The sequence below is a fragment of the Mesorhizobium sp. WSM4808 genome (assembly GCF_055811675.1).
Window position 1 is genome coordinate 454,123 of sequence record NZ_JBVVQX010000002.1, and the last position, 54,644, is coordinate 508,766.

Annotated in this window: 58 protein-coding genes, 1 pseudogene and 1 riboswitch (2 of these 60 only partly in view); of the genes and pseudogenes, 23 read left to right on the forward strand and 36 right to left on the reverse strand. The window is 63.4% G+C overall.

Annotated elements, in window-relative coordinates; all coding sequences use genetic code 11:
- Positions 1-463: the 5' end (the start) of a cytochrome c oxidase subunit I gene (ctaD, locus tag AC0L2U_RS04885; protein WP_023808611.1), read on the reverse strand. The gene continues 1,190 nt to the left of window position 1, outside the view; 463 of the gene's 1,653 nt are visible here — the first part of the coding sequence; its start codon is at positions 461-463; its stop codon lies beyond the left edge, outside the window.
- 38 nt (positions 464-501) lie between these two features.
- Positions 502-1,401, reverse strand: a complete 900-nt coding sequence (gene coxB / locus AC0L2U_RS04890; RefSeq protein WP_473601526.1) for a cytochrome c oxidase subunit II — start codon at positions 1,399-1,401, stop codon at positions 502-504.
- A gap of 376 nt (positions 1,402-1,777) precedes the next feature.
- Between coxB and AC0L2U_RS04895 the strand changes: the two genes are divergently transcribed.
- Together AC0L2U_RS04895 and tldD are read left to right on the forward strand one after the other, a co-directional pair.
- Positions 1,778-2,332, forward strand: coding sequence for an invasion associated locus B family protein (locus AC0L2U_RS04895; RefSeq protein WP_013532781.1), 555 nt, complete (start codon positions 1,778-1,780; stop codon positions 2,330-2,332).
- Positions 2,333-2,486: 154 nt separating this feature from the next.
- Positions 2,487-3,899 (forward strand): metalloprotease TldD, encoded by a 1,413-nt coding sequence (gene tldD / locus AC0L2U_RS04900; protein WP_128288850.1) that lies wholly within the window; start codon positions 2,487-2,489, stop codon positions 3,897-3,899.
- 40 nt (positions 3,900-3,939) lie between these two features.
- Here tldD and AC0L2U_RS04905 read toward each other — a convergent pair whose 3' ends face one another.
- The 4 genes from AC0L2U_RS04905 to AC0L2U_RS04920 all read right to left on the reverse strand — a co-directional run bounded on the left by AC0L2U_RS04905 (position 3,940) and on the right by AC0L2U_RS04920 (position 6,889).
- Complete coding sequence (locus AC0L2U_RS04905) at positions 3,940-4,446, reverse strand: RES family NAD+ phosphorylase (protein ID WP_127270325.1); 507 nt, start codon at positions 4,444-4,446, stop codon at positions 3,940-3,942.
- Entirely contained in the window at positions 4,439-4,810 is a 372-nt protein-coding gene (locus AC0L2U_RS04910; protein ID WP_127270326.1) for an antitoxin Xre/MbcA/ParS toxin-binding domain-containing protein, read from the reverse strand. The genes AC0L2U_RS04905 and AC0L2U_RS04910 overlap by 8 nt, the downstream gene beginning before the upstream one ends.
- Positions 4,811-4,886: 76 nt before the next feature.
- Positions 4,887-6,128, reverse strand: a complete 1,242-nt coding sequence (locus tag AC0L2U_RS04915) for a class I SAM-dependent RNA methyltransferase (protein WP_127811003.1) — start codon at positions 6,126-6,128, stop codon at positions 4,887-4,889.
- Positions 6,125-6,889 carry a TlyA family RNA methyltransferase gene (locus tag AC0L2U_RS04920; protein WP_473563375.1) on the reverse strand — a complete coding sequence of 255 codons (765 nt, stop codon included), beginning with the start codon at positions 6,887-6,889 and terminating at the stop codon, positions 6,125-6,127. Before AC0L2U_RS04920 ends, AC0L2U_RS04915 begins: the two co-directional genes overlap by 4 nt.
- Before the next feature lie 326 nt (positions 6,890-7,215).
- Between AC0L2U_RS04920 and AC0L2U_RS04925 the strand changes: the two genes are divergently transcribed.
- On the forward strand, positions 7,216-8,211 hold the full coding sequence (locus AC0L2U_RS04925; RefSeq protein ID WP_473563473.1) for a sterol desaturase family protein: 996 nt from the start codon (positions 7,216-7,218) through the stop codon (positions 8,209-8,211).
- Positions 8,208-9,359: a GNAT family N-acetyltransferase gene (locus tag AC0L2U_RS04930; RefSeq protein WP_127811419.1), complete on the forward strand. Its 1,152-nt coding sequence runs from the start codon at positions 8,208-8,210 to the stop codon at positions 9,357-9,359. Before AC0L2U_RS04925 ends, AC0L2U_RS04930 begins: the two co-directional genes overlap by 4 nt.
- A gap of 83 nt (positions 9,360-9,442) precedes the next feature.
- On the opposite strand, the gene AC0L2U_RS04935 is transcribed toward AC0L2U_RS04930, so the two are convergent.
- The 6 genes from AC0L2U_RS04935 to AC0L2U_RS04960 all read right to left on the reverse strand — a co-directional run bounded on the left by AC0L2U_RS04935 (position 9,443) and on the right by AC0L2U_RS04960 (position 14,459).
- Positions 9,443-9,736, reverse strand: a complete 294-nt coding sequence (locus AC0L2U_RS04935; protein ID WP_128288846.1) for a hypothetical protein — start codon at positions 9,734-9,736, stop codon at positions 9,443-9,445.
- A gap of 162 nt (positions 9,737-9,898) precedes the next feature.
- Positions 9,899-11,812, reverse strand: a complete 1,914-nt coding sequence (gene dxs, locus AC0L2U_RS04940; protein ID WP_128288845.1) for a 1-deoxy-D-xylulose-5-phosphate synthase — start codon at positions 11,810-11,812, stop codon at positions 9,899-9,901.
- A gap of 128 nt (positions 11,813-11,940) precedes the next feature.
- A complete protein-coding gene (locus AC0L2U_RS04945; RefSeq protein WP_128288844.1) occupies positions 11,941-12,861 on the reverse strand; it encodes a pirin family protein in 921 nt (306 codons plus the stop codon).
- Positions 12,862-12,900: 39 nt separating this feature from the next.
- Positions 12,901-13,167, reverse strand: coding sequence for a DUF2277 domain-containing protein (locus AC0L2U_RS04950; protein ID WP_027035955.1), 267 nt, complete (start codon positions 13,165-13,167; stop codon positions 12,901-12,903).
- A 110-nt stretch (positions 13,168-13,277) separates the two neighbouring features.
- Positions 13,278-13,529: an exodeoxyribonuclease VII small subunit gene (locus tag AC0L2U_RS04955; protein ID WP_023808624.1), complete on the reverse strand. Its 252-nt coding sequence runs from the start codon at positions 13,527-13,529 to the stop codon at positions 13,278-13,280.
- Positions 13,530-13,532: 3 nt separating this feature from the next.
- Complete coding sequence (locus AC0L2U_RS04960) at positions 13,533-14,459, reverse strand: histone deacetylase family protein (RefSeq protein ID WP_127398621.1); 927 nt, start codon at positions 14,457-14,459, stop codon at positions 13,533-13,535.
- A gap of 119 nt (positions 14,460-14,578) precedes the next feature.
- Positions 14,579-14,758, forward strand: a riboswitch (cobalamin riboswitch).
- Between the two features lie 111 nt (positions 14,759-14,869).
- On the opposite strand from AC0L2U_RS04960, the pseudogene bluB reads away from it, so the two are divergent.
- Positions 14,870-15,487: pseudogene (gene bluB, locus AC0L2U_RS04965) on the forward strand (5,6-dimethylbenzimidazole synthase); the annotation flags it as partial.
- A 122-nt stretch (positions 15,488-15,609) separates the two neighbouring features.
- On the opposite strand, the gene AC0L2U_RS04970 reads toward bluB, so the two are convergent.
- Both AC0L2U_RS04970 and AC0L2U_RS04975 read right to left on the reverse strand, forming a co-directional pair.
- Positions 15,610-16,593, reverse strand: a complete 984-nt coding sequence (locus AC0L2U_RS04970) for a hypothetical protein (RefSeq protein ID WP_245486666.1) — start codon at positions 16,591-16,593, stop codon at positions 15,610-15,612.
- A 287-nt stretch (positions 16,594-16,880) separates the two neighbouring features.
- Positions 16,881-17,489, reverse strand: coding sequence for a TetR/AcrR family transcriptional regulator (locus tag AC0L2U_RS04975; RefSeq protein WP_128288842.1), 609 nt, complete (start codon positions 17,487-17,489; stop codon positions 16,881-16,883).
- Between the two features lie 121 nt (positions 17,490-17,610).
- On the opposite strand from AC0L2U_RS04975, the gene AC0L2U_RS04980 reads away from it, so the two are divergent.
- A complete protein-coding gene (locus AC0L2U_RS04980) occupies positions 17,611-18,834 on the forward strand; it encodes an MFS transporter (protein WP_128288841.1) in 1,224 nt (407 codons plus the stop codon).
- A gap of 148 nt (positions 18,835-18,982) precedes the next feature.
- Here AC0L2U_RS04980 and ribB read toward each other — a convergent pair whose 3' ends face one another.
- Both ribB and aroC read right to left on the reverse strand, forming a co-directional pair.
- Complete coding sequence (ribB, locus tag AC0L2U_RS04985) at positions 18,983-20,083, reverse strand: 3,4-dihydroxy-2-butanone-4-phosphate synthase (protein ID WP_128288840.1); 1,101 nt, start codon at positions 20,081-20,083, stop codon at positions 18,983-18,985.
- 111 nt (positions 20,084-20,194) lie between these two features.
- On the reverse strand, positions 20,195-21,295 hold the full coding sequence (gene aroC, locus AC0L2U_RS04990; RefSeq protein WP_473601508.1) for a chorismate synthase: 1,101 nt from the start codon (positions 21,293-21,295) through the stop codon (positions 20,195-20,197).
- Between the two features lie 280 nt (positions 21,296-21,575).
- Between aroC and AC0L2U_RS04995 the strand changes: the two genes are divergently transcribed.
- A complete protein-coding gene (locus AC0L2U_RS04995) occupies positions 21,576-21,836 on the forward strand; it encodes a DUF1344 domain-containing protein (RefSeq protein ID WP_027035965.1) in 261 nt (86 codons plus the stop codon).
- A 167-nt stretch (positions 21,837-22,003) separates the two neighbouring features.
- Here the strand turns inward: AC0L2U_RS04995 and AC0L2U_RS05000 are convergent, their stop codons facing one another.
- From AC0L2U_RS05000 to AC0L2U_RS05015, 4 genes are all read right to left on the reverse strand, one after another.
- Positions 22,004-22,591, reverse strand: a complete 588-nt coding sequence (locus AC0L2U_RS05000) for a histidine phosphatase family protein (protein ID WP_127397647.1) — start codon at positions 22,589-22,591, stop codon at positions 22,004-22,006.
- Between the two features lie 46 nt (positions 22,592-22,637).
- Positions 22,638-23,456, reverse strand: a complete 819-nt coding sequence (fabI, locus tag AC0L2U_RS05005; RefSeq protein WP_127397646.1) for an enoyl-ACP reductase FabI — start codon at positions 23,454-23,456, stop codon at positions 22,638-22,640.
- Positions 23,457-23,562: 106 nt separating this feature from the next.
- Positions 23,563-24,492, reverse strand: a complete 930-nt coding sequence (locus AC0L2U_RS05010; RefSeq protein ID WP_473601510.1) for a DnaJ C-terminal domain-containing protein — start codon at positions 24,490-24,492, stop codon at positions 23,563-23,565.
- A gap of 100 nt (positions 24,493-24,592) precedes the next feature.
- The gene (locus tag AC0L2U_RS05015) at positions 24,593-25,054 is read right to left on the reverse strand and encodes an RT0821/Lpp0805 family surface protein (protein ID WP_027035968.1); all 462 of its coding nucleotides are present in this window, start codon (positions 25,052-25,054) and stop codon (positions 24,593-24,595) included.
- A 76-nt stretch (positions 25,055-25,130) separates the two neighbouring features.
- Between AC0L2U_RS05015 and pdxH the strand changes: the two genes are divergently transcribed.
- A complete protein-coding gene (pdxH, locus tag AC0L2U_RS05020) occupies positions 25,131-25,748 on the forward strand; it encodes a pyridoxamine 5'-phosphate oxidase (RefSeq protein WP_127270335.1) in 618 nt (205 codons plus the stop codon).
- A gap of 3 nt (positions 25,749-25,751) precedes the next feature.
- Here the strand turns inward: pdxH and AC0L2U_RS05025 are convergent, their stop codons facing one another.
- Both AC0L2U_RS05025 and AC0L2U_RS05030 read right to left on the reverse strand, forming a co-directional pair.
- Positions 25,752-26,504, reverse strand: a complete 753-nt coding sequence (locus tag AC0L2U_RS05025; RefSeq protein ID WP_292692649.1) for a crotonase/enoyl-CoA hydratase family protein — start codon at positions 26,502-26,504, stop codon at positions 25,752-25,754.
- 20 nt (positions 26,505-26,524) lie between these two features.
- A complete protein-coding gene (locus AC0L2U_RS05030) occupies positions 26,525-28,294 on the reverse strand; it encodes an acyl-CoA dehydrogenase (RefSeq protein WP_292692646.1) in 1,770 nt (589 codons plus the stop codon).
- A gap of 211 nt (positions 28,295-28,505) precedes the next feature.
- On the opposite strand from AC0L2U_RS05030, the gene AC0L2U_RS05035 reads away from it, so the two are divergent.
- Both AC0L2U_RS05035 and AC0L2U_RS05040 read left to right on the forward strand, forming a co-directional pair.
- Positions 28,506-28,724 (forward strand): hypothetical protein, encoded by a 219-nt coding sequence (locus tag AC0L2U_RS05035; protein WP_013532811.1) that lies wholly within the window; start codon positions 28,506-28,508, stop codon positions 28,722-28,724.
- Between the two features lie 248 nt (positions 28,725-28,972).
- Entirely contained in the window at positions 28,973-30,082 is a 1,110-nt protein-coding gene (locus AC0L2U_RS05040; RefSeq protein WP_189367716.1) for a glycoside hydrolase family 25 protein, read from the forward strand.
- A 14-nt stretch (positions 30,083-30,096) separates the two neighbouring features.
- Here the strand turns inward: AC0L2U_RS05040 and purD are convergent, their stop codons facing one another.
- Both purD and AC0L2U_RS05050 read right to left on the reverse strand, forming a co-directional pair.
- Positions 30,097-31,374 (reverse strand): phosphoribosylamine--glycine ligase, encoded by a 1,278-nt coding sequence (gene purD / locus AC0L2U_RS05045; protein WP_127396941.1) that lies wholly within the window; start codon positions 31,372-31,374, stop codon positions 30,097-30,099.
- A 157-nt stretch (positions 31,375-31,531) separates the two neighbouring features.
- A complete protein-coding gene (locus tag AC0L2U_RS05050; RefSeq protein ID WP_127396940.1) occupies positions 31,532-32,347 on the reverse strand; it encodes a phytanoyl-CoA dioxygenase family protein in 816 nt (271 codons plus the stop codon).
- 88 nt (positions 32,348-32,435) lie between these two features.
- Between AC0L2U_RS05050 and AC0L2U_RS05055 the strand changes: the two genes are divergently transcribed.
- Positions 32,436-33,347, forward strand: coding sequence for a LysR family transcriptional regulator (locus tag AC0L2U_RS05055; RefSeq protein WP_127396939.1), 912 nt, complete (start codon positions 32,436-32,438; stop codon positions 33,345-33,347).
- A gap of 68 nt (positions 33,348-33,415) precedes the next feature.
- A complete protein-coding gene (ubiA, locus tag AC0L2U_RS05060) occupies positions 33,416-34,399 on the forward strand; it encodes a 4-hydroxybenzoate octaprenyltransferase (RefSeq protein ID WP_164874018.1) in 984 nt (327 codons plus the stop codon).
- 207 nt (positions 34,400-34,606) lie between these two features.
- Here the strand turns inward: ubiA and AC0L2U_RS05065 are convergent, their stop codons facing one another.
- The 3 genes from AC0L2U_RS05065 to AC0L2U_RS05075 form a co-directional block, all read right to left on the reverse strand.
- A complete protein-coding gene (locus tag AC0L2U_RS05065; protein WP_127328402.1) occupies positions 34,607-35,173 on the reverse strand; it encodes a DUF6101 family protein in 567 nt (188 codons plus the stop codon).
- A gap of 186 nt (positions 35,174-35,359) precedes the next feature.
- Positions 35,360-36,790: an FAD-binding oxidoreductase gene (locus AC0L2U_RS05070; protein WP_127811015.1), complete on the reverse strand. Its 1,431-nt coding sequence runs from the start codon at positions 36,788-36,790 to the stop codon at positions 35,360-35,362.
- A 9-nt stretch (positions 36,791-36,799) separates the two neighbouring features.
- Positions 36,800-37,774, reverse strand: coding sequence for an L-threonylcarbamoyladenylate synthase (locus AC0L2U_RS05075; protein WP_473601511.1), 975 nt, complete (start codon positions 37,772-37,774; stop codon positions 36,800-36,802).
- 191 nt (positions 37,775-37,965) lie between these two features.
- Between AC0L2U_RS05075 and AC0L2U_RS05080 the strand changes: the two genes are divergently transcribed.
- Both AC0L2U_RS05080 and AC0L2U_RS05085 read left to right on the forward strand, forming a co-directional pair.
- The gene (locus AC0L2U_RS05080) at positions 37,966-38,451 is read left to right on the forward strand and encodes a hypothetical protein (protein WP_473601512.1); all 486 of its coding nucleotides are present in this window, start codon (positions 37,966-37,968) and stop codon (positions 38,449-38,451) included.
- Positions 38,452-38,586: 135 nt separating this feature from the next.
- Entirely contained in the window at positions 38,587-38,976 is a 390-nt protein-coding gene (locus AC0L2U_RS05085) for a hypothetical protein (RefSeq protein WP_127271781.1), read from the forward strand.
- A gap of 101 nt (positions 38,977-39,077) precedes the next feature.
- Here AC0L2U_RS05085 and AC0L2U_RS05090 read toward each other — a convergent pair whose 3' ends face one another.
- Together AC0L2U_RS05090 and glyS are read right to left on the reverse strand one after the other, a co-directional pair.
- Positions 39,078-39,311: an ATPase gene (locus AC0L2U_RS05090; protein ID WP_473601513.1), complete on the reverse strand. Its 234-nt coding sequence runs from the start codon at positions 39,309-39,311 to the stop codon at positions 39,078-39,080.
- Positions 39,312-39,420: 109 nt separating this feature from the next.
- Positions 39,421-41,838 carry a glycine--tRNA ligase subunit beta gene (glyS, locus tag AC0L2U_RS05095; RefSeq protein WP_473601514.1) on the reverse strand — a complete coding sequence of 806 codons (2,418 nt, stop codon included), beginning with the start codon at positions 41,836-41,838 and terminating at the stop codon, positions 39,421-39,423.
- Positions 41,839-41,926: 88 nt separating this feature from the next.
- On the opposite strand from glyS, the gene AC0L2U_RS05100 reads away from it, so the two are divergent.
- Positions 41,927-42,241 carry a hypothetical protein gene (locus tag AC0L2U_RS05100; protein ID WP_127270002.1) on the forward strand — a complete coding sequence of 105 codons (315 nt, stop codon included), beginning with the start codon at positions 41,927-41,929 and terminating at the stop codon, positions 42,239-42,241.
- A 3-nt stretch (positions 42,242-42,244) separates the two neighbouring features.
- Here the strand turns inward: AC0L2U_RS05100 and AC0L2U_RS05105 are convergent, their stop codons facing one another.
- Positions 42,245-43,165: a glycine--tRNA ligase subunit alpha gene (locus tag AC0L2U_RS05105; protein WP_174800366.1), complete on the reverse strand. Its 921-nt coding sequence runs from the start codon at positions 43,163-43,165 to the stop codon at positions 42,245-42,247.
- A gap of 200 nt (positions 43,166-43,365) precedes the next feature.
- Between AC0L2U_RS05105 and AC0L2U_RS05110 the strand changes: the two genes are divergently transcribed.
- Complete coding sequence (locus AC0L2U_RS05110; RefSeq protein ID WP_023808656.1) at positions 43,366-43,827, forward strand: GNAT family N-acetyltransferase; 462 nt, start codon at positions 43,366-43,368, stop codon at positions 43,825-43,827.
- 79 nt (positions 43,828-43,906) lie between these two features.
- Here the strand turns inward: AC0L2U_RS05110 and AC0L2U_RS05115 are convergent, their stop codons facing one another.
- From AC0L2U_RS05115 to AC0L2U_RS05135, 5 genes are all read right to left on the reverse strand, one after another.
- Positions 43,907-45,682, reverse strand: a complete 1,776-nt coding sequence (locus AC0L2U_RS05115) for a tetratricopeptide repeat protein (RefSeq protein ID WP_473601515.1) — start codon at positions 45,680-45,682, stop codon at positions 43,907-43,909.
- A 258-nt stretch (positions 45,683-45,940) separates the two neighbouring features.
- Positions 45,941-46,384 (reverse strand): DUF1284 domain-containing protein, encoded by a 444-nt coding sequence (locus AC0L2U_RS05120; RefSeq protein WP_127320253.1) that lies wholly within the window; start codon positions 46,382-46,384, stop codon positions 45,941-45,943.
- A complete protein-coding gene (locus AC0L2U_RS05125; protein ID WP_473601516.1) occupies positions 46,381-46,974 on the reverse strand; it encodes a biotin transporter BioY in 594 nt (197 codons plus the stop codon). The genes AC0L2U_RS05120 and AC0L2U_RS05125 overlap by 4 nt, the downstream gene beginning before the upstream one ends.
- Before the next feature lie 107 nt (positions 46,975-47,081).
- The gene (locus AC0L2U_RS05130; RefSeq protein ID WP_027035987.1) at positions 47,082-47,750 is read right to left on the reverse strand and encodes a GntR family transcriptional regulator; all 669 of its coding nucleotides are present in this window, start codon (positions 47,748-47,750) and stop codon (positions 47,082-47,084) included.
- 75 nt (positions 47,751-47,825) lie between these two features.
- The gene (locus AC0L2U_RS05135; protein WP_473601518.1) at positions 47,826-48,428 is read right to left on the reverse strand and encodes a TetR/AcrR family transcriptional regulator; all 603 of its coding nucleotides are present in this window, start codon (positions 48,426-48,428) and stop codon (positions 47,826-47,828) included.
- A 100-nt stretch (positions 48,429-48,528) separates the two neighbouring features.
- On the opposite strand from AC0L2U_RS05135, the gene AC0L2U_RS05140 reads away from it, so the two are divergent.
- A complete protein-coding gene (locus AC0L2U_RS05140) occupies positions 48,529-49,980 on the forward strand; it encodes an MFS transporter (protein WP_127268977.1) in 1,452 nt (483 codons plus the stop codon).
- Between the two features lie 6 nt (positions 49,981-49,986).
- Here AC0L2U_RS05140 and AC0L2U_RS05145 read toward each other — a convergent pair whose 3' ends face one another.
- The gene (locus AC0L2U_RS05145) at positions 49,987-51,003 is read right to left on the reverse strand and encodes a polyprenyl synthetase family protein (protein ID WP_127272280.1); all 1,017 of its coding nucleotides are present in this window, start codon (positions 51,001-51,003) and stop codon (positions 49,987-49,989) included.
- A gap of 203 nt (positions 51,004-51,206) precedes the next feature.
- Here AC0L2U_RS05145 and AC0L2U_RS05150 point away from each other — a divergent pair, with 203 nt between their 5' ends.
- The 6 genes from AC0L2U_RS05150 to moaB form a co-directional block, all read left to right on the forward strand.
- Positions 51,207-51,431 (forward strand): putative signal transducing protein, encoded by a 225-nt coding sequence (locus tag AC0L2U_RS05150; protein WP_063167652.1) that lies wholly within the window; start codon positions 51,207-51,209, stop codon positions 51,429-51,431.
- The gene (locus tag AC0L2U_RS05155) at positions 51,431-52,231 is read left to right on the forward strand and encodes a tRNA1(Val) (adenine(37)-N6)-methyltransferase (protein ID WP_127811023.1); all 801 of its coding nucleotides are present in this window, start codon (positions 51,431-51,433) and stop codon (positions 52,229-52,231) included. Before AC0L2U_RS05150 ends, AC0L2U_RS05155 begins: the two co-directional genes overlap by 1 nt.
- Before the next feature lie 79 nt (positions 52,232-52,310).
- A complete protein-coding gene (locus tag AC0L2U_RS05160; protein ID WP_127272776.1) occupies positions 52,311-53,174 on the forward strand; it encodes a S49 family peptidase in 864 nt (287 codons plus the stop codon).
- Positions 53,175-53,257: 83 nt separating this feature from the next.
- Positions 53,258-53,443: a membrane protein gene (locus AC0L2U_RS05165; protein WP_013532834.1), complete on the forward strand. Its 186-nt coding sequence runs from the start codon at positions 53,258-53,260 to the stop codon at positions 53,441-53,443.
- A 20-nt stretch (positions 53,444-53,463) separates the two neighbouring features.
- On the forward strand, positions 53,464-54,363 hold the full coding sequence (locus AC0L2U_RS05170) for a 4-(cytidine 5'-diphospho)-2-C-methyl-D-erythritol kinase (protein WP_473601519.1): 900 nt from the start codon (positions 53,464-53,466) through the stop codon (positions 54,361-54,363).
- Positions 54,350-54,644, forward strand: partial view of a molybdenum cofactor biosynthesis protein B gene (gene moaB, locus AC0L2U_RS05175; protein ID WP_128289312.1) — the 5' portion only. 260 nt of this gene lie beyond the right edge of the window; 295 of the gene's 555 nt are visible here — the first part of the coding sequence; its start codon is at positions 54,350-54,352; its stop codon lies beyond the right edge, outside the window. The genes AC0L2U_RS05170 and moaB overlap by 14 nt, the downstream gene beginning before the upstream one ends.

Here is a 54,644-nt window from a genome sequence, read left to right on the forward strand (position 1 = left end):
GCGCGCTCGGCACGAACATCGAGGTGAGAAGCAGGATGAAGGCCGGCGGCAGCAGCCAGAAGGAGATGTTGTTCATGCGCGGGAACGCCATGTCGGGCGCGCCGATCATGATCGGAACCATCCAATTGGCGAAGCCGCCGATCAGCGCCGGCATGACCATGAAGAAGATCATGATCAGGGCGTGCGCGGTGGCGAAGGCATTGTACATGCTCTTGCCGCCGTCGATCGCGGCGTCACCGTTCATGCCGTAGACCATCTGCGCCAGACCGCTGAAGATCTGGATGCCAGGCTCCTGCAACTCCATGCGGATGGCGACAGACAAGGCACCGCCGATGATGCCGGCCATGATCGCGAAGATCAGGTAGAGCGTGCCGATGTCCTTGTGGTTGGTCGAATAAACCCAGCGGACCCAGCCGTGATAAGGCTTGTGGTCGTGCCCGTCGTGAGCTGCAGCGTCTGCCATGTTCCGCTCCGTTCCCTAAATCTTGCTAACCCGCGGCATCAGTTGCCGGCGGCCGCTACCTTGTTCTGGCCGTAGACCTCGGCCATCAGCGTCTTGTTGGCGCCGGGCAGATCGGTCTTGGCTGCCGCCAGCCAGGTCTTGAACTGCGCATCGGAGACGACGCGGATGGCGATCGGCATGAAGGCATGGTCCTTGCCGCAGAGCTGCGAGCACTGGCCGTAAAAAATACCTTCCTTCTCCGCCTTGAACCAGGTCTCGTTGGTGCGACCCGGAATGGCATCGATCTTTATGCCGAACGACGGCATGGCAAAGGAGTGGATCACGTCGGTCGCGGTGACGAGCACGCGGGTCATGGTGTTGACCGGCACCACCAGTTCATTGTCGACCGCGAGCAGGCGCGGATAAACCTTGCGGTCCTCCTTGCCGGCGGCGGCGCGGTCGGTGTCCTGAAGGATCGCGGAATTGAAGGAGAGCGTGTTTTCGGTCTGGTACTCGTAGTCCCAGTTCCACTGGTTACCGGTCGCCTTGACGGTCAGCTTCGCTTCTTCCGGCGGCGTGTATTGCGCGGTCAGCAGCTGGAACGAGGGAATTGCCAAGCAAAGCAGGATGACAACCGGACCGACAGTCCAGATCACCTCAATCAGCGTGTTGTGGCTGGTCTTGGACGGAACCGGGTTCGCGCTCGCACGGAATCTGACGATGCAATAAGCGAGGAGAAGCAGCACCAGGATGGTGATCGGAACGATGAACCACATCGTGTAGTTCCCGAACCACTCGATCTGCCGCATCATGTCAGTCGCCGGCGCCTGGAAGGTTGTCTCCCAGTTCTTGGGCTGGTCGGCATGGGCGGATGCGCCGGCGAAAAACGTGACAGCGGCACAAGCACTTAGAAACTTGGCACTTGCTGGAACCTTGGCGTTTGCCAGGAAATTTCTCATCGCCCTCATCGTCTCCCAGTTCCTCGCTGCGGTACCCACGAGAATAACGAACAATGCCGGGACGGGAATCCCGACAGTTTCAAGGTGGTTCAAACCATACTCTTTTTCCCTCCGCAAGAAAGGAGCGGACGAAACCGTGCGGCATTTTTGCGCGCAAGCCCGGATATGCCTTTGGAGGCAGCCGCGGCAGCACCGAATCGCCTACAGTGAGCCCGCAGCAGCATTCCCGCGGGCCGCAGGTGCCGAACGTCGCAATTCGGGCGAAATTGGCAGGGAAAAGCGCCCAATTGGCTTTTTCGGGGCAGACCTGGTGCGGTCTCGTCCTTTACTTGGCTTTGGCGCGGCTTAAAGTGCCGTGATTCGCAATGGAGCCGTCATGAATTACTGGCTTTCGAGAAACTCTCGGTTTTCGAGAAACTGGGCGAAGGTCATCTTTTTCGCCGCCCTGTCTGGCATCGGCTTGTCCGCGATCGTGTCCGGCACGGCGAACGCCGCGCAGCCGAGCGGCACCGTGCGCTCGACACATGGCGCATGGTCGATCATCTGCGACACGCCGGCCGGTGCCACCTCGGAACAATGCGTGATGATGCAGAACGTCGTCGCCGAGGACCGTCCGGAGATGGGACTGTCGGTCGTGGTGCTGCGCACCGCCGACAACAAGGCGGAGATCCTGCGCGTGCTGGCGCCGCTCGGCGTGCTTTTGCCCAACGGGCTCGGCCTCAATGTCGACGGCAAGGACATCGGCCGCGCCTATTTCGTGCGCTGCTTTCAGGACGGCTGCTATGCCGAGGTGATCCTCGAGAAGCCGCTTCTCGACACGCTGAAGACCGGCACGTCGGCCACCTTCATCGTTTTCCAGACCCCGGAAGAAGGTATCGGCATCCCGGTCGACCTCAAGGGCTTTGCCGACGGCTTCGCCGCCCTCCCCTGAAAGCCCGGCGACATCACCGGCTTCAACCAGAAGTGACTTCGACGGGCTGCTGGCAAACCGCTTTTGTCGTTACAATGCGGCAGAGCGATTGTCTCGGCGTGCCTTCGCGCCTACATCGTGGCAAAGACCCATTCCTCCTGTGAACGGATGCGCCATGAACAGCCTGATCGGCCAATTCGACATTTCAGACGATCGCATCAATCAGATCGTCGCCGAGACCATCAACGGCGCCGATGACGGTGAGTTGTTCCTCGAATACAGCGAGAGCGAAGCGCTGATGTTCGACAATGGCCGCCTGAAGACCGCCAACTTCAACACCGACCAGGGGTTTGGCCTGCGTGCGGTTGCCGGCGAAGCCAGCGGCTATGCGCATTCCAGCGACCTCTCCGAAGCCTCGCTGCTGCGCGCGGCCGATGCCGTTTCAACCGTCAAGGGCGGTTATTCCGGCACGCTTGCCGCCGCACCGGCCCGCACCAACCGCCATCTCTATGGCGAAGAGAACCCGATCCCCTCGCCCTCCTTCGAGGCCAAGGCAAAGCTCTTGCAGGAAATCGACGCCTGGCTGCGCGCCGAGGATCCGCGCGTGCGGCAGGTTTCGGCATCGCTCGCCGCATCCTGGCAGCATGTCGAGATCGTGCGCGCCGATGGCCAAATGGTGCGCGATATCCGCCCGCTGGTCCGCATCAACGTCTCCGTTGTGGTCGGCGATGGCGACCGCCAGGAGAGCGGCTCCTACGGCATGGGTGGCCGCAAGGCGTTTGGCGAATTCCTGGTCGAGGACAGCTGGAAGCACGCCGCCAAGGAGGCGCTCAGGCAAGCTCTGGTCAATCTCGAGGCCATACCGGCCCCGGCCGGCACTTTCGACATCGTCTTGTCCAGCGGCTGGCCGGGCGTCATGTTGCACGAGGCCGTCGGCCATGGGTTGGAAGGCGATTTCAACCGCAAGAAGACCTCGGCCTTCGCCGGCCTGCTTGGCCAGCAGGTCGCCGCCAAGGGGGTCACCGTCGTCGACGACGGCACGATGCCCGAACGGCGCGGCTCGCTGACCGTCGACGATGAAGGCACACCTTCGGCCCGCAATGTGCTGATCGAGGATGGCAAGCTGGTCGGCTACATGCAGGATCGCCAGAATGCCCGGCTGATGGGCATGAAGGCGACCGGCAACGGCCGCCGCGAAGGCTATGCCCACCAGCCGATGCCGCGCATGACCAACACCTATATGACATCTGGCGACATGGAGCCGGACGAAATCATCGCCTCGGTCAAGAACGGCATCTATGCCGTCTCCTTCGGCGGCGGTCAGGTCGATATCACCTCGGGCAAATTCGTGTTCGGCTGCACCGAGGCCTACATGATCGAGAACGGCAAGGTGACGCAGCCGATCAAGGGCGCGATGCTGATCGGCAACGGTCCGGACGCCATGCACCGCGTCTCGATGATCGGCAACGACATGAAGCTCGACACCGGCATCGGCATGTGCGGCAAGGCCGGACAGGGCGTGCCCGTCGGCGTCGGCCAGCCGCATCTGCGCATGAACCAGATGACGGTGGGCGGCACGCGGGTTTGATAAGAACAGTCGACGAGCTTACTCGCCCATCTGAATTGCCCTAAAGCCAGGATGCCGGCGATTTCGGCAGACGACGGTCGGGGTCGACGACCTCTAGGCGCGGCGCGCCATCCTCGTTCCAGCGCCAGAGCGCAACGCAGGTGCCGCCGGGCGACATGAAGGACGGATAGATCACGCCGTTCACCCCATCGGCAAGCAGGCGATCCCGCAGCTTGTGGGTCTCGGGCACAAGGCCCTGATCCAGCATGTCTCGCCATTCGCATTGGTGAATACCCGCCGTCATGGCCAATTCGCTCAGCATTGCGGCATCGGTCAGATCGGCCAAGCGCGCGCCCGAGAGCTCTAGTTGGGCAATTAACGCCGGATGCTGGACGAAGCCCTGATTGTACTCCGCCCAGGCGGTGGACAATTCGCGCGCCGCATAGATCGTTGAAGCGCCAATCGGATTCCAGCGACCGCCGAAGTGGGCAGCGCCCTCGCCCGAAAGCGGCAGATGCGCCCAACGCGGTACGAAGGCCCGCCACAAGGTCAGGCTGATCTCAGGCATACACGCCGGAGCGGACGGCCTCCAGGTAGGCCAGCACCTTGTCCGTCTTGCCCTCGCGAACCAGGTCGTAGGCGGTCTTTCCCGCCCAGCCGGGGATCGGCTGGTGCTTAAACCAGATCGCCGCACGTTGCTCGCCGCCGGCCATTTCACCGGCCATCGACAGGATGCGGACGATCGGGCTGAGGGCGGCGTCGACCTTGCGCGCGCCGGCCTTGGCGGCAAGTGTGTTGCGCGCGACCCCGATCAGGCCGGCCAATTCGGTCAGGTTGACACCAAGCTGTTCCGCGACACGCCTTGCCGAAAGGTAAGGCGACCGTTCCTCGCCAAAGCGTGACGCCGGAACTTCGAGGGCTGCGGAGTTCATGACGATTACCTAGCATAGTTTGATGCGTACGGTATCAAAATAGGCCCAATTCACGCGCAACTCAAGCACAAGCGACCTACCGCCTCCGCTTCGGCTTCTCCAGCAACGCCACGGCCTCAACATGCGGCGACCACAGGAACTGGTCGATCGGCGTCACGCTTTTCAGGATGTAGCCGCCGTCGATGAGGATGCGCAAATCTCGCGCGAGCGTCACCGGATTGCAGGACACCGCGGCGACGTACGGCACATCCGAACGGGCGATCTGCTTCGACTGATCCTCGGCGCCAGCGCGCGGCGGGTCGAACACCACACCATCGAAGGCATTCAATTCCTTGAACGTCAACGGCCGCCGGAACAGGTCGCGGCGTTCACCCGTCACCCGCTTCAAGCCAGTGGCGAAACGCGATCCACGGTCGAGGGCCGAAAGGGCTGCCGCATCGCCCTCCACCGCATGGACTTCCGACTTCGCGGCCAGACGCAGAGCAAAGCTGCCGCAGCCGGCGAAAAGATCCGCCACCTTCTTGGCACGCTTCAGATGCCCACCGACGATATCGGCCATCGCCTGTTCGGCGGCCTCGGTTGCCTGCAGGAACGCGCCCGGGGGCAAGGCGACAGCGACGCTACCGAACATGACAACCGGCTTTTTCGGCTCGATGATGATTTCGTCATCGATGGACAGCCTGGCAAAGCCCTGCGCCATGACGAAATTGGCCGCGATACGGCGCTGGTGCTCCCCGAGCTTGCCGGATTCGTGAACCGCGACATCGAGCCCCGAACCGGTCACGGTGACCGCCAGCCGGAACGATTTGGTGGTTGCGCAGACCAATTCGGCGAGCGCCTTCAACCGATCGAGCGAAGCGACGATCTCCGGCAGCGAGATCGGGCATTCCGATATGGCGATGATCTCCGGCGACAGATGGCGATGGAAGCCGAGCAGCATGCCTGTATCGGTGCGCCGGGCGGCCAGCACGACACGGCGGCGCGTCTGCGGCGCGCAGGCGACCAGTTCGCCGATCTCGCAATCGATGCCTTTGCCCTTCAGGATGTGCGCCACTTTTTCGCGTTTCCACTGGCGATAGGCTCCGGCTTCGAAATGCTGGAGCGCGCAACCACCGCATTCGGTGAAATGGCGGCAGGCGGGGTCGATGCGCAGCGGCGATGCTTCCAGCACCGCCATCAGCATGGCGCGATCCCTTTCGCGCGCGGCGGTGACCGTTTCACCGGGCAGTGTGAAGGGAATGAACAGATCGCCTGTCTCGGTCTCGGCGACACCGTCGCCCTGAGCGCCAAGTTTCCTGATGCTGAAGCGCGCGCTCATCGGTCCTTGATCCCACCGAGCAGGAATTCGCGATTGCCGTCGCCGCCCTCGATCGGCGACAAATGCAGCCCCAGCGAGCGCCAGCCTGGCACGGAGTCCAGCCAATCCTGCAGCAGGCCGGCGACACGGGAGGCGTCGTAGGGATCTTTCAACAGACCACCCTTGCCGATCGCATCACGGCCCGCCTCGAATTGCGGCTTGACCAGAAACATGGCCTTGGCGCCAGCCTTCGCCAGATCAAGCGCCGGCGGCAGCGCCAGTTTCAGCGAGATGAAGCTGACGTCGGACACGATGAAATCCGGAATACGCCCGCTGAGATCGGCAACGGCGAGATCGCGGGCGTTCAGTCCTTCGATCACCGTCACACGCGGGTCGCCGCCGATATCAGGATGCATCTGGCCATGACCGACATCGACCGCGGTGACATGGGCCACGCCGCGCTCGAGCAACACCTGGGTGAAGCCGCCGGTCGAGGCGCCGATGTCGAGCGCTTCAGAGCCGGCAGGGTCGAGGCCGAAATGATCGAGCCCACCGATCAGCTTGAGTGCCGCGCGCGACACATAGCCTTGCGCCGGATCATCGATGGCAACAAGGCATTGCGGCAAAACGCTCTGGCCGGGCTTGCGCGCAATGACGCCGTCGACGGTCACCGTGCCACGCTCGACCGCGTCGCGGGCACGTGAGCGGCTGGCAAACAGCCCGCGCTGGATGAGCAGGTCGTCGAGCCGCTGGCGTGCGCTGGCTGGCAGAGGGGAATTCATTGGCCTTCATGGCGAAAGCCGATGACGATGGCAAGAGCACCGGCCGGAAGCATCTCGTCTCACGTTCCCATCATCACGCCCAGCACATTGGACCGCGGCGATAGTGAGGCGTTCCGTCACGCCGACCATCCCTATGAATATCTATCCGTTGCGCCGGTTGAGACGGATGACCGCCGAAGCATGAGGTCTCGTCGCCTGCCGATAAGTGCCTAAAATCTAGAAAGCCTCATGATTTCTTAACCAATTTTCATCGCATTTGCTTGAGGACTTCAATGTTATGACCGCGACGACCGGAAAAGCCGGATGAAGAGGCGGCAACCTTGGAAATGGCCAGCGATATCGTCTACAAGGTTCTTGACCGGATTTCCGGCGCCGGCCTGCTGGCGACCGGACTTCTGTTGCTGACTGCTTTGGTCAGCGCCCTGGTCGCCTACTGGCGCACGGTCGAGAAAAAGAGCTGGAAAGAGTTTTTCGAGTTCGCAGTCCCGCATGAGGTCATCACGCACCCTTCGGCGAAAGCCGACCTTTTGTTCTGGGTGACGCGGAAGGCGCTGATGCCATTCCTCATGCTGCCCGCCGGCGTCGTCTTCGTCAGCGCCGTCGGCTATGCGACGAACTGGTTGCTCTCCACGCTGCTGGCGATCCAGCCGCCCCTGATCGAAGGACCGGCAGGGCCGGTGACGGTGACGATCTTCACCATCACCATGCTGCTTGCCTACGACATTTCGTACTATCTCTATCACGTCGCCCAGCACCGCTACCCGGTGCTGTGGGAACTGCACAAGGTTCACCATTCGGCCGAGGTGATGGTCGGCATCACCAAGGATCGCGTCCACCCGCTCGACGAATTGATGAACCGGGCCTGGGACGGCGTCATTCCCGGCATCTGCTTCGGCATCTGGTCGCTGGTGTCGCTGAACCTCGTCGAGCTGACGGTCTTCGGCGTCAACGTCTACATCATACGCAACATCCTGATGATGGATTTCGTCAGGCACACGCATTTCAAGATCTCGTTTGGACCGTTGAACAATCTGATCCTGTGCCCGCACTGGCATCAGCTGCACCACAGCACCGACCCGCGCCACTACGACAAGAACTTCGGGCTGCTCTTCTCGTTCTGGGATCGGCTCTTCGGAACCCTGTGCATTCCGAGACCCGACGAGGACTTCAAGTTCGGTTTGATCGAACGCAACGTGCGCGACTACCAGTCGCTCGCAGGCCTCTATGTCCTGCCGCTGAAGCGGATGTGGCGGCAGATCGCCAGACATTTCCGCACCGACAAGCCCGAGCCACAGCAATCGCCGCAAAGGGGGAAGCCATGAACGGACCCGCCGTGTTCCGGATGCCGCGAACGCACCGGATCGAAATTGCGACCTCGCCAGCGCGACTGGCAGAAATCGCGCCCGCCTGGGCAACGCTCTGGCAACGCGCCGGCGGCCTCGTTTTCCAGCATCCCGACTGGATCTCGGCCTGGTGGCACACCACACCGCATCAGGACCGTCGCGGTCTCAGGATCGGCCTGGTCTGGAGCGGCGAGCGTCTCGAGGCCGTCATTGCGCTCGCGACCTTCTGGCGCTCAGGCATCCGTATGCTGGAATGGGCGGCGAAAGATCACTGCGACTATGGCGATGTCCTGGTTGCTCCCGATGCCGAGCCACAGATCCTGCCGCAACTCTGGCAACATATCCTCGACGATGGCGGCTTCGATCTTGCCTACCTCAATCGTCTGTTGCCTGATGCCCGATTCCGGACCCTGCTTGGTCCCGCCGCCCCAGGCCAGAGCAATATCTTGCAGCCAAGCCACCGCAGCGAGGTCAGCTATCGAGTTTCCGGCGCCGGGCAACGCGGCGCACAATGGTTTGAAAGCCAGTCGAAGAAAACTCGGCAAAACTATCGCCGTGGCTACAAATTCATGGAGGAAGGCGGCGCGCTGCGTTTCCGCCTGATGGATGCGCACGAAGCCCGCGAGCCGGTGCTGGAGCGCGTCGCCGCGCTGAAGCGGTTGTGGCTTGCAAAACACGGCCGCGTTTCGGACCTCTTCGACGAAGGCTCCCCCGCGCTGGCGGCACTCATATCCGTTCTGGCCAAGCTTGGATTGCTGCGCATCTTCGTGCTCGAACGCGAAGACGAGATCATCGCCATCTCGATCAATTTCGAGCAGCATGGAACGATGATGGCTTTCGTCACCACCTATGATCCGGCCTTCGAACGGGCCTCGCCGGGGATGGCCTTGATGATGGATTACATCCAGTGGTCGTTTGACCGAGGCTTGACCACGATCGATTTTCTCTGCGGCGGCGAGGATTTCAAGCGCCGCTTTGCGACGCATTCGGTGACCTTGTCGTCGGTGGTGGGTGGACGAAACCTGCGCGGACGCCTAGCCGCCCTGGCAGACCGCGCCCGCCACGCGGCGCAATCCTGGCGCCCCGAGAAATCGGCGCAGCAAGCGGAGCTGGTTGCGGCGGAGTAGCATTGCCGACGCTTTTTAGATCGCCTGCACAGCGGCAAGCGCGAAACGATCGGGCAATCCCGATAGGCTTGTTGGTCTTCAGCTCAGAATACGGTTCGCGAAACCGGGCGCTCGACGGCTGGAGACAAGCCATCCTCACGGCCGCCCGAAGCTTGCTCGCGTGCAGGCTCGATGGCACCCGCAGGCGCGGGAACAGGGGCCGGCAGAACCACCAATTGCGGCACCTGCTTGAAGGAAAAGCCGCCGCGGATGCCGCCCATCTTGCCGGCGATGATGCCCATCGCCGCCTTTTCGAGGCTGCGGTCATAGCGCGTTTCGGGTGTGGCCGGCGCGATGATAACGGCGCAAAGTGCTGCGCCGCACAGAAGCGTTTTCATTGTTGTTGTCTCCCTGCCTGATCAGGATTTAGCAGGGCGCCATTGAAAAACGGCCAAGAGACACGGTAAGCAAAGCGCCAAATGGCAGCGTAAACAATGCCTTAAGATCGCTTGCCGGCAAACTGATTCAAGTCTTTGAGACTTTGATTCAGGCGCGCTGGATCAGGCGCGCTGGGCGTGGACTGTGTGCCCGAGTGCCACGAATACGGTGCGCACGATGCCGGCGGCATCGAGCCCGGCATCGGCATACATCTTTTCCGGCTTGGCGTGGTCGGTGAACGCGTCGGGCAGCACCAGCGGGCGCACCTTCAGGCCGCTTTCCAGCAGCCCTTCATGGGCGAGGAACTGCAGCACGTGGCTGGCGAAGCCGCCAACGGCGCCCTCCTCCACCGTCACCAGAACCTCATGCGAACGGGCCAGCCGTCGGACCAGATCCTGGTCGAGCGGCTTGGCGAAACGGGCGTCGGCGACCGTGGTGGACAGGCCGGCAGCCCCTAGCTCCTCCGCGGCGATCAGGCAATCCTGCAGCCGCGTGCCGAAGGACAGCAATGCAACCTTGGTGCCCTCCTTGACGATGCGGCCCTTGCCGATTTCGAGAACCGAGCCGCGCTCCGGCATGTCGACGCCGACGCCATTGCCGCGCGGATAGCGGAAGGCGATCGGACCCTCATCATAGCTCGCCGCGGTGCGCACCATGTGGCGCAGCTCCGCCTCGTCGGCCGCCGCCATGACGACGAAACCCGGCAGTGTCGCCAGGAAGGTGGTGTCGAAAGCGCCGCAATGGGTCGCGCCATCGGCGCCGACGAAGCCGGCGCGGTCGATGGGAAACCGCACCGGCAATTTCTGAATGGCGACGTCGTGGACGACCTGGTCGTATGCGCGCTGCAGGAAGGTCGAATAGATCGCCGCGAATGGCTTGTAACCTTCGGTGGCAAGGCCGGCGGCAAAGGTCACCGCGTGCTGTTCGGCAATGCCGACATCGAAGATCCGCGATGGAAACGCTTCGCCGAACAAATCGAGGCCGGTGCCGCTCGGCATGGCGGCGGTGATGGCGACGATGCGGTCGTCCTCACGGCCCTCCTGAACCAGGCTTTCGGCGAACACCTTGGTGTAGGCAGGCGCGTTGGCCGGCGCCTTGGCCTGCGCGCCGGTAATGACGTCGAACTTGTTGACGCCGTGATATTTGTCGGCGGCGGCTTCGGCCGGCGCATAGCCCTTGCCCTTCTGGGTGACGACATGGATGAGCACCGGGCCTTCGCCATTGTCGCGGACATTTTTCAGGACCGGGATCAGATGCTCCAGATTGTGGCCGTCTATCGGGCCGATGTGATAGAAGCCGAGTTCCTCGAACAGCGTGCCGCCGGTGACGTACCCGCGTGCATGCTCGACCGCCCTTGTGATCGCACGATCCGCGCGCTTGCCGAGATAGGACGTCAGTTTCTTGCCGAAATCGCGCAGGCCGATATAGGCCTTGCCGGAGGCCAGCCGCGCCAGATAGGCGCTCATCGCGCCGGTCGGCGGCGCGATCGACATGTCGTTGTCGTTGAGAATGACGATCAGCCGTGCATCGAGCGCACCGGCATTGTTCATCGCCTCATAGGCCATGCCGGCAGACATGGCGCCGTCGCCGATGACGGCAATGACGTTGTTGCGGCCGCCGGAGAGATCGCGGGCGGCGGCCATTCCGAGGCCGGCCGATATCGATGTCGAGGAGTGGGCGGCGCCGAAGGGATCGTACTCGCTCTCGGCGCGGCGGGTGAAGCCGGACAGGCCGCCTTCCTGGCGCAGCGTGCGGATACGGTCGCGGCGGCCGGTCAGGATCTTGTGCGGATAGGCCTGGTGGCCGACATCCCAGATCAGCCGGTCGTCCGGGGTGTTGAAGACATAGTGCAGCGCCACTGTCAGCTCGACCACGCCAAGCCCGGCGCCCAGATGACCACCCGTGCGGGACACGGCGTCGACCAGCTCGGCGCGAAGCTCGGACGCCAATTGTGGCAGTTCGCTTTCGGCAAGCGTGCGCAGGTCGGCCGGGATGCGGACCTTGTCGAGAAGCGGCGTATGCGGCGTTGCGTTCACGGTGCTCGGGCTTTCGGTTGATGGGCGAATAGGCCGCCGGCCGGCGAAAGTAAATGCGTGTCAGTGACGCGGATCAGGCCCTAGTCTTTTGTCTATGCATTTCGTTCTGCCACTTTGGGTGACAGGCATCAGCTTTCCGGCAGCGGGATGAATTCTTCCTCGTCTCCTGGAACGATGTCGAAGCGGCCCGTCTTCCATTCTTGCTTGGCCTGTTCGATGCGTTCCTTCGACGATGAGACGAAATTCCACCAGATGTAACGCTTCGAACCGAGCGAGGCGCCGCCAAACAGCATGAAATGTGCACCGGTCTGCGACGATACGACGATCTCGTCACCGGGACGGAACACCAGCAGCCGTTCCGCCGGAAAGACGTCACCTGATATCGAGACCTCGCCTTCCAGCGTGTAGATAGCTCGTTCTTCCGCATCGGCCGGGATGTTCACGCTGGCGCCGGGCGCCAGGCGCAGGTCGGCGTAGAGCGTCTCCGAGTCAGCCCTGACCGGCGACCGCAACCCCTGGAAATCGCCGATGATGAGGCGCCCGTTGACGCCTTCGGCATCGATCTCGGGAAGCCTGAGCGCTCCTGTGTTCTCGAAAACCGGTGCCACCTCTTCCTTGTCGTCCGGCAGCGCCAGCCATGTCTGCAGGCCGGATACCGACATCGGCGCGCCACGCAGTTCCTCCGGCGTACGCTCCGAATGGACGATGCCGCGGCCGGCGGTCATCAAATTCACGTCGCCGGGCTGAATGACCATTTCGGTGCCGAGTGAATCGCGGTGCCGGATCTTGCCGTCGAACAGATAGGTGACCGTCGACAGGCCGATATGCGGATGCGGACGGACGTCCAGCGCCTGGCCGGCGCGCAGGATCGCGGGACCCATGCGGTCGAAGAAGATGAACGGCCCGACCAGCCGCCTTTTTGCCGTCGGCAGAGCACGGCGCACCTGAAAACCGCCGATGTCCTTGGCGTTCGGGATGACCATCAATTCGATCTGGTCGCTGGCTAAGGCATCGCCCACCTCAGGGTCTTTCCCGGGGAAGAAGCTCATGGACTCTCCTTGTCGGTGGTCGAAGGCCGCCTGGCCGCATCAGGCAAAGCGGATCGCCGCCTTTGCCCGCAGCTTGGCCGCCACCTCTTCGCGATTACGCGGATGCTGATGGGTTTCCAGGGAATCGAGCAGTTCGCGCGCCGAGGCCGCGATGGCTTCGACGGCATGGTCGAAGGCGTGCTGGTTCTGCTTCGAGGGTCGCGTCGTTCCGCTCAGCTTGCGGACGAACTGAAGGGCCGCGTCGCGCACCTCGTCATTGGTTGCCGGCGGATCAAAATTGAACAGGGTCTTGATGTTTCTGCACATCGCTTCCGTATCTCCTCTTGTCCTTGAGCTGTTTCAATCGGGACGAGTTATATCCTCGATCATGATCATGTCCAAAAACCGGTGAGGCGAGCCTATGTTCGGACCGGGCCTCAATCCGCGTCGAGCGGCTCCGTTCCGACCGGCTTGCCGTCGCGCGACAGCCTGATCTTCTCGACCTTGTCCTCGGCGGCCTTCAGCAGCCGGTCGCAATGCGCCTTCAGCGCCTCGCCACGTTCATAGATCCTGATCGACTGGTCGAGCGGCACGTCGCCACGCTCCAGATCATCGACGATCTTCTCCAGCGCATCGAGTGCCTGCTCGAAGCTCATCGCCTTGACGTCTTCGTTGGTCTCATCGGCCATCATTCATCCTTTCATCAGTCGCCCGACATGGGCGGCGACCGAAAATGCCAATCCCTGCAGATCGTAGCCGCCCTCGAGCAGGCTGACGAGCCGGTTGCCGCTGTGGCGTGCCGCGCGCTGCATCAGCTGGCCGGTCGCCCAGTCGAAATCATCCTCGGTCAGATTGATCTCGGCCAGCGGATCGCGGTGGTGCGCGTCGAACCCCGCCGAAATGATAATCAGGTCGGGCGCGAAATTGTCGAGCGCGGGCAGGACGCGCGACAGGAAGGCATCGCGAAACACCTCGCTGCCAGTCTGCGGCGCCAGCGGCGCGTTGACGATGTTGCCGGCGCCCGTTTCGTTCTTCGCTCCGGTGCCGGGATAAAGCGGCATCTGGTGTGTCGAGCAATAGAGCACCGACGGATCGTCCCAGAAAATGTCCTGCGTGCCATTGCCGTGATGCACGTCCCAGTCGACGATGGCAACGCGCTCGACACCGTGTTTCTTCTGCGCATAGCGCGCCGCGATCGCCGCCGTGTTGAACAGGCAGAAGCCCATGGCGGTGCTCTTTTCGGCATGATGGCCGGGCGGCCGGGCGGCGACGAAGACGTTGTCGGCGCGGCCCGAAAAGACGTCATCGACGGCGGCGTTGGCGGCGCCGATCGCGGTGATCGCCGCTTGCCAGCTCTTCGGACTGGCAGTGGTGTCGGCATCGATGCGGGCAATCCCCTCGTCGGGAATGGCGGCGCGCACGCGGGCGACGAAATCGGCGGGATGCGCGTAGAGGATGGTGGCCTCGTCGCCTTCCGGCGCCTGGATACGATCGAGCCCGGCAAAGGCTTCCTCATCGAGCACGCGCTCGATGGCACGCAAGCGGTCGGGCCGCTCGGGATGTCCGGGCGGCGTGAGATGCTCGAGGAAGATCGGATGGGTGTAGAGACGGGTGGTCATGCTCCCTATCTAGTGCCCCGGCGCCGCTATGGCCATGCATTGCTGCTTGATCGCTGGGGAAAATCGACTGCGTCCATTCGCGTCGCCGCAGGCATTGGCCTCGCCGGCGCTTCGGCGTAAGGTCCCTGGTACTGCCTGGTGCCCGCCGGAAGCGGGAGAATCGGGAACACGGTTGAATTCCGTGGCGTGCCCAACGCTGTGAGGGGGACCGCGCCGGTAAATGCCACTGTCGATGACGGGAAGGCACCGGACGCGGGTTGATCCCAAGCCAGAAGACCGGCCTGGCAGGCATTGTCATCCGCATGGTCAGGCGGACGACATCAGAGCGACGTGCGTCTACTTGGACGCACAAACTACGCTCTGACAGTTTTGAATCTGCAATCGCAAGGGGACAAGCGATGCCGGAACACATGACCGCTGCCATTGACGATGGATTTGACCAGGATGCGCGCGATGCGGTCTATCGCGCCATGTTCACGCGGCGCGACGTGCGCAGCCATTTCCTGCCCACCGCGATCGATGACGACGTGCTGGCGCGGCTGCTGCTTGCTGCCCATCACGCGCCATCGGTCGGCTTCATGCAGCCATGGAATTTCATCGTCATTCGTGACATCGAGCGACGGGCGGAGGTGCGCGACCTGTTCCTGGCCGCGCGCGAACAGGAGCTGCCGGCGATCGAGGCGGAAAAACAGGCGCTGTACCGCAAGCTCAAGCTGGAAGGCATCTGCGAAAGCGCGCTCAACATCTGCATCACCTGCGATAGGCAGCGCTCGAAGGGTTCGCCGCTGGGACGCTGGCACAATCCGGAGATGGATCTCTACAGCACCGTCTGCGCGGTGCAGAATTTCTGGCTGGCCGCGCGTGCCGAGGGCGTCGGTGTAGGCTGGGTCAGCATCATCGAAGCGCAGGCGCTAAAGCGGCTGTTGGCCATTCCGGACCACGTAACGCCGATCGCCTATCTCTGCGTCGGCCGTGTTTCCGAGTTCGCTCCCAAACCGGACCTTGAAACGCATGGCTGGGGACGGCGGCTGCCGCTGCCGGAGTTGATCATGAGCGAGACCTTTTCCGGGCAAGGCGAGACACAGCTCAAATCCGCCGTGGCGCGCCTCAACACCGTTTCTGCCTCACCAGACATCACCCGCCCGGCCGATCAGGGTGTGGCGCCGGCCGTAGCCCAGCGCGAACCGCCGAAGGAGGCGAGCGCCTTGTCCTTGAGCTCCCTGAACTTCGACGACGCCTCGGCCAGCCGGGCGTCCCAGGCCGGATCCGGCACCTGGCCCGCGATGGTCTTGAAATAGACCTGCATCAGGCAGGCGATGGCGAAGGGTTCAATGAACGCCGCCTTGAATGCCCAGGCGAAGACGATGGCGAGCACAAAAGCCCAGCCGGCGAGCTGGCCAGGCATCAGGAACAGAATCGCGCCGGCAGGCGCCAGCATCATCAGAAAGATGATGAACGACACGCCCCACATGATGACCGCCAGCCAGACGGCGTTCTTGACCATGACCTTGCCGTTCTGGGCATAGAGCACGACGCCCTGGCGCGCCGTCTCGAAGGGCGAGGCTGAATTGATGCGGATGTTGTAGCCGAGGATGATCTCGTCGACATAGGTCAGCGACAGGCGGATCACCGTGTTGATGAAGGAGACCAAGCCGCTCAGGCCCGGTATCGGCAGGAAGGCGGCGATGCCGCCGAGCAGTCCGGTGATGGCGCGGATGGCGCCCTTGACGAGTTGGTCGACGACGAAAAGGATGTTGGCCTCGGCGAAACGCTGGGTCACGATATCCCTGGCATAGGCGATCTGGTCCTGACCGCCGGGAATGTCGCGGCCGTCGATCAGATGAACCATGACGGCGATGTGGCCGGCCTTGACGACATAGAGGATGTATTCGCGGATCCAGTAGACCGCGATCGAGACGATGCCAAACCCGACCACGCCGCCCCACAGGGCAAAGGACATGGGCCCGTCGGGATCGGTGGAGATATGGCCGACGCCATAGCCGACCGAGGCACCGGTGCCGGTCGCCATGATGTAGGCCAGCGTGATGCCGAAATAGACGATCATGCGAAAGACGATGAACGGCCAGGTCCGCATCATGATGGACACCGACCGGCCGATCTCAAAATCCCACATGTGCCCCGAATCTCCGCCTCAGAGATGGTGGAAGAGGATGGACTCAACCCGGCGATTGTCAATTGCCGGCCCCTGACGAAGGGCGACGAATTCGGGCTGACGGTTTTCTTTCGTAGCCTTTCGCCGGCGCGTTGGCTGACGGAGCATCAAACGAAAAACCCGCCTGTGCGGCGGGTCACTGGCGCGAATCGGCACCATGGACGAATATGTACCTTAGCTGAGGGCACGAAGTCAAGAAAAAATTCCTATCGGGAACAGATGCCGGCACGAAAGCTCCGGTGGGAACTTCAATTCGACTCCGGATCCGGCTTCCTGAGCAGGCCTTCGAGCAGTTGCTTGAACGCCGTCACCACCTTCTTCGACGTCGCTTCGGGGTCGTTCGAATTGGCGATCCGTTGCGCCGCCTGGCTGCTCGCTCCGATGATCAGTCGCGAGGCGGTCTCGGGGTCGAGGCTGGAGACAACGACCTCCTCCTCCTGCAGCGCGGTCAGATGGTCGGTCATTGAAGCGATGCACGCACTGGCATTCGGCCATTGCGCTGGATCCCCCAGCACGGCCGGGCCATCGCGGAACATGATGCGCTGGATTTCCGGCTCCAGCGCCATCTCGATATAGGTCGAGCACTCGTCCACGAAATGTTGCCAGCGGGTCGGTGCTCTCGACGCGACCTCATTGATGCGCGCCGCCATCTCGCCGTCAATCTGGGCTATGACCGCCTGCAGCAGCCCCTTCTTGTCGCCGAAATGATGATAGAGCGCGCCGCGCGTCAGCCCGGCCGAAGCGGTGAAATCATCCATCGAGGCTTCTGCATAGCCTGTTGTGCCGAAGGCATGACGGGCCGCCGCGATAAGCTTTGCGCGCGTCTCGGCGATCATCTCCTTGCGGGGTCTGTGCATGGCTTCTGGCCCTATTCACATACGCAACGTATGCCAATTGACATACGCGGCGTATGCTCTATTTAATAATCATACGCTCCGTATGTAATTGCCCAATCGTCCTTTGTCGAGGAACCAACCGATGCAAAATCCCTACGCGGAAATCTTTCGTGCCCCCGGCGCCAAGGGCTTTGCGGCCGCCGGCTTCATGGCGCGCCTGCCGATCGCCATGGCGCCCATCGGCATCGTGGCGATGCTGTCGCAGACGCGTGGCGAATACTGGCTGGCCGGAGCCGTCTCGGCGACATACGCGCTGGCCAACGCCTTCGTCGCGCCGCAGGTATCGAGACTGGTGGACCGCCTGGGCCAGACACGGATCGTGGTGCCCACCACCATCATCGCGGTGCTGGCTTTCGCCGTCCTCATAGCGGCGGCCAACCAGGACTGGCCGGTTTGGACGCTGTTCGTATCGGCACTGCTGGCCGCCGCCATGCCAAGCATACCTGCGATGGTGCGCGCGCGCTGGACGGAGATTTTCCGGGGGCGGCCGCAGATGAACACCGCATTCGCCTTCGAGTCGGTGGCCGATGAACTGGTCTATATCGCCGGGGCATCGCTATCGGTCGGCCTGAGTGCCGCCCTATTCCCGGAAGCCGGCGTTCTGGTGAGCACATTATTTCTCGCATTCGGATCAGCGGCCTTCATCCTGCAACGCTCGACCGAGCCCCAGGTGCGGCCGGTCGACCATAACTCAAGCGGCTCGGCGATCCGCCTGCGGCCGGTTCAGATCATCACCCTCGCCCTGATCTTCATCGGCGCAACCTTCGCGACGACGGAAGTGACCACCGTGGCGATCACCAAGGAGCTTGGCCAACCCGGCGCCGCCAGCCTTGTCATCGGCGTTTATGCGCTGGGATCGTTCGTGCTCGGCATCATCGTCGGCGCGCTCAGCCTGAAGGCGCCGCTGCAACGCCAGCTCGCCATCGCAGTCGCCCTCGTCGCGCTCGGCACGCTGTTGCCGCTCGCCGCCGACACCGTGCCGCTGCTGGCGCTGACCGTGTTCATCAGCGGTGTGGCGATCTCGCCGACCTTCATCACCGCGTTCGGCCTGATCGAGCGGCATGTGCCGGAAGCGATGCTGACCGAAGGCATCACCTGGGTCATGACCGGCATCGGCATCGGCATGGCGCTGGGCTCGTTCGCCGCCGGCGCGATGGTGGATGCGTTCGGCGCCCAGAGCGGGTTCTGGGTGTCGGTGGCTTCAGGCACGATCGCACTGGCCACGGTGCTGCTTGGCCAACGCAGCCTTGCCACCCGCGAATGCGACCTGGATGGGTGCGAGGCTGCCGCCGTTCCGGCCGAGTGACCGCCAGGATATGTTGAGATTCAGGTCAGGCCGAGTCGAAAATGATGGATTTCGAGAACCGGAGCGCAGCGGACTTTCCGGTCCGTGAGCACCGGAAGCGCAGAAAGCCGTCATTTGCAGGCCGGCCTAACCTGAATATCGATATATCCTAGAGGATCTCGGTCTTGGCGATATGGATGCCAAAACCTTCGAGGCCGACATAGTGGCGTTCGCGCGAGGCGATCAGGTTGATCGAGGAGATGCCGAGATCCTTGAGGATCTGCGCGCCGAGCCCGATCTCGCGCCACTCGTTTTCGCGGCGGCGGGCCTCGTCGTGATCCTCGCGGTCGCCGCTTGCCGGTCGTTTGCGCTCCTGATGCGCAACGCCGACGGAGCCTTCTCTGAGATAGACGATGACGCCGCGCCTGCGCTCGCCCATTGCCTTCATGATGGCGTCGAGCCGGTGGCTGGTGCCGAACACATCGGTCACCACATCCTCCGAATGCAGGCGCACCGGGACCTCCTCGCCGTCACGAATGTCGCCGAAGACGATGGCGACGTGGTGCATGGAGTCCCACGGCAGCGTGTAGGTGAAGACCTGTGCCTTGCCGCCGAGCGTGTCGATTTCCGAGCAAGCGACGCGTTCGACCAGAGTTTCCTTACGTTGCCGGTAGGCGATGAGGTCGGCAACCGAAACCTGCTTCAGCCCATGCTCCTCGGCGAAAGCCTGCACCTGCGGGCCGCGCTTGACGGTGCCGTCATCATTGACCAGCTCGGAAATGACGCCGACCGGCGGCAGGCCGGCGAGCTTGCACAGATCGACCGCTGCTTCGGTATGGCCGGAGCGCATCAGCACGCCGCCTTCGCGCGCGATCAGCGGGAAGATATGGCCGGGGCGGACGAAATCCGAGCCGCCGACATTGCCGTTGGCAAGATTTCGAACGGTCAAAGTGCGATCTTCGGCCGAGATGCCCGTCGTGGTGCCATGCTTGAAATCGACGCTGACGGTGAAAGCGGTGGTATGGGCGGAATCGTTGTCGGCGACCATCGGCGCAAGGTTCAGCCGCTTGGCTTCTTCGCGCGGCATCGGCGTGCAGACGATGCCGGAGGTGTGGCGCACGATGAACGCCATCTTTTCGGGCGTGCAGTGGACGGCGGCGACGATCAGGTCGCCTTCGTTCTCGCGCCCGTCATCATCCATGACGACGACGATCTCGCCGCGTTCGAAAGCACGCAGGGCTTCGACGATCTTCTTCTGGTCGTAAGGCATAAGTGCTCGCTTCGCTCGCAGGGGAATAAGGGAGTAGGGCAGTACGGGAGTAGGGAAAAGCAAAAAGATTTGGCCGGCCGCGCTAAGAACGCAACATATTCCCTTATTCCCCTATTCCCTCCCCGTCTGTCCCCGATGCCGCAGATAGTGGTCGGCGATCGCACAGGCAACCATTGCTTCGCCGATCGGCACGGCGCGGATGCCGACGCATGGGTCGTGGCGACCCTTGGTCATGATCTCGACGTCCTTGCCGTCCTTGTCGATCGACTTTCGCGGCGTCAGGATCGAGGAGGTCGGCTTCACGGCGAAACGAGCGACGATCGCCTGGCCGGTCGAGATGCCGCCGAGGATGCCGCCGGCATTGTTGGACAGGAACACCGGCTTGCCGTCATTGCCGATGCGCATCTCGTCGGCATTCTGCTCGCCGGTGATGCGGGCGGCCTCGAAGCCGCTGCCGATCTCGACGCCCTTGACCGCGTTGATCGACATCAGGCCGGAGGCGATGTCCTGATCGAGCTTGGCATAGATCGGCGCGCCGAGGCCTGGCGGAACGCCGTCGGCGACGATTTCGATCACCGCACCGACCGAGGAGCCCGCCTTGCGGATGCCGTCGAGATACTGGGTGAAGACGGGTACGGAGGCCGGATCGGGGGTGAAGAACGGATTTTCGGCATCGCCGATGAAATTCCAGTTCCAGTTGGCGCGGTCTATGGATTTTTCGCCCATCGACACCAGCGCGCCGCGCACCACAACGCCCGGAACCACCTTGCGCGCCAAGGCACCGGCCGCCACCCTGGCTGCCGTCTCGCGGGCCGAGGAGCGGCCGCCGCCGCGGTAATCGCGCACGCCGTATTTGACGTCATAGGTGTAGTCGGCATGGCCCGGCCGGTACTGGCGGGCGATCTCGCCATAATCCTTTGAACGCTGGTCGACATTCTCGATCAGCATCGACACCGGCGTGCCGGTGGTGATCATCGTCTCGCCGTCCTCGTCGAAGATGAAGCCGGACAGCATCTTCACTTCATCCGGTTCGCGACGCTGCGTCACGAAACGTGATTGCCCCGGCCGGCGCTTGTCGAGTTCGGCCTGGATGTCGGCTCGAGTGAAGCGGATGCCGGGCGGGCAGCCGTCGACCACGCAGCCGAGCGACGGGCCATGGCTTTCGCCCCAGGTGGTGACGCGGAAAAGGTGCCCGAACGTGTTGTGAGACATGAAATGACCCTGCCCGGCAGCGGAGCCGGCTTGGCGCATGACCCCGAAAATCGGAGCGATTTTCGGAAAGGATCATGCGCAAAATCAACAATGCTACAGCGTCCTTTGCGCGTCCAAGAGGACGCGCGGCGCTGTAGGTTGCCTTCTATTGGCGTTTTTCACAGGGGTCAAACTGTGATCTGGCGGATTTAGTTTTGACACATTCGGTTGGTTTCTGCTCTGCTCCATCCGCCGTTGAACGCCCGCCGCCATGCCGGCGCAATGATAAAGAGGAACGATCATGCGTACCCTGATTGGCGCCATTGCCGCCACGCTGCTGCTTTCCACCGCCGCTTTCGCCGGCCAGACCGAAGGCCTGATCAAGAAGATCGACAAGGATACGGCGACGCTGACGCTGGATGACGGCAAGTCCTACAAGCTGAACGCCGAGACCGATCTCGACGCGCTGAAGCCGGGCATGGACATCGTCATCGCCTACGATGTGACCAATGGCGAAAACATCGTCACCGACATGGAACTGCCGGACAGCTCTGCCAACTAGAGCTTCCAACCTCAATTGAATGCTGTGTTTGCGGTTCAGCTTTCGCCGAGCCGCCTGCCAATGGCCTAAAGCGTGTCGCGTCTGAACGGATTCAGGCGACCCGCTTTAGGTCTTTGTTTTATGCATGTCGTTCTCCCAAAACCGGGGCCACTTTTGGGCGACATGCATTAAAGCCACTCCAGACTCTTGCCTTCGAGCTTGAGCAGGCGATCCTGCGGTATTTCTAGGTTCGCGGCCTCGTCCTCGGCCAGCCCCAGAACGAAGCGAAACAAGGTGCGCATGACGCCGCCATGGGTCACGCATATCGTCTGGCGTTCGATCGCGTCGAAGCATGGCCTCACCCGTTCGAGCAGCATCTGATAGCTCTCCGCACCTTCGCCGGGCGGCTGAAAGTTCCATTTGTCCAGAGCGCGCGTCCTGCTTGCTCCGGGATATCCTGTCTCGAGCTCGGGAAAGGTAAATCCCTGCCAATCGCCGAAATTGACTTCGACGAGGCGCGGATCGGTTCGATAGGCATCCGGATCGAGCTTCATCGCGGCGCGAACACGCTGCATCGTTTCGCGCGTCCGTTTCATCGGACTGGCGAGGAAATCGAATTCCCAGGGATTTGGGACCAACGCGGCTAGCCGAAGCCCGTTGCCGGTCGCCTGTTCGCGGCCAAGAGCGTTGAGATCGGTATCGGCCTGCCCCTGAAGTCGCATTTCGGCGTTCCACGCGGTCTGGCCGTGGCGCGCGATATAAACCAGCGGGTACATCAGGTCTTCCGGTGCGGGATCGGGACGGACGACGGTTGGCCGGGCGTTAGTCCTTGACCGTCGAAATATCAGGCGCGTCGACCGCCTTCATGCCGACGACGTGGTAGCCCGAATCGACGTGGTGCACTTCACCGGTGACGCCGCGCGACAGGTCGGACAGGAAATAGACGCCGGAATCGCCGACTTCCTCCTGCGTGACCGTCTGCTTCAGCGGCGAATTGTACTCGTTCCACTTCAGGATGTAGCGGAAATCGCCGATGCCGGAGGCGGCCAACGTCTTGATCGGGCCGGCCGAGATGGCGTTGACGCGGATCTTCTTGGCGCCGAGGTCGACCGCCAGGTAGCGCACGCTGGCCTCGAGCGCCGCCTTGGCGACACCCATGACGTTGTAGTGCGGCATCACTTTTTCGGCGCCGTAGTAGGTCAGCGTCAGCAACGAGCCGCCATCGGTCATCAGCGCCTCGGCGCGCTTGGCTATGGTGGTGAAGGAATAGACCGAAATGTCCATGGTGCGCAGGAAATTGTCGCGCGTCGTCTCGACATAGCGGCCGGTCAGTTCATCCTTGTCGGAGAAGGCGATGGCGTGGACCAGGAAATCAAGCTTGCCCCAATGTTTGGCGACATTGGCGAAAACCTCGTCCAGGCTCGCCGGATCGGTGACGTCGCAATGGCCGGCGACAAAGGCGCCCAGTTCCGCCGCCAGCGGCTCGACGCGCTTCTTGAACGCCTCGCCCTGATAGGTCAGCGCTATCTCGGCGCCATGGTCGACGCACGACTTGGCGATGCCATAGGCGATCGACCTATTGTTGGCGACGCCAAGAATGAGGCCGCGCTTGCCGGCCATTAGGCCCTGTCCACCCGCCATGTCAGCGCTCTCCGCAAGATTTCAGCTTTGTGGGTTGCCCTATCGCACAGGCACAGAGCCCCTTCAAGCGCTCAAACCGGACAGTTCAGGGGACAAAAGCCGCCGATCAGCCTTTTTGGCTGCGCAACAGCGCTTCGAGCGCGCTATCACCGCCTCCCGGCAGCATGATGCGCACATGAGCGTAGAGATCGCCGTGGCCGCCGGCCTTTTCCGGGAGGCCTCTGCCCTTCAGCCGCAGGACCTTGTCGGAGCTCGACCAGGCTGGAATGTTGACCGCGAGCCTGCCGGTCGGCGTCTCGACCGGCACCTTGGCGCCGAGCACCGCATCCGCCAGGGCCACCGGCAGATCGGCGTGCAGGTCGCGGCCCTCGATGCGGTAGCGTGGATGTCGGCGCAGATGGATCTTGACCAGCGCGTCGCCTGGCTGGCCCGGCCCCTGCTCGCCTTGGCCCTTGAGGCGGATGGTCTGGCCATCCTCGACATAGGCCGGCAGCTTGACCGCCACCTTGCGGCCGTCGGGGAACATCGCCGTCACCTTTTCGGCGGTCGCCGCTTCCTCGATGGTGACGTCGAGCGTCACGTTCAGATCGGCTGCTGTCGCCTGCTGGCGGCGATCGCCCGTGCCGGGACCGCGCGCGCCCGAAAAAGTGTCGCCAAAAATCTGGCTGAAGATGTCGCTGTTGCCGTCGAACGGATCGCCACCCGGTCGGCCGGAGCGGAATTCGAACCGCGAACCGCCCGGACCCTGCTGCCGGCGGAAGCCGCCGAAGGGATCGCCGCCACCGGCAGCGCCCTCAAAGCCCTGGAATCGCGGCTTGCCGTCGGCGTCGATCTCGCCGCGATCGAAAGCGGCGCGATTCTTTTCGTCGCCGACGATCTCGTAGGCCTGGTTGGCCGCGGCAAAACGGTCCTTCGCCTTGGGATCATTCCGATTCTGGTCCGGATGATGCTTCTTGGCGAGTTTCCGATACGCCGACTTTATGTCCTTGGACGATGCGTTCCTGGCAACGCCCAGCACCTCATAGGGGTCGCGCATGCTTACTGCCCTGGAGAAGAGTTGAGTCTCTGGTTGCCTCCTATATGCGCTCGCATAGGAAGAAATTCCAGTGCTGGAGCAGCATATCAGACGCGGAAAATCAGAGTGCCTTGAAGTCCTGCATGCGCCAGCCGCCGGCGCTGGCCAGGCACAGTTCGCCTTCGAACATGGCAACGCCGTCAAAGCTTTCGCGCGAGGCCTTGAAGCGGCGGCAGGTCTGGCCGTTGTCCTTCAATTCCGCCAGATCGGTGATGGAACCGCGCGAGCCGGTGCCGGCATTGGCCCACGGCACGGCCTGCCCGCCGAGCTGCTCGATATCGGCCGAGGAAACCGCATTGCCGATCGTCGTCTGGTCGGAGTCGCGATCCAAATTGGCCGGCGCGGCCGAGGCCGACGTGCTGCTGGTCAGGATCGAGCGGTCGACTTCGGCTTTTTCCAGGCTGAAGCCGCCGGCGCCACACGCGGCAAGCGGCAAGGCGACCGCCACGATCGCGGCTTTCGCGCTGGCCGAAGCGATAACGCTCCATTGCCTGCTGTCAAAAGCTTGCGCGATACGCGACAATCGGCAACCTCCCCCTTGCTTCGTTAAGAATCTTGGCTTTGTAAGATCTTGGCTTCGTGACAATTTGAGAAAAACTATGAGTGACACTGAGTTAACAAGCGGTGACTTTACCGAGGCTGCCGAGCCGTTTCGCCTCTTTGCCGCATGGCTGGACGACGCAACGAAAAGCGAGCCGAACGACCCCAACGGCGTGGCTCTGGCGACCGTCGATGCCGACGGCATGCCGGATGTGCGTATGGTGTTGCTCAAGGGGTTCGATGAAAGCGGGTTTGTCTTCTACACGAATTTCGAGAGTGCCAAGGGCCAGGAGATTCTTGGCAGCATGAAGGCGGCTATGTGTTTCCATTGGAAGTCGCTGCGCCGCCAGGTGCGCATTCGCGGACCGGTGGAGATCGTCAGCGACGCCGAAGCCGACGCCTATTACGCGACGCGGCCGCGCGGCAGCCGCATCGGCGCCTGGGCCTCGAAACAGTCGCGACCGCTGGAAAGCCGCTTTGCGCTGGAGAAGGCGGTGGCCGAATACACGGCACGCTATCCGATCGGCGAAATCCCGCGGCCAAAGCACTGGTCCGGCTTCCGCATCGTGCCCAGCACCATCGAGTTCTGGCACGACAGGCCGTTCCGCCTGCACGACCGGCTCGTTTTTACCCGCAGTGCGAAGGACGGCTGGGACAAGACACGGCTTTATCCCTGAGGCTCAGGCCTTCTTTCTCGTCATGAACGCGGTGAGCGCGGCGCGCGCCTCATCGGACTTCAGCCGCTCGCGAAAATGCTCGCTTTCCTCGCCGATGCGGGCGACGAGGCCGTCTCGCGAGCCACGCATCAGGTCGCGCGCGATCTTCAGCGCCTGCGGCGGCTTGGCGGCGATCTGCCCGGCCGCCGCCAGCACCGAGGCCTCCAGCGCTGCTTCCTCGACCACGTCGTAGATCAGGCCGGCGGCCTTGGCGCGCTCGGCCGAAAAGCCTTCGCCGAGGCCGAGCAGCGCGAAGGCACCCTGCTGCCCGAGGATGCGCGGTGCCAGCAGGCTCGATCCCGCTTCAGGCACAAGGCCCAGGTCGACGAAAGGCGTCCTGAACACGGTGCGTGGCGTGGCGAAGGTCAGGTCGCAATGCAGGTTGAGCGTCGTGCCGATGCCGACCGCGATGCCGTCGACGCCCGAAATCATGGGCTTTTCGACCTTGGCCAGCGCCATCAGGAAATCCCAGACTTCGGTGCCGCCGTCACCGCCGGTGGCGACGACCATGAAGTCGGCAAGGTCGTTGCCGGAGGAGAAGGCGCCGGGCACGCCGAGAAAGACATGGACGCGGATGGCCGGGTCGGCGTCGCCCTCGGCCAGGGTTTTTGACATTTTCGCATACATGGCGCGCGTCAGCGCGTTCTTCTTGTCCGGCCGATTCATGCGGATGATCTGGATGGCGCCCTGGCGCTCGACGAGGATATGGTCTGTCACGGTGTTTTCCTTGTGAAACGTCAGGCAGAGACGAGCGTCTTGCCGGCAGCGGCGAGGCTTTCGGCGCCATCAATGACGCGCGCCCTCAAGGCGCTGACCTCGCCGAGCAGGTTTTCGGCAAAGAAACGGCAAAGCGCTATGCGGTTGTGATCGGCAAGAGCACCGCGCGCCAGATAGGCGCCGCCGGCGGCAAGCGAGATCAGCCTGAGATAGGGCGTGGCGCCTGCCAGCGCCTCTTCCGATCGGCCATCGGCCGTCAGTTTTTGCAGGAAGCGGGTCGCTTCGCTGAGATCGCCAAGTGCCGCGTCGAGAGCGTCGGCGGTGCGGCCGAAACCCTGCATGTTCGAGGTCCGCACCGCTGCGGCCATATCAGCCAGTTCGGCGATGTAACCATGCACATGGTCGCCACCGCCGAGCGGCAGCTTGCGCATCACCAGATCGATCGCCTGGATACCGTTGGTGCCCTCGTAAATCGGGGCGATGCGCGCATCGCGATAGAAGGCGGCCGCTCCCGTCTCCTCGATGAAGCCCATGCCGCCATGAACCTGGAGGCCGAGCGAGGCAACCTCGACGCCGATATCGGTCGAGAACGCCTTGGCCAGCGGCGTCAGCAGATTGGCGCGATCGCGCCAGTATGCCGCCTCGTCACCGGCGGAGACACGGGCCATGTCGATGGCGTGGGCACAGGAATAGCTGATGGCGCGTGCGGTCTGGGTCAGCGCCTTCATGGTCAACAGGTTACGCTGGACATCGGGGTGATGGACGATAGGCGCCATACCCGTGCCAGTGTAGCTCGCGGCCTTGCCCTGCCGGCGCTCATTGGCATAGGCGATCGCCTTCTGCGTTGCGGCTTCCGCGACCGCCACCCCCTGCATGCCGACACAAAGCCGCGCATTGTTCATCATGGTGAACATGCAGGCGAGCCCCTTGTTCTCCTCGCCGATCAGCCAGCCGACGGCGCCGGGTTCGGCACCTTCGAAGCCGTCGCCATAGATCATGGTGCAGGTCGGCGAGGCATGGATTCCGAGTTTATGCTCAAGTCCGGAACAGAAGACGTCGTTGCGGGCACCGAGCGCGCCATCGTCGCCAACCAGGAATTTCGGCACCAGGAACAACGATATGCCGCGCGTGCCGGCCGGCGCATCGGGCAGCCTTGCCAGCACGAGATGGATGATGTTGTCGGTGAAATCGTGCTCGCCATAGGTTATGAAGATTTTTTGGCCGAAGATGCGATAGCTGCCGTCACCCGCCGGCTCGGCGCGGGCGCGCAAGGCGGCGAGATCCGAGCCGGCTTGCGGCTCGGTCAGGTTCATCGTGCCCATCCACTCGCCGGAGACGAGCTTTTCGAGATATTTGGCCTTGAGGTCTTCGGAGGCGTGTTTGTCGAGCGCCTCGACCGCGCCCATGGTCAGCGTCGGGCCGATGCCGAAGGCCATGGCGGCGGAGTTCCACATTTCGAGCGCGGCCACGCCGAGCATGGTCGGCAGCGCCTGGCCGCCATATTCCTCAGGCCCCGAGAGCGCATTCCAGCCGCCATCGATCCAGCGGCGATAGAGTTCCTTCCAGCCGGGCGGCGTGGTGACGGCGCCGCCTTTCAGCACCGCACCCCGCCGATCGCCGATCGTGTAGAGCGGTGCGACCTCTTCGGTGGCGAAACGGCCGGCCTCACCCAGAACGGCATCGACCAGGTCCTCGCCGAGATCGCCGAAGGTGCCAGCATCGAGCGCCGACTTCATGCCGGCCACGTGCTTGAGCGTGAAGGCGATATCCTCGACCGGTGCCCTATACATGCCGCCCACTCCTCCTGATGCCTCGGCCTGCCCAACCCTAGAACCGGTGCCGCTGCAAAACCACCCGCCGTATCAGCTCCCATCTTCTTTTTACGTAAACGTCAAATTTTGTCACGCGGATTTTGCAATCGCGGCGGCGCGTATTAAGTTCAACCCATGCCGGATCAAGTCGACCGGCGATGCAATCAGAACCAGCCAACCGGAACCGCCCATGCTTGCCAGACCCGACGCCTACCGCTGCATCGAATGCGGCCTGCCCTATCGAGCGGAGGGGTTCTGCTACCATGGGGGCAGACTGGACCATGGTGCCGCCTACTGGTCGGATCGCGGCATTTTGTGCTCGCCGCAATGCTCGCTCGCCCACCACCGCAAACGCGCCGCCGAAGGCACGCTGCGGCAAGAGCCGGCGCCTGACCCGTTTGAATTCTAGCGGCTGATGCGTCGCCAGCTCTTCTGGGAGCCAGCCCCCGAAAGCACTTCCTTAACCATAGGCGTTCAGGATTTGTTTTTGATCAACGGGGATTCCCTGTTTTGAAAAGGACGGCGCACCTCCTTCGCCGCTTGAAGAGTGTCGTACCGACACCCTTCAAGCCTCTGTTTCCTGCGCATGTCGTTGCCCCAAAACCGCTGCATACTTTTGGCCGGCATGCGCTGGCGATCCTCGCTCTTGCGGCGACGATGGCGCTTTCGACGGCGGCAACGGCCTCGGATTTTTCCGAGCCGTGGAAGAACGCCGACCGCGCTCTGGTCGTCGATGCCTACGAATATAATTCCATCGACTGGGCCCAGCTCGCCACCGACAAGCGGGTCGTCGGCTTCATCAACAAGGCCTCCGACGGCATGCCGCCGGCCTATTTCTGCCTGGGCAACGACATTGAGGTAAAGCTTTGCAAGGCGCTGTGGAAACGTCATGCGGTGACGCGCGAACTGTTCCAGACGCGCCGGGTGGTGGCCAAGGCACTCGGCCTGAAATGGGGCGCCTATCACCTTGCCCGTCCCGGCAATCCGGTCGAGCAGGCGAACAATTTCCTCGATTTCGCCGAGCCTGCGCCGGACGATCTCATGGCTCTCGACATCGAGGGCAATGACCCCTCGCAATGGATGTCGCTCGACGATGCCGAGGAGTTCGTACGCCAGGTGCATCGGCGCATCGGCCGTTTCCCGGTGCTGTACACCAACGGCAAGACCGCCCGCTACATTGCCGACAACAGCTACCGATACCGGCTCCTGTCGCGGCTGCCGCTTTGGTATGCGCGCTACACCAACGACATCGACGTGCATTTTCCGATGGGCAACTGGCAAGGCTACGCACTGTGGCAGTTTTCGGCGCAAGCCAATTGCGGCCGTTTCCGCTGCCCTTACAGGGTTGCCGGCACGCCTAACGACATAGACGTGAATGTCGCGCCGACAGACGCCGCCACGCTGCGCACGCAATGGCCGTTCGGTGGGCTTATCGACGTGCCGCCGGACTATCTCGCCTCGATACCGCTACCGGTTTCACGCGAGGCCGGCCTCGCCGGCAATGTCACCATCACCTATGCGTCTGTGGCCGCGCCGCCGACTCTCGAGGACATGGTTACAGCGTTGGGCACACGCTGGTCCCGTTTCCGCGACGGCTTCCGCATGCCAGTCGTGAAGACGGTGCCGCGACGGCCAAGCTTCGGCATTGTGCAATATGTCGCCTGGAATCGGACCGAACGGCGTTCACCCGCACAACTCGACGCTGCCTTTGCCGTGTCCGATCCACTCAGCACCGCTTCCACCGAACTCGATCGCGGCCAGCGGTGAGCCAATGCGGAACTTCAGGTTCCCTGTTCGCGCGCTACGGCCTGCCAGCCGATATCGCGGCGGCAGAACCCGTCCGGCCAATCGATGCGGTCAAGCGCGGCATAGGCTCGTTTCTGTGCCTCGCCGACCGTGGCGCCTGATGCCGTCACGTTGAGGACGCGGCCGCCATTGGCAACCAGCGCGCCGCCATTGATGGCGGTACCGGCGTGGAAGATCTGGACGCCGTCGCTCGCCGCGTCTTCGACGCCGCGGATGACCGAGCCTTTTTCCGGCGTGCCGGGATAGCCTCTCGCCGCCATTACTACAGTGAGCGCGGCCTCGTCGCGCCAGCGCACCGAAGTATGCGCAAGCTGGCCGTCGGTCGCCGCATTGAGCAGGACCAGCAGATCATCCTTCAGCCGCATCATCAGCACTTGGCATTCCGGATCGCCGAAACGGGTGTTGTATTCGATCAACTTCGGTCCCTTGTCGGTGATCATCAGCCCGGCAAACAGCACGCCGGAGAACGGCGCGCCCAGTTCGGCCATGCCGCGCATGGTCGGCTCGATGATCTCGCGCATGGTGCGCTCGACCAGTTCCGGCGTCATCACCGGTGCCGGCGAATAGGCGCCCATGCCACCGGTGTTGGGACCGGTGTCGCCGTCGCCGACGCGCTTGTGGTCCTGCGCGGTACCGAAGGGCAGTGCGGTGGTGCCGTCGCAGAGGCAGAAGAAACTCGCCTCCTCGCCGGTCATGAACTCCTCGACCACAACTTCCGCGCCGGCGGCGCCGAAGGAACCGTCGAAGCAGGCATCGAGTGCTGCCTGTGCTTCACTGGGCGTCATGGCGACGGTGACGCCCTTGCCGGCAGCGAGCCCGTCGGCCTTGATGACGATCGGTGCTCCGGTCTTTTCGACATAGGCCTTGGCCGAGGCCAGGTCACTGAAACGGCCATAGGCGGCGGTCGGGATGTTGTAGCGGGCGCAGAGATCCTTGGTGAAACCTTTCGATCCTTCCAGCTGTGCGGCAGCCTTGGAGGGTCCGAAGACGCGAATGCCTTGCGCGCGCAGATCGTCGGCAATGCCGACGACCAGCGGCCCCTCCGGGCCGACCACGACGAGGTCGATTTTTTTCTCCCGGCAGAACGCGGCCACGGCGGCATGGTCGGCTAAATCCAGCTTCACCAGCTCAGCCTCGCTGCCGATGCCCGGATTGCCGGGAGCCGCATAGAGCTTTGTCAGCAGCGGTGATGCGGCGATCTTCCAGGCGAGCGCATGTTCGCGGCCGCCGGAGCCGAGAAGAAGAACGTTCATGGCCACCTCTTGATGCCGACTATCCGTTAGAGCACCCGCTATTGCTCTCTGGGCGACGGGTCAAGGCATCCGGGCGCATTGATGGGAATTGCGCACGGGAACGTTACCCCAGCCGAAAATCGGCGGCGCACATCGGCGTCGATTTTCTGGCCTCGCTTCAGCCCTGGTAGACCACCGGAAACCAGTCCTCGCGCAGCCTCTCGCCCGGCTGCATGCCGTGGCCATGATAGGGCGGCGAGGTGCGGCCCGGCCGCTCGACATAGCGCGCATCGTCACCCACCCAGCGCAGCGACAGCGCCCGGCGCCGCGCCGCGGTCAGGTTGCCGCGCGCGCCATGCGCGGTCCTGAAGTCGAACAGGATGGCGTCGCCCGGCTCCATTTCCCATTCGAGCACCTTCATCGACGGATCCTTGTCGGGATCTGGCACCGGCAGATAGTCGCCCTCGCCGGCATAGAAATTGCTGTCGTCGAGCCAGCGCACTGGCAGGATCATCTTGTCCCATTTGTGCGAGCCGGCGATCAGGCGCAGCGTCGCCTCCTTCACCGGGTCGATGGGAATCCAGAAGCTCACGGTCTGCTGGCCATCGACGAAGTAATAGGGGATGTCCTGATGCCAGGGCGTCGGCTTCTGCGTACCCGGTTCCTTGACCAGCACATGATCGTGGAAGAACTGCGCGGTGCGCGACTGCATCACCGCGGCCGCCAGTTCGGCGGCCGGTGATTCCCGCACAACCTCGACGAATTCGGGAATGCGCTCCCAGTTGCAGTAGTCATCGAAGAAACTGCCGCGGCCGTTGGCGATGTCGGATGCGGTGACGCTGCGGTTCTGCATGTTGCGTTCGATGCCGGCGGCAATCGTGTCGACCCAGCCCTTGAAGGCGCCGCGAATGCAGACAGCGCCGTCACGCTGATAGTCGGCAATCGTGGACGCGCCGATCATGGTGGCGTCGATGGTGGCAGTCTGGGAAGCCATGGCGTTCTCCTCTGGAATGAAGCCACTATCGCAACACCTCTTCATTCGGTAAAATAATAACTTTCGATCCGACATATAGAGTGCCTCTATGAGTGTGACTCTCACGCAGCTGCGCTACCTGGTTGCCGTGGCGCGTCACGGCAGCGTCACCGGCGCGGCAAAGATGCTGAACGTCTCTCAGCCGTCGATTTCGGTGGCGATCGACGCGGTCGAAAAGAATTTCGGCCAGAAGCTGTTCGTCCGCCAGCGCGGAAGCGGCGTGTCGCCGACATCGTTCGGCCGCGCCGTCGTGGCCAAGGCAAGACAGGTTCTCACCGAAACGGAAGAACTCGTCGGCCTGGGTTCAAGCAAATCGGCTGTCAGCGGGGAACTCGTGCTGGGATGCTTCGAGGACCTGGCGCCGTTCTTCGCGCCGGCCCTGCTCCGCGCCTTCTCCGAACGCTATCCAGCCGTCAAGGTCGTCGTTCGCGACGAGACGTTCGAGACGCTGGGACGACGGCTGGGTGATGCGGCCATCGATCTCGGCCTGACTTATGATCTCAGCCTGCCGACGCATTTCGCCCGCATCCTGCTGCGCGAACTTCGCCCGCACGCGCTGTTGCCGGCAGGCCATGCCCTGGCGGACCGGCCAACGGTCAGCCTTGCCGATCTGGCCGCCTATCCGCTGATCACGACGGACCAGCCGCACAGCTGGCAGCACATGCTCGACCTGTTCCGCAGCCGCGGCCTTTCGCCGGTGGCCGATATGACGACAAGCTCGTTCGAACTGCAGCGTAGCATGGTCGCCAACGGCTTCGGCGTCGCGGTCAGCTATACCCGCCCGCACGGCGACCGCAGCTATGACGGCCTGCCGCTCATCTGCAAGCCGCTGTCCGATCCGCTGCCCATGCAGCGGATCCTGCTGACCTATGACACGCATCAGCGTGTGTCGAATGCAGCGCTGGCCTTCGTCGAGGTGGCCAGGGACTGGTTCGCTACCCGCGACATCTTTGCCTCGTGAAAGGCTGACGGGCACCACTCTCCCGCTTGCCGCTTGACGGTTTCTGCCGCTGCTGCCACTCCATGGACATGGAAAATATCCAGTCGAAAGCGGCCCAGGGCCGTGTCGCCGATGCGCCGAACGGCCATTGGGTCTACCGCGTGCTGCCGCACTCGATTTGGCCCTATGCGCAGCTTGCTCGATGGGACAGGCCGATCGGCTGGCAGTTGCTGCTGTGGCCGTGCTGGTGGTCGGCGGCCTTGGCGGCAAGCGCCTATCCGCGTCCGGGCGACCCGCTGCTCTCACTGCTGCCGGCACCAGTGTATCTCCTGCTGTTCCTGGTCGGGGCCATAGCCATGCGCGGCGCCGGCTGCACCTACAACGACCTCGTCGACGAGGACATCGACAGCCAGGTGGAGCGCACGCGCTCGCGACCGTTGCCGTCGGGCAAGGCGACGCGCCGGCGGGCATGGCTGTTTCTCGTCCTGCAGGCCCTGGTCGGCCTCGTCGTGCTCATCCAGTTCAACAGCTTCGCCGTCCTGCTCGGCATCTGCTCACTGGCGGTCATCGCCATCTATCCATTCATGAAGCGGATAACCAACTGGCCGCAACTGGTGCTTGGCCTTGCCTTTTCCTGGGGCGCGCTGATGGGATGGGCGGTCGAGTTCGGCGATCTCGATGGGCCTGCCATCATGCTTTATATCGGCTCGATCCTGTGGGTGATCGGCTACGACACGATCTACGCACATCAGGACAAGGAAGATGACGCCATTGTCGGCGTGCGCTCGACGGCACGCCTGTTTGGCGATAACACCAAATCGTGGCTGGCCGGGCTTTACGGCGGCGCGCTGATCTGCTTCGCCATCGCCTTCGCGTCGGCGCAAGCGCCGGTGGTGGCGCTGGCCGGACTGATCGCCGCCGGCGCCCATATGGCCCGACAGATCGCCGTGTTGGACATCGACAATCCGGACCAATGCCTGCGGCTGTTCAGGTCGAACAACCAGGTCGGCTGGCTGATCTTCCTTGGTCTGATCGGCGGCGCTGTGTGGGTGGCGCTGAAGCCGCTGGTTTAGTCTTCCTTCTCCCCGTCACTATACGGGGAGAAGGTGGCGGCAGCCGGATGAGGGGCAGCGCCGACCTTGGAGGGGAGGCAAGAGATTCATCGGCGACACAACGCATACCCAACTAAGTCTTAAAGTCGTGGCCAAACACTTAGGTCAGCGCTGCCCCTCATCGCCCTGCCGGGCACTTCTCCCCGTATAGGGACGGGGAGAAGAAGGCTAATCCCTCGAAATGATCTCCTGGCCGTCGATGACCAGCCTGAGACCGAGGGCGCCGGCCCTGCGGCGAGCGAGGAAACGCGGGCGGCGCGTGTTCGAAATCCGCCCCTTGCGCCGGTCCTGCGGCGGCAGCGTCTTGATGGCGGCACCGAGCGATTCTTCCAGGGTGCGGGCAACGCCGTCCGATTCGATCAGCAGCATCGGCAGACGGTAAGCGTCGGCCCAGGCGCGCCAGTCGGCGGCGACATCGTCGAGATCGTCGGCCACCAGCAGCGGCACCGACAGCATCGGGTCGTTGTGCAGGAGTTCCAGGGTCACCGTGACATTGCCGTCCGGGTCTTCCATGGCGCGGGCGGCAACGCCGCGGAACGCATTGGAGGGCAGAACGATGATCGCGGGCAGGCCGCTCATCTCGAGCAAGCGGCGGATCACGGCGCCGCGCTGGTCGATGGTGAAGGTTACATCGCCGTAGTCGTCGCGAGTCGCGTAGCTCACCACTTGCGGCAGGCGAAATGGGTCGAGACGCATGTTGCGTCCCGCCCAGACTGGCTTCAGTCCGGTGTTCATAGAGTGGCCTTCCTGTCTGTCTCCTGAGAGCCGGTGTCCGGTTCTCTCCGGGCCGGTTTTTCCAGCCTCGTTTGTATTGAGACAGTAGCGCGGGCTCCTTACCGCCCCGCTTAAGAAAGTCGGTTAAATTTTGCTGATCTCAGGGATGGTTATCGGAATCCCACCAGCCGCAACTTGTCGAAAGGTTCAGATAACCTTACCCGGATTCATGATGCCGGCCGGGTCGAAAGCGGCCTTCACCCTTCGCATCAGATCGATCGCCATTGGCGGCGCGGTGGCGATCAGTTCGTCGCGCTTCAACTGGCCGATGCCATGCTCGGCCGAGATCGAACCGTGCAGGCTGCGCACCACACCGTGCACCGCCTTGTTCATGGGGTGATAGAGAGCGAGGAACGCCTCATCGTCGCCGTCGACTGGCCGCGAAATGTTGTAGTGGAGATTGCCGTCGCCCATATGACCGAAGCAGACCACGCGGGCGCCTGCACTTACCGACGCCACGGCGCCGGCGGCTTCTTCGATGAAGCGCGGGATCGATGCAATAGGCACCGAAATGTCGTGTTTAATCGAGGCGCCTTCCGGCTTCTGCGCCTCGGGCAGCAGCTCGCGGAAATTCCAGAAGGCATCCCCCTGCCCGAGGCTCGCCGCAATGACGGCGTCGCCGACGAATTCCTGTTCAAGGCCGGCCGAGAGCACGTCCTCGATCAACGCCCGCGAATCCTCCGACGAACGGCCTGATGAAATCTGCATCAGCACATACCACGGCCAGTCCTCGATCAGCGGCCGCACCACGCCCTGGGCATGCGCCAGCGTGAAATCATATGGCCGTCTGCCGATCAGTTCGAAAGCGGTGAGTGCTGCCCCGGCACGGTCCATGGCCAGGCTGAACAGCGAAAGTGCGGCCTCGGGCGACGACAGGCCGGCGAAGGCGACTTCGCGCCCCTTCGGCTTCGGGAACAGCTTGAGCACGGCGGCGGTGATGACGCCGAGCGTGCCTTCGGCACCGACGAACAGGTTTTTCAGATCGTAGCCGGTGTTGTCCTTCTTCAGCTTGCGCAGATCGTCGAACACCTCGCCGGTCGGCAGCACCACCTCGACACCGAGACAGAGTTCGCGCGCATTGCCATAGGCAAGCACGCCGGTGCCGCCGGCATTGGAGGAAAGATTGCCGCCGATCTGGCAGGAGCCCTGCGCGGCCAGCGACAGCGGGAACAGCCGGTCGGCGGCGTCGGCTGCCTCCTGCAGCGTCTGCAGGATGACGCCGGCCTCGACCGTCACGGTGTTGGACAGGACGTCGATCTCGCGGATGCGGTTGAGCCGCGACAGCGACAGGACGATTTCGCGCCCGGACCTGTCCGGCACCTGCGCGCCGACCAGCCCGGTGTTGCCGCTTTGCGGCACGATAGGCGTTCCCGTCTCCGTCGCCAGCCGCATGATCCGGCTGACTTCGTCGACGCTGCCCGGCCGCAGCACCAGCGATGTCGCGCCGTGCCAGAGCCCGCGCCGCTCAATGAGGTAAGGCGCGATATCACGCTCGTCGCGCAGTGCATATTTGTCGCCGACGATCGCCGCGAAGCGATCGATGAGAGCGGGATCGAGTGTCTCTGTGATTTCGGTCATGGGGGAAAACTATGGTGTGGGCTGTGTGATGTCACGAGGGGCGGCGGCACGCGACAGCCGATCGTTGATGGCTTCACCGAGCCCGTCGAAGGGAATACGCTCGACGGCGATGGTCCGCGCGCCGCTGCGGTCGAGTTCCTGCATATAGGCGAACAGATTGCTCGCCGCTTCGCGCAGGTCCCCGGTTTCGGACAAATTGAGGAAGGCTTCGGCGCGGCGCCAGCCTTGTGCCCTCTGACCGCCGAAGCCGAGCAAAGCCTCGCCCTCGCCGACCGCGCCGGCATTGAGCCGCATCGCGGCACCCGGCGCGTAGTGCGAGGCGAGCATGCCGGGCGCCTCGACGCCGGCGGCGCCGCCGCGCAACAGCTCCATGCCGATAGCCGCCTCGATCTCCTCGGCGGCGATGCCGCCGGGCCTCAGCAGCCGCAATCTGTCCCCCTCAGCCTTGAGAATCGTCGATTCCAACCCGACCGGGGTCGCGCCGCCATCGACCACCAGCTTTATGCGTGCGCCAAGATCGGCCGCCACCGCTTGCGCGGTCGTCGCGCTGATCCTGCCGGATGAATTGGCGCTGGGTGCTGCAAGCGGGCGGCCGAGCCTGGTGATCAGGTCGCCGCCAAAGCCCCTCGGCATACGCAAGGCGATTGTATCGAGCCCGGCGGTGACCAGCGGATGGATGCCGTTGCCGGGCCGCTGCGGCAGCACCAGCGTCAGCGGACCGGGCCAGAATGCCAGCGCCAGTTTCTTCGACAGCGGATCGAACATCGCGATGCGCTCTGCCATCGCCATGTCGGCGACATGGGCGATCAGTGGATTGAAGCGCGGCCGCCCCTTGGCTTCGAAGATGCGCGCCACGCCGATGCCGTTGGTGGCGTCGCCGGCAAGCCCGTAGACGGTTTCCGTCGGGATGGCGACGACATCGCCGGCCCGGAGCAGCGCCAGCGCCCGCTCCAGCGCCTCGCCCGAGCTAAGTATTTCAGCCACTCTCGTCACCTCGCAGATGCGGGGTGCGTAGTACGATGGCGGCCGTTGGGCAAGCCGCTGTTGGGTAACCGATTGTTGGCGAGCAGGAGCATTGGCGATTTATCAATCCCTAAAATGCTATGTTTCCACGAAAGCCGGCATCAATTCCGGCCTGCTATCGAAGAGCTTCTGGGCAAAGGGGAGCGACATCAGTGTCTGCGCGTATCCTGCTGGGTATCATTCTTGCTGTTGCGGCCGGCGAAGCCCAGGCGTCATCCCTGGTTTTTCCAGGCACGCCATCCTCCACCCCATCGATCGTCAGGATCGGCGCCCCCAACCAGCCTGGAACCGCCGATGCGGTCAACGCCAGCGATGCGCTGTCGGTGGTGGCAAAAGGGGAAGCGCAGCCCGACGTCACCGATGAAAAGGTGGCGGCGATCCCGGACAAGCCCGCGACCGGGCACGGCTTCCAGCCAGGCCCGATGGTCATTCGTGGCGGCGTTACCGGTCCCGATTTCCCTGCACCGGCGCCAACCGCAGCACCAGCGGCCGGTGCCGCGCCGGCCGCTGGCACGGCGCCGGCAACGGCCACCGCTTCCGCAGCCCCCTCAGGGAACGCCGAGAACCAACCCACGCCGCCGAGCGCTCCGGCGCCGGCAGCAGGGCAGCACATGCCTCCCAACGGCTACACCAAATAGCCCCGGCTCAAAGACAGCTGACATCGATGGCGTGACTTGACGGTGGTCTGGCGCCCGGCGCACCATTGCCAGGCAAGCCCCGTTCTAGGCATTTCTGGCCGACGGGATTTCATCACCGGGGGTAAAGGGGGGACCATGAGAAAATCTGGAATCGTAACCGGGGCAGGCCTTCTGCTGGCGTCATTGCTTGGCGTCGTCGCGGCTCATGCCGACGACATGCTGGGATCCTATGTCGCGCGCATTTCCGATCGGGATCATCAGGCGAGTGACGGCTATGCGCTGGACAATGCCGCGCAGATGGTGCGACAGGACCGCGCCAACTGGCACAAATTCCACCGCCGTGACAGCGACGACGAGGCTGATGGCTGGTTCAGGACCAACGGCCAGCGCGCCGACCTGCAACGCATGCTGGAACGCGGCGGTGCGATGAGTTCCTCGACCAAGCGCGCCATCGTCAATGGCGAACCGCTGATCCAGGTCGATGTCTACGAAAACAGCGTGCGCGTCAGCATTCTCGAGAACTGACTATCGCCGGGGACGGCTGACCGTCGGCTTCGGGGACGGCTGATAGGAAGGCGGCGCCTCAGCGCCGCCTTGCCATCGATAGACTCGGCGGCTGAAAAAAATCAGGCCGCTTCTTCCTTATCATCATCTTCTTCGGACTCGTCGCCTTCAGCCTTCACGCTGTCCTCGGCGTCGTCTTCGTCCTCGTCTTCTTCGTCTTCATCTTCGTCGTCATCAGACAGGTCAGCGGCTTCGACCGCTGCTGCGGCGGCATGATCGAGGATGGTTTCGGAAGCGGATTCAAGCGCCTCGGCGGGAGTTTCTTCTGTCACTTCGATTTCGTGATCGGAATTCATGGAAGCCTCCGTGGGGTTGGGGAACATGTCCCTTTTGCCACGGAGAGATCATCGCCATATGACTGTAAGCCGGCTTGAGCGGCCGGTAGCAGAGAATATTTTCTTCGCCTTAACCTGCGATCCTGGAGAAATCCGCGACCTGACCGGTGGCCGCGCGGATGCGGGCGAGCAGCGCCAGGCGGTTGGCACGCACCGCCTGATCCTCATCGTTTACGAGAACATGCTCAAAGAATGAATCAACCGGCTCGCGCAACACGCTAAGCGCCAGCAGGGCGCCGGAAAAGTCATCGTTTTGAATCGCTTCGCCGGCTTGCTTCTCAGCCTGATTCACCGCCGCAAACAGCGATTTCTCGGCATCCTCGCGAAACAGCGCCGGCTCAACGGTTTCGGCGACCGCCGTTTTCTTCTTCTCCTCGGCGGCCAGAATGTTGGCCGCACGCTTGGTGCCGGCGAGCAGGTTCTTACCGTCCTCCGTATCGAGGAAGGAGCCCAGCGCCTCGACCCGGCGCACGATCTGCAGGAGATCGTCGGACCGCGATTGGCCAATCTCCCCCCTTGTGGGGGAGATGCCCGGCAGGGCAGAGGGGGGCGCTTCGCGCTGAGAGGTCGGCGGGACAGCGCCCCGCTCTGTCGGCTTCGCCGACATCTCCCCCTCTAGGGGGGAGATGGGGCGCGAACCTGCCGCCAACACCGCATCGATGAGATCATGCCGTGCGCCCTGGTCACGGAGATAGACCTTCAGGCGGTCGTGGAAGAAGGCGAGGAGGTCGGAAGCCGTCCCGACAATGGATATCAGCGCCAGTCGAATATTATTCTCGACCAATATTCTAACAACCCCGAGCGCGGCCCGCCGCAACGCATAAGGGTCCTTCGACCCTGTCGGCTTTTCGTCGATCGCCCAGAAGCCGACCAGTGTATCCAGCTTGTCGGCGAGCGCGACAGCGACCGACACCGGATCGCTCGGTACGCGATCGGACGGGCCCTGCGGCTTGTAGTGTTCCTCCGCTGCAGCGGCGACCGATGCATGCTCGCCCTGAAGCAGCGCATATTTGCGGCCCATGGCACCCTGCAGTTCCGGAAACTCGCCGACGACTTCGGTGGTGAGATCGGCCTTGGCGAGAACCGCGGCACGACCTGCGAGCGCGATAATCTCCCCCCTCGAGGGGGAGATGTCGCCGAAGGCGACAGAGGGGGTCGGCACGACCGGACGCGACTCCCTTTCGCTGACAGAGGACGCCGGCGCTTCACGCGCGGCGACCCCCTCTGGCCTGCCGGCCATCTCCCTCTCAAGGGGGGAGATTGACTCCGCCACGATCGGCGCCAGTTCTTCCGCCAATCGCTTGATCCGCTCCACCCGTTCGCCCTGCGTGCCGAGCTTGGCGTGGAAAGTCACGCCGAGATGGTCGAGCCGGGCCATGCGCTGGTCGAGCGGCTTCTTGAGATCAAGCCCGAATTTTTCCGCCGATGCCTCGAGCTCAGCCAGGTCAGGCAAATCGCCCTGGTCGGTCGTCCAGAAATAAAGCGCGTCGGACAGGCGGGCGCGCACCACCTTGCCGTTGCCGTGGGCGATCTCCTTGCCGCCATCCTTCGCTTCGATATTGGCGGTGAGGATGAAGCGGCTGGAAAGCGCGTCGTCGACACCCTGCGGCCGCGTCACAAAGCACTTCTGATTGGCGCGGATGGTCAGTCGGATCACTTCGGCTGGAATGGCCAGGAATGCCTCCTCGAACTCGCCCATCAGCACGACAGGCCATTCGACCAGCCCGGACACCTCCTCCAGCAGCCCGTCGTCCTCGACCAGGTCAAGCCCGTTGGCGAAGGCGAGATTGCGGGCATCGGCAAGGATGATCTCCTTGCGCCGATCAGCATCGAGCACGACCTTGGCCGCTTCCAGCTTGGAAACATAGTCGTCGAAGCGGCGTACCGTGATGGCGTCAGGCGCATGAAAACGGTGGCCATAGGTGGTGTTGCCGGAGCGGATACCGTCGATCTCGAAATCGACCACGACAGGCTCCTCGGTCTCCGGGCCGAAGGTGCACAGGATCGATTGCAGCGGCCGTACCCAGCGCAGCGAGCCTGGCTTGGCCGAGGCCGGTCCCCAGCGCATCGATTTCGGCCACGGGAAATTGCGGATGATCCCCGGCACCAGTTCGGCGATGATCTCTTCCGCCGCCCTGCCCGGCCTCGAAATGTGGGCGACATAAAAATCGCCCTTCTTCGGGTCGGAATGGACATGGGCCTCGGCGATCGAGGAAAGTCCGGCCTTGCGCAGGAATCCCTGGACCGCCTGTTCAGGCGCCGATGTCGAAGGCCCCTTGATCTCTTCGCTTATATCCTTCGAGCGCGCGGTGAGACCCCTGATATCGAGCGTCAGCCGGCGTGGCGTCCAGTACTCGCGCGCCGCTTCATAGGTCAGCCCCGCCTCGACCAGACCGTCGGTCAGCATCTTCCTGAGATCACCCGCCGCCTTGCGCTGCATGCGGGCAGGAATCTCTTCCGAGCGGAGTTCTAGAAGCAGGTCAGGCATGGATGGGGCTCACGCGGCAAAATGGTCCGGGCGGGGGCATAGCAACTCGGCTGGCCGCTGTCACCCTTTCCGCGCGGGGATCGCCGATTTGCGCCCGTTTCCAGAAATTTTGGCCGCCCTGTCGGGACAAGACCGCGCCACCCGTCCTTGGATCAAAGATTTCCATGAACCGAACGCAGCGCTGAAGCGACCCACGCTCAGGCAGGAAACTATTGGCTCAACGACCATGAAAACGGCATCCAGACTTCTGCAGATCCTCGCGCTCGGCGCCTGCTTCACGGCGCAGGCTCACGGTGCCTTCTCGATGCCGGGCGTTCGACAGGCATTGCGCACGATCGACGGTGCCGGCGGTCAGGCCGTACCGCCGATCAACGTTTCCCTCGAGATGATGAAGCGGGCCTGAAGCTCAGGCCGCCAAGCCACCCGCCTGCGTCTTCAAAAACGCTTCGCCGCAGGCCTTGGCCAGATTGCGCACCCGCAGGATGTAGCTCTGCCGCTCGGTGACCGAAATCACGCCGCGTGCGTCGAGCAGGTTGAAGACATGGCTGGCCTTGATGCACTGGTCGTAGGCCGGGAAAACCATGCGGTGCATCGGCAGATTGTCGTTCGATGCCGGCGCGCCGGCGTCGAGCAGCGCCTTGCACTCGGCCTCGGCGTCCTCGAAGTGGCGCAGAAGCATCGCCGTGTTGGCGTGTTCGAAGTTGTGGCGCGAATATTCCTGCTCGGCCTGCAGGAAGACATCGCCGTAGGTGACCTTGTCGGCGCCTTCGCGGCCGTTGAAATTGAGGTCGTAGACATTGTCGACGCCCTGCACATACATGGCCAGACGCTCCAGCCCGTAGGTGAGTTCGCCGGCCACCGGCGCGCACTCGATGCCGCAGACCTGCTGGAAGTAGGTGAACTGCGAGACTTCCATGCCGTCGCACCAGCATTCCCAGCCGAGACCCCAGGCGCCCAGCGTCGGGCTTTCCCAATCGTCCTCGACGAAGCGGATGTCGTGCAGCAGCGGATCGACGCCGATCGCCGCCAGCGAGCCGAGATAGAGTTCCTGCAAATTGGGCGGGTTCGGCTTCAGGATCACCTGGTATTGGTAATAATGCTGCAGCCGGTTCGGGTTCTCGCCATAACGCCCGTCCTTGGGACGACGCGAAGGCTGGACATAGGCAGCGTTCCAGCGTTTTGGGCCGAGCGCGCGCAGCGTCGTTGCCGGATGAAAGGTGCCGGCGCCGACTTCCATGTCGTAGGGTTGCAGGATGACGCAGCCATAGGCCGCCCAATAGTTGTGCAAGGTCAGGATCAGCCCCTGGAACGAGCGGCTGGGATGCATATGGGCGGGGATTTCAATTGTCACGGATGGCCTCGACAGCACAGGCTAGCTTGCCGGCACGTCCTAGAGACCCGGCAGCAAAGCGTCAAGCAAAGCACGCCGATGCGGTCGCGCCGACAGCTTTGCAGGGGCTGGCCCATTGCCCATCTCTCGGGCCTGCGCTCTGTTCGCCTGTGCAGCAACGACAACAGGTTTCAGCCATGCCCAGCCCGATCGTCATCCGCCCTGTCGCGCGACAGGATTTCGAGCAATGGCTGCCGCTGTGGGACGGCTACAATGCATTTTATGGCCGCTCGGGCGAAACCGCCCTGCCGGGAGAGATCACCCAGATGACATGGTCTCGTTTCTTCGATGCCTATGAGCCGGTCCACGCGCTGGTAGCCGAAGGCGAGGGACAGCTTCTCGGCCTCGTGCACTATCTCTTCCATCGCAGCACCACGGCGATCGCGCCGAATTGCTATCTGCAGGACCTTTTCACCACGCAGGCCTCGCGTGGCAAAGGCATCGGACGGGCGCTGATCGAGGGCGTTTACGAGCGCGCGCAGGCGGCCGGCTCAGGCCGGGTGTACTGGCTGACGCATGAGACCAATCACACGGCGATGAAGCTTTACGACAAGGTCGCCGAACACTCCGGCTTCGTCGTCTATCGCAAGCTCTTCTGAGGCAGCCAGCCGAATACGGTTCAAACGAAAACGGGACTCCGAAAAGAGCCCCGTTCGCCTTGAATTCAAATGGCTGACGTCACCCCTTCGGGGCGGGCACCGGCTCTGGCTTGACCTTCGGAGTTTCCTGCGCCGTGTTGGACTCGATCGGCGGCAGGCCCTTCATCAGCTTCTGCTGCAATTTGGCCAGCACATCGGGATCCGGCTTCAGGTCGCGAGCCTGGTTCCACTGGAAGGTGGCTTCCAGCTTGCGGCCGACGCGCCAGTAGGCGTCGCCGAGGTGATCGTTGAGAACCGGATCTTCCGGCTTCAGCGACACGGCGCGTTCCATTTCGCGCACCGCGTCATCGAACCTGCCGAGGCGGAAATAGGCCCAACCCAGCGAATCGACGATGTAACCGTCGCTCGGCCTGAGGTCGACGGCCTTTTGAATCATCGCCAGGCCTTCCTTGAGGTTCATGTTCATGTCGACCCAGGAATAGCCGAGATAGTTCAGCACCTGCGGCTGGTCGGGGAACAGTTCCAGCGCCTTGCGGAAGTTCGGCTCGGCCTTGGGCCATTCCTTCAGACGCTCATAAGCGATGCCGCGCTGGTAGAAGATGTTCCAGTTGGCCGCGGTCGGCGCCTTCAGCACCTCGACGGCCTTATCGTAGAGAGTGGCGGCCGAACGGAAATCGTCCTTCGAGGAATAGACGCCGCCGAGCGCCAGATAGGCGCGCATGTCATTGGGATGGGCGTCGACCAAGGCTTTCAGATGGGTGATCGCTTCTTCGTGACGGTCGAGATCGGCAAGATTGAGGCCGAGTTGCAGGTCCGAAAGCTCCTTCAGCGGCGAAGCGGCGGGAATCCGGCGATAGAGCGCGATGGCACCTTCGCCGTCCTTCAATTGCTCGGACACGGCGGCGAGTTGCACAAGGGCAGCGTCGCTGTCAGGCTTCAAAGCAAGCGCATATTGCAGATAGAGGCGCACGAACGGCTCGCCGCCGCCACGGTTGAGCGCGGTGGCGAGGTCGAGCAGGATTTCGGAGGCGCCATCGGATGGGCCGGCAACCAGCGGCGCAATCCTGTCGCCTTTTGCAATTCGGTCGCGCAAGGCGACGATTTCCAGCTTGCCCGGCGAAAACGCCTCGGCCTGGTCGAGCACCGACAGCGCCTTGGACTTGTCGCCCTTGCGGACCAGGAACGAGGCGTAGGCCTGGGCATTGCGCATCCAGGTTTCGGGAGCGGCACCGCCGGCGGCGGTATCCTGCATGGTCGCGGCATAGATCGCCTCGGCCTTTTCGGGCATGCCGGATGCATCAGCGATCAGGGCGCGGTGGAACGACTTGAACAGGCCGAACCAATCCGGCCCCTGCAGCTTGTCGATGGACGCCATCGCATCGGCAGGCTCTCCGGCGCCTTGCTGCGCCCAGCCGGACATCACGCCGGAGATCAACCGGTCGAGATCGGATTCCAGCGACAGCTTGAGCCAGTACTGCGCCTTGGTGAAATCCTTCTTGTGGAAGGAATCGACGGCGAGCGCCAAGCGCGAGAAACGCTCGACGTCAGGCACTTCCTTGAGCTTGTCGGCATAGACCAGGGATTCGTCGAAGCGCCCTTGCGCGATCAGCGACAGCATCAGGCTCTGCTGCAGGCCGGTGTCGCTCGGGTCGAAGGCCAATGCTTGCTTGTAGTAGGCGATGGCGCTGTCGAGGTCGTTGTCGCCCTCGGCGACCCGGGCCGCCAGATAAGCGCCCGAAAACGACGTGATCTTGACCGGTTCGGTGGTTTGCTTGGCATAGGCCGGCAAAGCCGAGATCGCCATGCCGGTCACAATTGCCAGCCTTGTCAGCCAGCGCGCACGTCCTTGCCGCATCATATCCCTTTCAGCCAGGCGCCATCTCCGCATCAGCGGGATCGGCGTAGACTCGATCTTTCCAGGCAAAGCATGGCCTTTTTGGGGTCGCGCTTCAATCCGCCTCGAATTCACAATCCGGGCACCCGATTAACAAATCATGGCGACAGGCACCAGTTTTCCGGTCTTGAATTTTCGGTGTTGGCCCTGCGCGGCGCCGAAGATATCGCAGATTCGACCCTTGAGCTCGGCTTCGACCGCTAAGGCTCGGGGCCAATATCAACCCTCGGCTGGCGCGGCGGACCGCTGCACCAGCGTGTCGCTGTATCCACCGGCCGCTATCGTGCTGCACAGTTCGTTCCATTCGCAGCCGCCGCAGGCCTTGCGTACAAGGCCAGCCGAAAACGCCTGCCGCATCCGGGCCAAGGTCCCCGTGTCGAGATCGAGGTGGGTGCCGACCCGGATTGGCCGCGCCAGCAATTCCTCTACATCCAGCCCGGCGAGCCGGTCCCGCTCGACGACGCTCTCGTTGAGGCAGTGAGGTTCCGGCTCGTCGAGCAATGGAGCGCAGACATCGTCGGGGCCGGAAACGAGGAGGATGTCCTCGCCCCGGCTCAGGCGCTCCGCGACGCGATCATAATTGGCGGTGAAGGCGGGGCTGTATCCCTTGCCCACATAGGTGAGCAGGCAAAGGAGATGATGGGCGCGCAGCCTGATCGTCACGGATTGGCCGGCTTGGCCTTGCCGCCGGGAAAGGCCATGAGGGTCGCGGCACCCAGCGCTGACTTGAGCAAGCCGCCGACGATGAACGGCAGGAAGCCGAAGGTAACGGCCTGTTCGGCTCCAATCACGACGGCAAGCCATGCTGTGCCCAGCACAAGGCAGGCAAGGTTGCCAAGCAGCATGGCGACAAAGGCAAGCATCACCCTTTTGCCGTTCCAGCCGCGTTCTGCCAGCCAGCCGACCAAGGCGCCGACAAGCGGGAAGGCGAAGAGATAGCCAGCCGTCGGCCCGACGAAATGCGCCGCACCCGCTGCCCCTCCGGACAGAACCGGAAAGCCGACCGCACCCTCGACCAGCCAGGCGACGATGGTGAGCGCGCCAAGCCGCCAGCCATAGAGCGCGCCGACCAATGTCACGGCGAAGGTCTGCATGGTCACCGGGACCGGCACCATCGGCACTTCGATGTAGGACGCCAGCGCCAGGAACAGGGTGCCAAGCACGACGGCTCCAACCTGCCAGGCAAGAGAACGATCCTGGAGCCGGAGCGGACTGAACGACGGCTTGCCGGGGGAGAATGCGACGTCTGTCATTGGGATTCCTTTGATCGATTGAAAATTATAGATAATTTCTCTTTCCGATCTATTATCGAATCCACACTTCCCTGGAGATTGCAAGCCCTGGCTTTGGCGGAGGCCGACTAACCTACGATGGCAAAAGCTTCGCGCGTCGTCCCGGAGGCCGTCCTGACCGGCTTACGGCCAATCCATTGGACGTGCCGCCCCAGTGTGACGGCCGCGGATTCGGTGTTTCCCTGCCGCAAGGCGGAGAGGATCGCGCGATGGTCCTGATCGGTGCGCGTCTCCCACTCCGAGCGCCATGCCGCGAACAGGAAACGGGCGCTTGCCGCGTGCAGGTCGTCGATGGTGGCGAGCAGGCGCGGCATGCCGCATGGCGCCAGGATCAAGCGGTGGAAGGCGCGGTTGGCCTCTTCCCACGACCTGACATCGCGGGACTTGTCGCCGGCCTTGGTCGCCTCCTCGGCGAGATCGAGAATGGCCGATGTCAGGTGCGGCGCGGCGTGGCGCAGCGCCAGCACTTCAAGGGCGGCGCGCATTTCGGCGACTTCCTTGACCTCGCCCAGATCAAAAGACGCGACGCGCACGCCGCGCCGCGGCTCGCCGATGGCCAGCCCTTGCGCCTCGAGGCGGCGGAAGGCCTCGCGTACGGGAACATGGCTGGTTTGGAATTCCTCGGCGATATGATCCTGCCGAAGCCTGGCCCCCGGCTCGATCGCGCCGGAGATGATGCGGTCCGCCAGCACCTTGCTGATGCGCACCGCGATGGTGTCGTCTGTGCCCTTTGCCATGTTTATAGATAATTTGCGGCAGGGCAGCTTGTCGAGCCAATTGCAGTCGAAATCGCGAGGCGCCAGAAGCAAGACTCAAGGCTGTGAGACGAAACCGTCGAGCGCAGGCATCGCCACGGTGACCAGGTCATGCAGCCGCTTCTTCGGCACCCCGTCGCGCGCCTGCACTGAGAGGCCAAACAACAGCGTGATGTAGTAGTCGCCAAGCGCTTCCGGATCGGTATCCGGCTTGAGGTCGCCGTCGCGAACACCCTTTCTCAGGCGCTCCACAATCAATGCATTGCGCGCCAGTCGGCGCTCGGCCAGCCAATGCAGCACGCCGTCATTTTCGGTAGCGCAGTTGGTGGCGGCCGAGACAACCATGCAGCCCTTCGGCAGATCCGGCCTTGTGTAGATATCGATCGCATCGCGCAGCAGCCGCTCGACAAACCGCCGAGCGGTTGGTTCTTCGGCAAGGGCACCGGTGGCGAAGCTTCCTTCGCTGGTTTCGTAGAGAACAACGGCTTCGCGAAACAGATCCTCCTTCGAGCCAAAGGCGGCATAGATGCGCGCCGAGGCCAGGCCAAGCATGGAGACGAGGTCGGCCATCGAGGTGCCCTCGTAGCCGCGCATCCAGAAGGCATCGCGCGCTTTCTGCAGAGCCTGGGCTCTGTCGAACTCCCTTGGCCGTCCCGCCATCGCAACCTCCATTTCTTTATCGATCCACAAATAATCCGCTTGACTCAAGATTGCAAATTCAATTCTTTGTCGATCGATAAAGAATCGAAAGGAGACTGGCATGAGTTCACTCGATCAAGGGCTGCCATTCGGCGCCACTGCGACACAGGGAGGGATTGGCGCGAAGCGCGGCGCCACGCTGGCATTGCTCGCCTTCGCCCAGCTTATCATCGCTCTCGACATCAACATCGTCTTCGTGGCGCTGCCCGAAATCGGGGCTGGGCTGGGCTTTTCCGGCCAGACCTTGCAATGGGTGGTGAGCGCCTACACCGTGTTTACCGGCGGTTTTCTGCTGTTCGGCGGCCGCGCCGCCGACCTTATCGGTCAGCGCCGCATCTTCATCTTCGCGCTCTGGCTCTATGCGCTTTCGTCGCTGGTCGGCGGCCTCGCCTGGTCGCCGGAAATCATCATCGCTGCGCGTGCCGTGCAAGGCATCGGCGGCGCTTTCCTGTTCCCGGCGACGCTCTCGCTGATCAACCGCCTGTTTGCCGAAGGACCGGAACGCAACAGGGCGCTGGCGGTGTGGGGCGGTGCCGGCGCGAGCGGCCTTACCCTTGGCTCACTGGCCGGTGGAATCCTGACAGGCGCCTTCGGCTGGTCGTCGGTCTTCTACGTCAATGTGCTGCTGGCTGGCATCGCCATCATCGCCGCATTTGCCATCATTCCGCGCGATCCCAAGCGGCACCAGCACCGCAACTTCGATCTGCCGGGCGCGCTGACCGTCACCGCAGGCGCCACATTGCTGGTCTTCACGCTGGTCCAGGGACCTGAATATGGCTGGGGTTCGCCAGCGATCATCGCCAGCGCCGCACTGGCAGCGATCTTCATTATCGCCTTCGCGCTGATTGAGGCGAAGAGCGCTGACCCGCTGATGCCGCTGCGGCTGTTCCGCAATCGCAGCCTCGTCGCCGGCATGACGATCACCTTCCTGTTCATGGGAACGTTCGGAGCCCTGCCCTATTTCCTGACCGTGCTGTTGCAGACCGTACATGGCTTCACCGCCCTGCAAACAGGCCTGGCGTTCCTGGTGCCGTCGATCGCCATCGCCGCCGGCACGCAGCTTGGTGAACGCCTGGCGACGCGCTTTTCTACACGCTCGACCCTGGTCGGCGGCATGATAGTCGGCGCAGCCGGCACAGCGCTGATGGTCCTTGGAGCATCAGCCGACAGCAGCTATGCCGCCATCGTTCCCGGCCTGATCATCTCCGGTGTCGGACAGGGCATCGTCTGGACCGCCATGTGGATCGCGGCCGCGTCGGGCGTGGCACACGACGAACAGGGCGTTGCCTCGGGAATGGCCTGCACGACGCTCAACATCGGCAACGCGATCGGCATGGCAACATTGATCGCGATCGCCAACAGCCATGTCGGCGGATTGACTGGCGATGCACTGAAGGCCGCGATCGCCGACGGCATACAGATCGCCTTCTGGCTGGCGGCGGCGGGCATCTTTGTCAGCCTGCTGGCCGCGTTCGCTTTGCCGGGAAAGGCGAAGCAGCGGGCAACCGGGTGACGCCGCTCAGTTCACCCGGCTGATGCAGAAATCGATGACGTCGATCAGCGCCGATTTCTGCGGCGTCGCTTCCAGCGGCGCCAGCGCGTCGCGGGCGATCTCGCCGAAATGGCGGGCGCGCCCGATCGTGTCGGCAATAGCGCCATGGCGGGTCATCAGGCCGATCGCCTTTTCCAGGCCGGCGTCATCGGTGACATTGTCCTCGATGGCGCGCTTCCAGAAAGTGCGCTCGGCCTTGGTGCCGCGCCGATAGGCGAGAATGACCGGCAAGGTCACCTTGCCTTCGCGGAAATCGTCGCCGACATTCTTGCCGAGATCCTTGCTGGTGCCGCCATAGTCCAGCGCGTCGTCGATCAGCTGGAAGGCAAGGCCGAGATTCATGCCGTAGGAGCGCAGCGCCGCACGATCGTTGCGGGTCGCCTGGGCAATGACGGGCCCGACCTCGGCAGCAGCCGAAAAAAGTGCGGCGGTCTTGGCCTTGATGACGGCGAAATGCTCGTCCTCGGTGGTTTCGAGGTTCTTGGCGGCGGCAAGCTGCATAACCTCGCCCTCGGCGATGATCGAGGCAGCACTCGACAGGATATCGAGCGCTTCGAGCGAGCCGACATCGACCATCATGCGGAAAGCCTGGCCGAGCAGGAAGTCGCCGACCAGCACGCTTGCCTGGTTGCCCCAGATCATGCGGGCGGTCTTCTTGCCGCGCCGCATGCCGCTCTCGTCGACGACATCGTCGTGCAGCAGCGTCGCCGTGTGCATGAATTCGACGGAGGTGGCGAGCTTGACGTGGCCTTCGCCGGCATAGCCGAACATCTGCGCGGCGGCCAGCGTCAGCATCGGCCGCAGCCGTTTGCCGCCGGACGAGATCAGATGATTGGCGACCTCCGGGATCATCTCGACGTCGGAGCCGGCCTTGGACAGGATCAATTCATTGACGCGCCCCATATCGGCCGCTGTCAGATCGATCAGATCCTTGATGGAGGCAGGCTCCCGCTTCCCGTTTTCGATGTTGAGAACGACACCCACGACAATCACTCCCGTCTTGGTATAGAGCGTGCGACGGCACCCTTAGTCCCTGCATGGACTCTAGGGCGGCGGACATGGCCACGGCAAGTGGCGAATTGGCGCGGCGTCGATGACGGAATGTCAACGACCACAGAGGGAACGGGGCTCTGCCTCGGAATCCCCTGCCCGTTTACATCAATAGCGCAAACTGCGAGTTTCATACGATGATAGAACTTGTCCGCACCAACGATGCCGTGATCATCTCCTTTGTGGAATCGCTGATGCGCGACGCCGGCATCGCCTGCTTTGTCGCCGATCAGAATATGAGCATTCTCGAAGGATCGATCGGTCTTTTGCAGAAACGCGTCATGGTCGACGCCGACCAGGCCGACGCGGCACGGCGCATCCTCAGGGATGCCGGTATCGCCAACGAGATCCGCGGAAAATAATGTCCGCCGCGCCCGCCGCCCTTGTTCCGGACACGCCGGCCCATACGGTCGACGCTTTCCATCGCGGCCGGTTCTGGCTCGTCCAGCCCAAGCAGGGCGGCCATCGCGCCGGCATGGATGCGATGATGCTGGCGGCATCCGTGCCATCGACCTTTGGCGGGCGCCTGGCCGATTTCGGCGCGGGAGCCGGAGCTGCCGGACTGGCGGTGCTGTCACGCTGCCCGGCGGCACAGGCGGTGCTTGTCGAACGAGCGCCGGAAATGGCGGCCTTCGCGGCGGCGACGCTTGCCCATCCCGGCAATGCCCATCTCAGCGATCGCGCATCCGTGCTGGTCGCCAATGTCACCGTATCGGGCCGGGCGCGGGCGGCCGCCGGCCTCGCCGACAACGACTTCGACTTCGTCATCATGAACCCGCCTTTCAATGCCCCCCGGGACCGCGCCACATCGGATCGCCTGCGAAAGGAAGCCCATGTCATGGAGGACGGGCTGTTCGAGAGCTGGATCAGAAGTGCGGCGGCGGTGGTGAGGCCGCGCGGCGGGCTCGCCGTAATCGCCCGGCCCGAACAGCTCGGCGCCATTCTCGATGCGATCGCCGGCCGCTTCGGCGATGCCGAGATGCTCGCCGTCCACCCTCGTCCCGATGCGGCGGCGATCCGCATCGTCGTGCGGGCAGCGCTCGGGGCGCGGGGAAAGCTTGCCATACGCCCGCCCCTAATGCTCCACACGCAGTCAGGCAACGGCCCCGACGAGCGCAGCGAAATGATCACCAACGGCCTCGCCTCGCTGTTCGGAGATTGAGCTATTCTGCCCGGCGACATTGCCGTTGGCCGGGAAATCCCTACATGCCTGCAACCCACCGACCGGAGACCGCGCCCTCGTGAAACGCCTTATCAACCGCCTGCTGCCGAAATCCTGGCGCTCCACCGTCGTCACCATTCCGGTCATCCGGCTGCACGGCACCATCATGGCAGGCGGTGGCCAGTTTCGGCCGAGCCTGTCGCTGGCTTCCACCGCCGGCCTCATCGAGAAGGCGTTCTCCTACGACGCGCCGGCGGTCGCCATCTCGATCAATTCGCCGGGCGGCTCGCCGGTGCAGTCTCGGCTGATCTTCAAGCGCATCCGTGACCTGGCCACGGAAAAGAACAAAAAGGTACTGGTCTTCGTCGAGGATGTCGCGGCGTCGGGCGGCTACATGATCGCGGTCGCTGGCGACGAGATCTTCGCCGATCCGTCGTCCATCGTCGGTTCGATCGGCGTGGTATCGGCCTCGTTCGGCTTCCCTGAACTGATGAAAAAGATCGGTGTCGAGCGCCGTGTCCACACCGCCGGCCAGAACAAGGCGGTGCTCGATCCGTTCAAGCCCGAGAAGAAGGAAGATGTCGAACGGCTGAAGGCGCTGCAGCTCGAGGTGCACGCAACCTTCATCGACCTCGTCAAGGAGCGGCGCGGCACGAAACTGAAGGACGACCCGGACCTGTTCACCGGCCTGTTCTGGACAGGCATCAAGGGCCTCGAACTCGGTCTGGTCGATGCGCTCGGCGACATGCGCACTGTGCTCAAGACCCGTTTCGGGGCGAAAACCCAGCTCAGGCTGATCACGACACCGCGCGGTTTTCTTAGCCGCTTCGGCCTGTTCGGCTCAAGCAAGGGCTTTTCAGCGCCCGATATCGTAGCCGCTGCCGCCAGCGGCGTGATCGATGCGGCGGAAGAGCGCGCATTGTGGTCTCGCTTCGGGCTTTGAAAACCCGGCAAAACCGTCTAGCATGAGAGCTTAACCGACCCGACCGGCCGCCTTCGCCGGCCCAGCGTGGGAGGAGTTTTGGCATGCCGCAGATCATTTTCTTCGCCGTCGTTGGCGTCGCCGCCTATTTCGGCTACCGCACCTTCATTAGGGAAGCCGAGCGCGTGACCGCCAAGGTGCGGCGTACCGAAAAGCAGACGGCCAACGGCGCGATGGGCACTTTGGTCAAGGATCCGAAGACCGGCGAATACCGGCTGGCCAAGGACTGAGCATCATCCCGCAGACGATTGTGGACACCGACATCGGGTCGCGTAGCTGGCACGCGCACGCCAAGATCAATCTTGCGCTGCATGTCACCGGCAGGCGGCCTGACGGCTATCACCTGATCGAAAGCCTGGCGGTGTTCACACGGTTTGGCGACAGGGTCGAAATCGCGCCCGCCGACAGCGATGAATTTACCGTGTCCGGCCGTTACGCCTCGGCCGTTCCTCTCGACGCCAGCAATCTGGTGCCTAGGGCGCGCGATGCCCTGCGACAGGCGGCCGGGCACGAGAGAACACCGCCGGTCGCCATCCGGCTGGAAAAGAACTTGCCTGTTGCCTCCGGCGTCGGCGGCGGTTCGAGCGACGCGGCGACGGTGCTGCGCGGGCTGGTGGAGACATGGGGCCTGGATATCGATGGCGCAGAGCTGGCGCGGATCGGCCTTTCGCTTGGCGCCGATGTTCCGATGTGCCTGGCAGCCAGGCCGCTCGTCGCACGCGGCATCGGTGACGAGCTGTCGATGGTGCCGGATTTCTCGGCGCTTGGGCTGGTGCTGGTCAATCCAGGCATGCCGGTCTCGACGGCCGAGGTCTTCGCAGCGCTTTCGCGTCGTGACAACGAAGCCTTGCCGCCGCTGCCGCGCAGCATCGATTTCCACAGCCTGCGCAACTGGCTGGAGATCACCCGCAACGATCTCGAGCCCGCCGCGCTGGCGATGCAGCCCGCGATCGGCAGGGCACTTTCCTGGCTGAACAAGGCTGGATCGGGTTTTTCACGAATGTCCGGGTCCGGCGCCACCTGCTTCGGCCTGTTCGAGACCGGCAATGTCGCCAAGCGCGCAGCCGCCGAGATCCGCGGCCGCCAGCCCGACTGGTTCGTTGCCGCGACGCGCAGCATCGCATCGGAGGGAGCTGATGGCCAGAATTGACGAGAGCCGCTCCTTCATTCCCGTGCGCATCGCGGTGCTGACCGTTTCAGATACGCGCAGCCTCGCCGACGACAAATCTGGCCAGACGCTGGCTGACCGCATCACCGAGGCCGGCCACATCCTGGCGGCCCGCAATATCGTCACCGACGACCGTGAGAAAATCCGCGACACGGTTCTGGCGTGGTCGCGGGACAAGAATATCGATGTCGTCATCACCACCGGCGGCACTGGCTTCACCGGTCGTGACGTGACGCCGGACGCGCTGGAGCCGATCTTCGAAA

Excerpts from the sequence above, each read along its gene's own strand:
- coxB (WP_473601526.1), bottom strand. The coding sequence starts at position 1,401 with ATGAGAAATTTCCTGGCAAACGCCAAGGTTCCAGCAAGTGCCAAGTTT.
- AC0L2U_RS04895 (WP_013532781.1), top strand. The coding sequence starts at position 1,778 with ATGAATTACTGGCTTTCGAGAAACTCTCGGTTTTCGAGAAACTGGGCG.
- tldD (WP_128288850.1), top strand. The coding sequence starts at position 2,487 with ATGAACAGCCTGATCGGCCAATTCGACATTTCAGACGATCGCATCAAT.
- AC0L2U_RS04905 (WP_127270325.1), bottom strand. The coding sequence starts at position 4,446 with ATGCCTGAGATCAGCCTGACCTTGTGGCGGGCCTTCGTACCGCGTTGG.
- AC0L2U_RS04910 (WP_127270326.1), bottom strand. The coding sequence starts at position 4,810 with ATGAACTCCGCAGCCCTCGAAGTTCCGGCGTCACGCTTTGGCGAGGAA.
- AC0L2U_RS04915 (WP_127811003.1), bottom strand. The coding sequence starts at position 6,128 with ATGAGCGCGCGCTTCAGCATCAGGAAACTTGGCGCTCAGGGCGACGGT.
- AC0L2U_RS04920 (WP_473563375.1), bottom strand. The coding sequence starts at position 6,889 with ATGAATTCCCCTCTGCCAGCCAGCGCACGCCAGCGGCTCGACGACCTG.
- AC0L2U_RS04925 (WP_473563473.1), top strand. The coding sequence starts at position 7,216 with ATGGCCAGCGATATCGTCTACAAGGTTCTTGACCGGATTTCCGGCGCC.
- AC0L2U_RS04930 (WP_127811419.1), top strand. The coding sequence starts at position 8,208 with ATGAACGGACCCGCCGTGTTCCGGATGCCGCGAACGCACCGGATCGAA.
- AC0L2U_RS04935 (WP_128288846.1), bottom strand. The coding sequence starts at position 9,736 with ATGAAAACGCTTCTGTGCGGCGCAGCACTTTGCGCCGTTATCATCGCG.
- AC0L2U_RS04945 (WP_128288844.1), bottom strand. The coding sequence starts at position 12,861 with ATGAGCTTCTTCCCCGGGAAAGACCCTGAGGTGGGCGATGCCTTAGCC.
- AC0L2U_RS04950 (WP_027035955.1), bottom strand. The coding sequence starts at position 13,167 with ATGTGCAGAAACATCAAGACCCTGTTCAATTTTGATCCGCCGGCAACC.
- AC0L2U_RS04955 (WP_023808624.1), bottom strand. The coding sequence starts at position 13,529 with ATGGCCGATGAGACCAACGAAGACGTCAAGGCGATGAGCTTCGAGCAG.
- AC0L2U_RS04960 (WP_127398621.1), bottom strand. The coding sequence starts at position 14,459 with ATGACCACCCGTCTCTACACCCATCCGATCTTCCTCGAGCATCTCACG.
- AC0L2U_RS04970 (WP_245486666.1), bottom strand. The coding sequence starts at position 16,593 with ATGTGGGATTTTGAGATCGGCCGGTCGGTGTCCATCATGATGCGGACC.
- AC0L2U_RS04975 (WP_128288842.1), bottom strand. The coding sequence starts at position 17,489 with ATGCACAGACCCCGCAAGGAGATGATCGCCGAGACGCGCGCAAAGCTT.
- AC0L2U_RS04980 (WP_128288841.1), top strand. The coding sequence starts at position 17,611 with ATGCAAAATCCCTACGCGGAAATCTTTCGTGCCCCCGGCGCCAAGGGC.
- ribB (WP_128288840.1), bottom strand. The coding sequence starts at position 20,083 with ATGCCTTACGACCAGAAGAAGATCGTCGAAGCCCTGCGTGCTTTCGAA.
- aroC (WP_473601508.1), bottom strand. The coding sequence starts at position 21,295 with ATGTCTCACAACACGTTCGGGCACCTTTTCCGCGTCACCACCTGGGGC.
- AC0L2U_RS04995 (WP_027035965.1), top strand. The coding sequence starts at position 21,576 with ATGCGTACCCTGATTGGCGCCATTGCCGCCACGCTGCTGCTTTCCACC.
- AC0L2U_RS05000 (WP_127397647.1), bottom strand. The coding sequence starts at position 22,591 with ATGTACCCGCTGGTTTATATCGCGCGCCACGGCCAGACCGCGTGGAAC.
- fabI (WP_127397646.1), bottom strand. The coding sequence starts at position 23,456 with ATGGCGGGTGGACAGGGCCTAATGGCCGGCAAGCGCGGCCTCATTCTT.
- AC0L2U_RS05010 (WP_473601510.1), bottom strand. The coding sequence starts at position 24,492 with ATGCGCGACCCCTATGAGGTGCTGGGCGTTGCCAGGAACGCATCGTCC.
- pdxH (WP_127270335.1), top strand. The coding sequence starts at position 25,131 with ATGAGTGACACTGAGTTAACAAGCGGTGACTTTACCGAGGCTGCCGAG.
- AC0L2U_RS05030 (WP_292692646.1), bottom strand. The coding sequence starts at position 28,294 with ATGTATAGGGCACCGGTCGAGGATATCGCCTTCACGCTCAAGCACGTG.
- AC0L2U_RS05035 (WP_013532811.1), top strand. The coding sequence starts at position 28,506 with ATGCTTGCCAGACCCGACGCCTACCGCTGCATCGAATGCGGCCTGCCC.
- AC0L2U_RS05040 (WP_189367716.1), top strand. The coding sequence starts at position 28,973 with ATGGCGCTTTCGACGGCGGCAACGGCCTCGGATTTTTCCGAGCCGTGG.
- purD (WP_127396941.1), bottom strand. The coding sequence starts at position 31,374 with ATGAACGTTCTTCTTCTCGGCTCCGGCGGCCGCGAACATGCGCTCGCC.
- AC0L2U_RS05050 (WP_127396940.1), bottom strand. The coding sequence starts at position 32,347 with ATGGCTTCCCAGACTGCCACCATCGACGCCACCATGATCGGCGCGTCC.
- AC0L2U_RS05055 (WP_127396939.1), top strand. The coding sequence starts at position 32,436 with ATGAGTGTGACTCTCACGCAGCTGCGCTACCTGGTTGCCGTGGCGCGT.
- ubiA (WP_164874018.1), top strand. The coding sequence starts at position 33,416 with ATGGAAAATATCCAGTCGAAAGCGGCCCAGGGCCGTGTCGCCGATGCG.
- AC0L2U_RS05065 (WP_127328402.1), bottom strand. The coding sequence starts at position 35,173 with ATGAACACCGGACTGAAGCCAGTCTGGGCGGGACGCAACATGCGTCTC.
- AC0L2U_RS05070 (WP_127811015.1), bottom strand. The coding sequence starts at position 36,790 with ATGACCGAAATCACAGAGACACTCGATCCCGCTCTCATCGATCGCTTC.
- AC0L2U_RS05085 (WP_127271781.1), top strand. The coding sequence starts at position 38,587 with ATGAGAAAATCTGGAATCGTAACCGGGGCAGGCCTTCTGCTGGCGTCA.
- AC0L2U_RS05090 (WP_473601513.1), bottom strand. The coding sequence starts at position 39,311 with ATGAATTCCGATCACGAAATCGAAGTGACAGAAGAAACTCCCGCCGAG.
- glyS (WP_473601514.1), bottom strand. The coding sequence starts at position 41,838 with ATGCCTGACCTGCTTCTAGAACTCCGCTCGGAAGAGATTCCTGCCCGC.
- AC0L2U_RS05105 (WP_174800366.1), bottom strand. The coding sequence starts at position 43,165 with ATGCATCCCAGCCGCTCGTTCCAGGGGCTGATCCTGACCTTGCACAAC.
- AC0L2U_RS05110 (WP_023808656.1), top strand. The coding sequence starts at position 43,366 with ATGCCCAGCCCGATCGTCATCCGCCCTGTCGCGCGACAGGATTTCGAG.
- AC0L2U_RS05115 (WP_473601515.1), bottom strand. The coding sequence starts at position 45,682 with ATGCGGCAAGGACGTGCGCGCTGGCTGACAAGGCTGGCAATTGTGACC.
- AC0L2U_RS05125 (WP_473601516.1), bottom strand. The coding sequence starts at position 46,974 with ATGACAGACGTCGCATTCTCCCCCGGCAAGCCGTCGTTCAGTCCGCTC.
- AC0L2U_RS05130 (WP_027035987.1), bottom strand. The coding sequence starts at position 47,750 with ATGGCAAAGGGCACAGACGACACCATCGCGGTGCGCATCAGCAAGGTG.
- AC0L2U_RS05135 (WP_473601518.1), bottom strand. The coding sequence starts at position 48,428 with ATGGCGGGACGGCCAAGGGAGTTCGACAGAGCCCAGGCTCTGCAGAAA.
- AC0L2U_RS05140 (WP_127268977.1), top strand. The coding sequence starts at position 48,529 with ATGAGTTCACTCGATCAAGGGCTGCCATTCGGCGCCACTGCGACACAG.
- AC0L2U_RS05150 (WP_063167652.1), top strand. The coding sequence starts at position 51,207 with ATGATAGAACTTGTCCGCACCAACGATGCCGTGATCATCTCCTTTGTG.
- AC0L2U_RS05155 (WP_127811023.1), top strand. The coding sequence starts at position 51,431 with ATGTCCGCCGCGCCCGCCGCCCTTGTTCCGGACACGCCGGCCCATACG.
- AC0L2U_RS05165 (WP_013532834.1), top strand. The coding sequence starts at position 53,258 with ATGCCGCAGATCATTTTCTTCGCCGTCGTTGGCGTCGCCGCCTATTTC.